Origin of the sequence: Mesorhizobium sp. C089B, from assembly GCF_030323125.1 — a bacterium.
In the GTDB taxonomy this organism is placed as follows: domain Bacteria; phylum Pseudomonadota; class Alphaproteobacteria; order Rhizobiales; family Rhizobiaceae; genus Mesorhizobium.
Genome location: NZ_CP100469.1, coordinates 1,175,337 through 1,232,874, shown reverse-complemented (window position 1 = coordinate 1,232,874; position 57,538 = coordinate 1,175,337). Strand labels below are relative to the sequence as shown.

Genomic DNA, 57,538 nt, shown 5'->3' with positions numbered 1-57,538 from the left:
GCTCTGCTCCAACGCCAAGCGGGCGCGCCAGACGCTGGAAGGCATCGCCGGCCACACCGATACCGGCCGGGTGCTGTTCTTCGACACGCTCTACAGCGAGGATGCCGCCGGCTACCTCGCCATCATCCGCAGCAATGGCGGCCCCGGCTCGCTGCTGGTCATCGGCCACAATCCGATGACGGAAGACCTTGCCATGGCGGTCTCGGGCGACGGCGACGAGGCTGCTCGGACCATCATGAACCATGGTTTCCCGACCTCCGGCCTTGCGGTCGTGCGCTTCGACGGCACCCTCACCGAGGCTGCGCAAGGCGCGGGCTACCTCGAAGCCTTCCTGACGCCCGTCGATCTCTGAGCCGAGCCGGCCGAGGCCGGGCGCCATTTCAAACTTGAACCGCAAAGCCTATATCGGGCGCAAGAGCACGCCTGAGAGAACAGATTTTGGCATCATCGCTGACCACTTTCACCGACGAAGCGAGAATTGCCCTGGATACGCTGTCGGGGCGTGCGAGCGGGCTTTTTCGCCGTCGCTTCGGCTGGGCGTCACCGGACTGTCCCGGGCCGGCAAGACGGTGTTCATCTCGGCTCTCGTCCACAATCTCATCCATGGCGGGCGCCTGCCGCTGTTCGAGGCGCAGAAGTCGGGACGGATCGCTCGCGCCTTCCTCGAGGAACAGCCGGACGATGCCGTGCCGCGTTTTCAGTACGAGGACCATATCTCCGCCCTGGTCAACGACCGTGTCTGGCCGGACTCGACGCGCGCCATTTCGGAACTCAGGCTCACCATCGAATATGAGTCTGCCTCCGGTTGGAACCGGATGTTTTCCAGCGGCCGATTGTCGGTCGACATCGTCGACTACCCCGGCGAATGGCTGCTCGACCTGCCGCTGCTCGGCAAATCCTTCGCCGATTTTTCGCATGAAGCTTTTGAGATGGCTATGCTGCCGGTGCGGGCCGACCTGTCGCAGGACTGGCGGGCGCTGTCGGCGAGGATCGACCCCAATGCCGACGCCGACGAGATGACGGCGCGGCGCCTCGCCGAGAGTTTTGCCGCCTACCTCAAGGCCTGCAAGTTCGACGAGCGGGCGCTTTCGACCTTGCCGCCCGGCCGTTTCCTGATGCCTGGCGACCTCGAGGGATCGCCGGCGCTGACCTTCGCGCCCTTGCTGCTCAAGGGTGAGAAACGGCCGCGCTCCGGCTCGCTGCAAGCGATGATGGAGCGCCGCTACGAGGCCTACAAGACGCATGTGGTGAAACCGTTCTTCCGCGAACACATCACCCGCCTCGACCGCCAGATCGTGGTGATCGACGCCATGCAGGCGCTGAACGCCGGCCCCGGCGCGATGGCCGACCTGGAACGCGCGGTGACCGAAATCCTCTCCTGTTTCCGTCCTGGCCGAGGCAATTTCCTCACCGACCTGTTTTCACGCCGCATCGACCGCATCCTGGTTGCCGCGACCAAGGCCGACCATTTGCATCACGAAAGCCATGACCGGCTGCAGGCAATCGTGCGGCGGCTTGCCGACCGCGCCGTGGCGCGGGCAAATTTCACCGGCGCCGATGTCGACGTGGTCGCCATGGCGGCGGTGCGCGCGACGCGCGAAGGCACGGTCAAGCAAGGCCGCGAAACCCTGCCGGTGATCATCGGCACGCCGCTGAAGGGCGAGAAGATCAACGGCGAAACCTTTGATGGCAAAGCCGAAACCGCCATATTTCCCGGGGACTTGCCGGAGAAAATTGACGCGGTTTTCGACGTTTCCGAAGCCGACCACCGGCAGAGCAGCGACGATCCGGCGATCCGTTTCGTGCGCTTTCGCCCGCCAAAGCTCGAACGCACCGCTGAAGGCGTCACGCTGTCGCTGCCGCATATCAGGCTCGACCGCGCCTTGCAGTTCCTGATCGGAGACCATCTGGCATGACCGCGCCCCGCAGACCGGCAGCTTTCCGCATCGAGCCGGAGGCCGAACCGAAGCAGGAAACGCGCCGCCCCCATGCCGAGCCGCCGGCACGCAAGTCGCGCGCCGTCGTCGTGCCGGCCGAGATCGATGTCTTCGAGGAACCCGACATTGTCGCCGCCGAACCGCCGCCGGCGACCGCGCCACGCAGGCGCTCGCTGTTTGCCAGCCTGTTTTTCGGCGCGGTCGGCGTGCTGGTTTCGCTCGCCGTCGGCCTGTGGACCGACCAACTCATCCGCGACCTGTTCGAGCGCGCAGAGTGGCTGGGGTGGCTGGCAGCGGGAATGGCCGCAATTGCCGTGTTGGCCCTCGCGGTCGTGCTGGTGCGCGAATTCTTGGCTATCGCCCGGCTGGCCGAGGTCGAAAAACTGCAAAAGCGGGCGCTCGATGCCATGGCGCGCGACGATCCGAAGGCTGCAAGGGCCGTCGTCGAAGAGCTTTCGGCCTTTGTCGCTGCGAAACCCGAAACCGCGGCCGGCAGGCGCTCCCTGGCCGAATTGCGCGGCGAGATCATCGATGGCGGCAATCTGGTGCGACTGGCCGAGACCGAGATTCTCGGGCCGCTCGATGCGAGAGCCAAGGTGATGATCCTCGAAGCAGCCAAACGCGTGTCGCTGGTCACCGCCGTCAGCCCCCGCGCACTCGTAGACGTTGCCTATGTCGTGTTCGAGGCCGGGCGCCTGATCCGCCGCTTGTCCGAACTCTACGGCGGCAGGCCGGGCACGCTGGGCTTTTTCCGGCTGGCGCGCAGCGTTCTTGCCCATCTGGCGGTGACCGGCTCGATCGCCGTCGGCGACAGCTTTGTCCAGCAGATCATCGGCCATGGCCTTGCCGCACGGCTTTCGGCGAAACTCGGCGAAGGCGTGGTCAACGGCATGATGACGGCGCGTATCGGCATTGCTGCCATGGAGACGGCGCGGCCCCTGCCCTTCATTGCCGGCAGGCGGCCGGGTATGGGCGATTTCCTGTCGGCGCTGACCTCGTTTGCGGCCAGAAAAGAGAATGAAGCACCCGCCTCGACCAAGTGAACGCCCCCTCGCGGTCACCAAGCATTAACCAATCTTGTTCATGGTCGTCCAACAACAGCCTCCTTGTTGCCGGGTGTCGTCTATGAAAAGCGTAATCTTGTCCTGCGTCCTGCCCTGGTCGCGCTTGCAGCACCTCTGGGCCCGACCGGGAAAGCCTTTGCAGCCGAGCCCGACAAACAGTTCTTCCGCACCGTCGAAGGCAAATGGGTCGGCCCGGGCGAAATCATCGCCGGCAAATACAAGGGCACGAAGTTCACCTGCAGCTTCGACGGCTCGACGCCGGACAACAAGACCGGCATGACGCTCGATGGCGACTGCCGCGTCGGTGTCTTCACCCAGAAAATGTCGGCGACCGTCGAGCGCAAGGGCCGCGACTACAAGGGCAATTTCATGGGCGGCGCCGCGGGGTCGGGCCTGGACATCATCGGCGGCAACGTGGTCGATGCCCGCAAAGTCGTCTTCACCATCAACCGCAACCAGCTGCGCGGCGTCATGCAGGCCCGCATTCCCGACGACAATTCGATGACGGTGACCATCGCCGTGCGCGTCGACCAGCAGCTGGTGCCGGTCATCGGCATGAGCCTCAAGCGCGTCGATGCCGTCGAAGTTGGCTCCATCGCCAAAAACTGACTCTCAAGCGGTTCCCCCAAAAAGCGCGGAACGGGGTTGCACTGCGCGATAGCTGAGCGATTCCGCTCAGCTCGATGTCGGAAAATGACAGGCCACCTTGCGGCCGGGTCGGCGCTCCTCAAGCACGGGCCGCTCGGTGCGGCACCTTTCTGCCGCGATCGGACATGTGGCGCGCAACCGACGATGTCAGCGTCTCCGACGGCCCAAGCCACAGCAAGGCCAACGTGTCAGGGTCCTGTGCGTGCCGGCCGTCCTTCGTGTCAGCGCGATGCGCTTTAAGAACACCAGCAAAAAAGGCGGCGGCTACTCGAGCCACCGCCTTTCTCAATTTCCGAACGAAGAATCAGCCCTTGATGGCGGCCGTCAGCTCGTCATAGGCCTTGCAGGCGTCGGCCGGCGTGGTGGCGCCCTGATATTTGGTCGTCACAGCCTGCACCTTGGCGGTCAGGTCGGCGGCCTTGGACGGATCCTTGGTGATCGCCTCCTGCAGCGCGGCGGTCATCTCCTGCGCCTTCTTGGCGGCAATCTCCTGCGTGCATTCAGGCGCCTTCGAACAGGCCGATGCGGCAAGCATGGCGACACCCACGCCGACGAGCAAAAACTTCTTCATGTCAGTCATTCTCCTCACGAAGGCAGAACTTGATCGTCGCTGCCTTCCAACGGCCGAAGCCTGGCGTCCCATAGCCGCCGATTGCGGCAAAACGCAACGTGTGCGGCGCATAAACTTGTGCAGCGCTGCTGCAACGGCGCGGACGGCCTGATTGAGGCCGCCCGTGTCAGACGAAGCAAGGTTTCAGCCACGAGGCTGCAGCAGCGCCAGTGCGGCCGTCGCCGCGGCAAGGAGGGCGGTTAGGGTCAAAGGCCCCGTAGCGCCATAGGTGTCCACGACATAACCGCCGACAACCGCACCGACGGTGATGGCAACCTGGAAGGAAGTGACCATCAGGCTGCCTGCTGCTTCCAGCGCATCAGGCGCCGCGCGGGACATATTGGTCGGCAGCACCACCGGCGCCATGCCGAAGGCGAAGCCCCACAGCGTAACAAAGCCGAAGGCAACGCCGGTTTGCGCGCCCCAAAGCACCAAAGCGAGTGCCGCAAACGCCATCAACGCGGCGGTTACTGCGAGGGCCATGTGGATGTTGGTGTCGGCCAGGCGACCGCCGGCAATATTGCCGATCACAGCGGCGATGCCGAACCCGAGCAGCGCCAGGGCAATCGGTCCGGTTGTGAGGAGCGTCACCTGTTCGAGGAAGGGGCGCACATAGACCGAGCCGGCAAAATGCCCGGTCATCAGCAGAACAATGGCAAGCATGCCGAGTTGGATGCCGCGCCGCCGCGTCAGCCGAAAGACGTCTGCAAGGCTGTTGCTTGCCGTTGCAGGCAAGGTCGGCAGGCTGAGAAGCTGCAGCAGCATGGCAAGCGCGGCCAGCCCCGCCGTCATGGCCATGGCGCTGCGCCATCCCAGCCAGTCACTGATCAACGCACCCATCGACGGCGCGGCAATGGTGGCGAGCGAGACGCCGAGGGTCACGATCGCCATGCCGCGACCTGTCGCATTGGCGCCAACCAGCCGCGCCACGACGGCAACGGAAAGTGCCCAGAAAGCGCTAAGAGCGATCCCCAACCCGGCCCGGCCCAGCAACAGCAGCCAGAAATTGGGCGCCAGCGCCGCAAGAATATTGGAACTGACCGCCAGGGCCATGAGGCCAACCAGCACCGCCTTGCGGTTCAATCGACCGATGAGAACATTGCTCAACATGGCCGTCACGGCGCCAACGGAAGCGGTGGCGGTGACGACCTGTCCGGCCGTTCCCTCGCTGATGCCGAGATCGCGCGCCATCGGCGTCAACAGACCTGCCGGCAAGAATTCGGCAGACACCAGGGCAAAGCTGGTGGCCGCCAATGAAAGGACCGCGAACCAGGTGGCCGCGCTCCACGCGGCTGGTGCATCGGCATCAAGGCCAATGGCGGCGTCTTCAAGCTGTAATGTTGTGTCAGTCACGGGAAGATCTCCACAGTTTGGAGATCTTAGATAGGCGAGTCCGCCCGGATGTTATGTACCTTAAAATCCGAAATTCATATCCATTCGTCCGGGAATTGTGCGGCGCACAACGCCTGGCGAGACATTGGTGATGCGCTTGAACGCGCGGGCGAAGGACGCCTCGGAATCATAGCCCAAACGGGTAGCAACTTCGGCAACAGACAAGCCGTTTTGGCCCAGCAATTCGCGGGCAAGCTGCATGCGCAGGCGGGCGAGATAATGTGCGGCGCCCTCACCCAATACCGCGCTGAAGCGCTCGGCGAAAATCGAACGCGATTGGCCTGCCACGCCGGCCAGGCTTCCCAGCGTCCAGTTGTGGCCGGGATCGCGATGCATGGCCGCCAGAGCGCGCCCTATATGGGGGTCGCGGATGGCTGCAAGCCAACCGATGGTCGAGGCGCCGTTGCAATTGACCCAGCAGCGTATGAGCCTGGCTGTCAGCAAATCCGCCATACGCGACAGGATGGTGGCGCTGCCCATCTGCGGTTGCGCGGCCTCCACCGTCATGGCCGCCAGCAAAGGGCCGACCATCGGGTCATTGCCGGCCACGTCGCAACCCTTGATGAGAGGCGGCATCAACGTGATCAACGGATTGAGCGCATAGGAGCCGAGAGACATGGAGCCGCAGAAAAGGGTGCTTGTCGCGCCCGTTCCCTGCCGTATCACTTCGCAAACGTTGCCGCCCAACTTGATCACCTGGCAGCCCTCGAGCGAGTCGCCCACCACGTCCGGCGCACTCGCCAGCCGATGGGCGATGCCTTGCGGCAGCAGCACCAGATCGCCATCGCGCAACTCCTGCCAGCCTTGCGCTTCGGTGTGAATCCAGCATGGACCCTGGCCGACAAAGTGAAAACGAAGCAGCTGTTGTTGCGGAAAGTCTATGCTCCATGGGTGCCGGAGTTCGCAGCGGCCATAGTTGACACCACTCAAGCGAAAGTCTTGCAGAACTTCGCTGAGCGCATCCATCGGGATATGTGGCAGCGGCGACGGCCGGGACGAATAATCAGGCATTTGCCAGATATAGATACCGGCCGTCCGACAGGCAAGCGCAGACTGTTGTTCCACCGGGGAATCGCTGCCACGGCACCCTACCCATTCTGGCAGGCTTCCCGCCCTTGCCTCCCGCTCCCGGTGCATGCAAGGAGTGCTGTCGGACACAGGGACAAGAGGCATGGCAGCGGAAGCATCGGGCAGCGATCTCATTCAGGTGGTGGCGCTGCTTGCCGCAGGCGTCGTCGCCGTTCCGATCTTCAAACGCATGGGGCTGGGCTCGATCCTCGGCTATCTCGCCGCGGGCGTGGTCATCGGCCCGTTCGGTATTGGCATTTTTTCCGAATCGGAAGCCATCCTGCATGTCGCCGAACTCGGCGTGGTCATGTTCCTGTTCATCATCGGGCTGGAGATGCAGCCGTCGCGGCTATGGGGCCTGCGCCGCGAGATTTTCGGCCTCGGCGCGCTGCAGGTCGGCGTCTGCGCCTTGCTGCTCACCGGTGTTGGTCTCGCCGGCGGCTTTCCGATCGCGCAATCCTTCGTTGCCGGCGCCGGTTTCGTCCTAACCTCGACGGCTATCGTCATGCAGCTTCTGGAAGAGCGCGGCGAGATGGCGAGCCCCAAGGGCCAGCGCATTGTTTCCATCCTGCTGCTCGAGGATCTGGCAATCGTGCCGCTTCTGGCGCTGGTCGCCTTCCTGGCGCCGGGCGGCGCCGAGATGACCCTGCAGCAGAGGCTGGCCGAAATCGGCATCGGTCTTGGCGCCATCGTCGGGCTGGTGGTGGCCGGCCGCTATCTGCTCAACCCGTTCTTCCGCATCCTGGCCGACGCCAAGGCGCGCGAAGTCATGACGGCGGCAGCCCTTCTGGTCGTGCTGGGGTCGGCGCTGGTTATGCAGCTTTCCGGCCTCTCGATGGCGATGGGCGCCTTCCTCGCCGGCGTGCTGTTGTCGGAATCGACCTTCCGCCACCAGCTGGAGGCCGACGTCGAGCCATTCCGCGGCATCCTGCTTGGCCTTTTCTTCCTCGCCGTCGGCATGTCGCTCGACCTGCATGTGGTGGCCGACAACTGGCGGCTGATCGCCGTCTATGTCGTCGCCTACATGGCGATGAATGCGCTCGGCATCTACCTCGTCGCCCGCTTGCTGAAGAGCGGTCATCGTGAAGCGCTGGAACGCGCCGTGATCATGGCGCAAGGCGGCGAATTCGCCTTCGTCCTCTATTCGGCCGCGGCGGCGGTTGGCATCATCGACAGCCGGGCCAACGCAACGCTGACCGCGATCATCATCATCTCCATGGTGCTGACGCCGCTGGCCATCATTGCGCTCAAATATGTGACGCCGCGCGACGAGCAGTCGCTTGAAGGCGTCGACATCGCCGACGGCCTTACCGGCAGTGTGCTGGTCATCGGCTTCGGCCGTTTCGGCCAGATCGCCAGCCAGCCGCTTTTGTTGCGCGGCATCGATGTGTCGATCATCGACAATGATGTCGAAATGATCCAGGCGGCCGCCGATTTCGGCTTCAAGGTCTATTATGGCGACGGCACGCGGCTCGACATTCTGCGCGCCGCAGGTGCAGGCCGCGCGCGCGCCGTGCTGATCTGCGTCGACAAGCCGGACGCCGCCGTGCGCATGGCGGAACTGATCAAGGCGGAGTTCCCGCTGCTGACCGTCCTGGCACGCGCGTACGATCGCGGCACCGCGCTCTCGCTCATCCGCGCCGGCGTCGACTTCCAACTGCGCGAGACCTTCGAATCGGCCCTCGTCTTCGGCGGTTCCGCGCTCGAGGTTTTGGGCGTCGAGCCGGAAGATGTCGCCGATGTCATCGAGGATGTGCGACGGCGCGACAATGCCCGACTGGAGACGCAGCTGGCCGAAGGCGTCCGCGCCGGGCAACGTTTCCTCAGGGGCAATACCGGCACGCCGATCCCGACGCCGCTGACGCAACCGCGCCGGCCCGGCCAGGCGCTGAACGAAGAGACGGCCGGCGTGCTGCACAAGCCCGAGCCCGCCGATCAGGGGGAAAGCTGATGACCGCATTGGATGAGCGCGCGCTCGCCGTCACAAAATTCTGGCGCGAGGCCGGCGAAGACGCGTGGTTCGAGAAGAACGACGCCTTCGACGCGAATTTCCGCAGCAGGTTTCTCGACCTGCACTTTGCCGCCGCGCGGCGCGAGTGCGACGCATGGTCGGAGCATGCCGAGGGTTCGCTGGCGCTGATGATCCTGCTCGACCAGTTTCCGCGCAACTGCTTTCGCGGCTCAGGCCATATGTACGCCACTGATCCGCTGGCAAGGCACTTTGCCGCCAAGGCGATTGCGGCAGGCCATGACCTTTCACTGGAAGAAAACCTGCGCGTCTTCCTGTACCTGCCCTACGAACATTCGGAACTGCCCGCCGACCAGGACAGATCGGTCGAGCTCACCACCGCCAGGGCGCCGGAGTATGTGAAATACGCCATCGAGCATCGCGACATCATCGAGCGTTTCGGCCGCTTTCCGCACAGGAACAAGATGCTTGGCCGCGAGACGACGGCGGACGAACAGGCATTTCTCGATGGCGGCGGATTTTCCGGTTAACCCAGCCACCAGTCGCGGCCGGATGCCAGCCGCTCTATGCCTGATGTATCGACGGCGCTGAGCCGCGCGCTCACGCTCCTGCCGCCCACCGCCAGATCCGGCGCGATCTCGGCCAGGGGCGCCAGAACGAAGGCGCGCTCCAGCATCCGGGGATGCGGCACTTCCAGCCCGGTTTCGTGGATGATGCGGTCGCCGAACACCAATATGTCGATGTCGATCAGGCGCGGACCCCAGCGCTCCTCGCGCACCCGCTTCAGCTTGCGCTCGGCCTCGAGGCAGAGGTCGAGCAGCGCCCTTGGCGCCAGCGCGGTCGAGATTTCGGCAGCGGCGTTGAGGAAATCCGGCTGGTCGAGCTTGCCCCAGGGCGGCGTGCGATAGAGCGAGGAGACGGCGATGACACGCGTGTTCTCGTCGGCGTCCAGCAGGCGCAGCGCCGTGGCCATCGAGGCCGAGGGATCGCCGAGATTGCCACCAAGGCTGAGATAGACCGTGTTTTTGCTACTCTGGCCAGACAACGGTCACCTCGACGTAATCGAGCACGCCGGGCACCGGTGCGTTGGGCTTGCGCACGGTGATCTCGGCCTTCCTGATCTGCGGAAACCGTGAAGTCAGCGCCTTCGCCACTTCGAGCGCCAGCGCCTCGATCAGGAAACGGCGATGTCCAGTGACGATCTTTTCAATCACCGTGAAGGCGATGCCGTAATTGACGGTGTCCTCGATGGAATCATCCTCCAGTGGGCGGCTGGGCTCGACCGTCAACTCGGCATCGACATAAAAACGCTGGCCAAGCGCCTCTTCCTCGTCCAGCACGCCGTGCCGGGCAAAGAAGGCGCAGTTCTTCATGCGGATGACGTACATTTCTTAGTGTCCTGGCATTTCTTGGTGTCCTGGGCTCAGCGTCCTGGCTTTTCACGCGCCAGCATAGCATCGGCGACGGCCAGTGCGTCCATGTTGATTGCGACATCGTGAACGCGAAACAGATCGGCGCCCTTCAGCCTCAGGATGACACTGGTGGCTGCCGTCCCGGCGGCGCGCGCGCCGGCTTCGCGGCCGGTGACGGTGCCGATGAAGCGTTTTCTGGAGGTGCCGGCCATCAAGGGAAAACCGAGCTCCTTAAGCTCGGAAAACCGCGCCATCAGGTCGAGGTTTTCCTCAGCCGTCTCCTTGGCGAAGCCGAAGCCGGCATCGAGTACGATATGATCGTCCGCAACGCCGCTGCGCCTGGCGATTTCCAGCGAAGCCTTGAGGAACAAAAACTGGTCGGCGATGACGTCGGGCAGTTTTTGCCGCTCGCGCCCGGTATGCATGATGACCAGTCCGGCGCCGGTCTCGGCGGCGACGCGGGCGATGCCCGGTTCGCGCTGCAAGCCCCAGACATCATTGACGATATGCGCACCGGCGGCGACGGCGAGGCGCGCGGTTTCCTCGCGATAGGTGTCGACCGATACCAGGGCTTCGCCTGAAACGGCGAGTGCTGCGATCACCGGCAGGATGCGGCCCTGCTCTTCTTCAGCAGTTACGGGCGATGCGCCAGGGCGCGTGGATTCCCCGCCGATGTCGATGACGGCGGCCCCCTCTTCGACCATGCGGTGCGCCTGAGCCACAGCCTGATCAGGCGTGATGAACAGCCCGCCGTCGGAAAAACTGTCCGGCGTGACGTTGAGAATGCCGACCACAATGGCTTTCTCGCCAAGGTCAAGATGGCACTTATGCGCCAGTTGCCATCGCCTTGTCGTCATTGTCCTTCAACCATGTGTCTCATTGGCATGTGGTGCTCATTGGCATGGGGCTCATCGAGCGCTTGCAATCCATCAACGATGCGTGATCGGTGGAAGATCAATTCCGTTGCGCCGGCAACGGCCGTAAAGCAAGGTGAGTGAAGAGGCAACATGATGAAACGACCCCTGCTCTGCGCCATGATGCTGGCTTTGACCGTCCTGCCGGCGAATGCTGCCAATCTGGTGAAGACTTACAGCTATTTTGCCATCGGCGGCAGCACGCTCGATGACATCGAGACGCAATTGTCGAAGCATGGACCCGAGGTGAAAAGCACCGGGATGCGGCATCCAGGCGCCACCCAGATGGCGTTCACCACCCGCATCAGCTACGCGCAAACCGCAGACACCTGCCGCATCGCCAAGGCCGCCGTTACCGTCAAGGTCAAGGTCATCCTTCCGGAGTGGCGCAGGCCGCGCAAGGCCGATCCCGATGTCAGGCTGTTCTGGGACACCCTGTCGGCCGACATCAAGCGCCATGAGGAGCGTCATGTCGAGATCGCCAAGAACCACGGCCGTCTGCTCGAAGACGCGCTGAACGCGAGCTTTGCGCAAAAGACCTGCGCCGGGGCAAAGGCGAAGGCGGCGCAGATCACCGCGGCCGAACTCGCCAGGCATGACCAGGACCAATTGCGCTTCGACCGCGTGGAAGGCGTGAATTTCGAAAGCCGCATCCTGCGGCTGCTGCGCTACCGCATGCAGCGCGTCGAGAACGGCCAGCTTCCGCCCGGCTGAAACACGGACTGATACCAAGCCAATTCTGCCGAAACATGAGGCCAGCCCCAGAAAATTTTCGGGCATAGGTCGAAATCGGCCTATACGGGACGACATATGTCAGGCTCGCAAGATATGTCAGGCTGGCAAGGCGCGAGCTTCGAAACACCAGATCAAGACCAATCGAGGCGGCGCGTAGCGGAGCGGCCATTTGGCGCCGCGCTATCGCTCTCAAACTTTATGGATGAACTGATATGGACCAAGCTGTCGACAAGCCGGCTAGGCTGCCTCCCGCCGCACCGCTGACGGAAAGCGAGAAGAACGTCATCATCGCCGGCATCCTTTTGTCGATGCTGCTGGCGGCGCTCGACCAGACAATCGTCGCGCCGGCCATGCCGACCATCGGCCGTTCGCTCGGCCATGCCGACTACCTGCCGTGGATCGTGACCGGCTATCTCCTGACGGCGACGGCCATGGCGCCGCTCTACGGCAAGATTTCCGACGTCTATGGCCGCCGGCCGACCGTCTATGCGGCGATCCTGATCTTCCTTCTGGGATCGCTGGTCAGCGCCATGGCCCCCAACATGTTCGTGTTGGTTGTCGGCCGGGCGATCCAGGGTGCGGGCGGCGGCGGCCTGTTCGCCCTGGCGCAGATCGTCATCGGCGACCTGGTGCCGCCGCGCGAACGCGCGCGTTATGCCGCCTGGATTTCGGGCACCTGGGCGGTCGCCAGCATCGCCGGGCCTTTGCTCGGCGGCGGATTTGCCGAACATCTGCATTGGTCGCTGATCTTCTGGATCAATATCCCGCTCGGCATCTTGGCCATGGCCATCATCAACAAGCCGCTGCGCAAACTGCCGGTCGCCGCAAAGCGGCATCGCATCGACGCGCCGGGCGCGCTGCTTCTGGTGGTGGCGACGGCATTGCTGCTTTTGGCCCTCAACTGGGGCGGCAGCGCCTATCCATGGGCCTCGCGCGAGATCGTCGGCCTGCTCGCCTGTTCGGCGGTCTTCTGGGGTGCGTTCGCGCTCAGGCTGATGCGTGCGGCCGAGCCGCTGATTTCGCTTGAAGTGCTGAGCAATCCGATCGTGCTTGCCGGCACGGCGTCGATGTTCCTGCTGCAGGCCGCCAATATCGGCCTGTCGGTGTACCTGCCGGTCTATCTGCAGTCGATCATCGGCCTGTCGGTCAGCCAGTCGGGCCTTGCCATGCTCGGCCTGCTGCTCGGAACGGTCGCCGGCGCGACCTTCAGCGGCCGCACGATACCGCGCTTCTTCCACTACAAGCGTATAGCCATGGTCGGCGTTCTCTTCGCCATTATCTGCCTTGGCGTGCTCAGCCTGGTCGCCGGCCGCGCCTCGCTGCTGGTGGTCGAGCTCTTGACCATCTGCATCGGCCTTGGAAGCGGCACCACCTTCCCGGTCGCCACCGTGTCGGTGCAGAACGCTGTCGACCGCGCGCATCTCGGCGTTGCCACCGGCGTGCTGACCTTCCTGCGTTCGCTGGGCAGCGCGCTCGGCGTCGCCATGCTCGGCGCCGTCGCGCTCGGCTATGGCCTGCCGCTCGCCGGCGAAGGCGCGCCGGCTGCCGGACAGATCGTCTCGGCGACGCCCTTCATGATGATCTTCCTTGCCGCGGCGGTCACGCTCGTGCTGGCGCTGATCACGCTGGCGCTGATGCCGGAGAAGTCACTGCGCGGCCGCGACGACGCCGAGGCGCCGGTCGTTCTGGTGGAGTGATCCGGAAAGCCCTGTAGGACCTACTCCACGACGCCGAGCTTCTTCTGCAGGCTCGTCGACGACGTCGTGTACTGGAAGACGATGCGCTCGCCCGGGCTGATGATGCGCTTGGCGGCCTGCGCCATCAGCGCCACCTCGTGAAAACCCGACAGGATCAGCTTCAGCTTGCCTGGGTACCAGTTGATGTCGCCGACGGCAAAGATGCCTGGCACCGAGGTCTGGAATTTCTCCGTATCGACCGGGATGAGGTTCTCATGAAGGTTGAGCCCCCATTCGGCGATCGGGCCGAGCTTCATGGTCAGGCCGAAGAACGGCAGCATGCGCGTGCACGGCACCTCGATGTCGCCGTCAGGCCCGCCCTTGATGGTAGCAGAGGCCAGCTCGCCGTCGGCGCCGGTCAGGCCGCTCACCTGGCCGACCCGGAACTCCAGCTGCTTCATCTCCTGCATGGCATACATCTTGTTGACGCTGTCGGGCGCCGCCCTGAATTCCGCGCGCCGGTGGACCAGTGTCACGCTTTTTGCCACCGGCTGCAGGTTCAGCGTCCAGTCGAGTGCGGAATCGCCGCCACCGACGATGACGAGGTCGTGGCCGCGGAATTCCTCCATACGGCGCACCGAATAGAAGACGCTCCTGCCCTCATAGGCCTCGATGCCGGGAATGGGCGGCCGTTTGGGCTGGAACGAGCCGCCACCGGCGGCGATCACCACCACCTTGGCTTCGAACACCTCGTTCTCGTCGGTGGTGACCCGAAATGAGCCGTCGTCCAGCTTTTCCAGGCTGGAGACCATGCGGTTGAAGGTAAAATCCGGCTTGAACGGTTGAATTTGCTCGAGCAGTTTGTCGACCAGCCCTTGCGCCGAGATCGAGGGCCAGCCTGGAATGTCGTAGATCGGCTTTTCCGGATAGAGTTCGGCGCATTGGCCGCCGGGCCGGTCGAGGATATCGATCAGATGGCACTTCATGTCGAAGAGGCCGAGTTCGAACACGGCGAACAGGCCGACCGGCCCCGCCCCGACAATGAGTGCGTCCGTCTTGATTATATCGGTCATGCCAGGCGAGCCTCATTGTCAAACTGGGGCGAAACTGGCGCGAGACTGCATGAGCATTGGCCCGCTGCCAAGCGGCGGCGGGAAAAATCAGATGGTACGGGAGATCAACCCTGGCGAGCCGGCACGCGCACGACCAGGCCGTCAAGCGCGTCGCGCACCTTGATCTGGCAGGACAGCCGCGAGTTCGGCTGGACGTCATAGGCGAAGTCCAGCATGTCCTCTTCCATCGCCTCCGGCTCGCCGACCTCGGCCGTCCAGGCTTCGTCGACATAGACATGGCAGGTCGCGCAGGCGCAGGCGCCGCCGCATTCTGCCTCGATGCCCGGCACCGCGCTACGGATCGCATTCTCCATGACGGTCGAGCCGTTTTCGGCCTCGACATCGAAAGGAGTGCCGTCATGGGCAATGAAGGTCAGCTTGGTCATTTGTCACCTGAAGGGAGTCCCAGCCGAGATAATCACTCCGCCGGACAAGTCAACTGCCGCGCGAAAGCGCCGCTTTGTGACGTTTTTTCGGAAAGCTGGCCAAAGCACGCCCTGGCCCCGTCGATTCATCCCGGTGGCCGCTGCCGAGCGGCAGCCATTACCGGCTGATGGCGGCGATGAAATCGCGCACTTCCTCGATCAGGGCGCCGAGGCGCTTGAGGATGCGCGCATCTTCCGGCTGCTGTTCGATCGAGGTGGCGCAGTCGGCGATGGCAAAGGCGCCGACCCCGCGCGCCGAACCTTTCAGCCCATGCGCCAGAAGCAGTCGCTCCCTGACATCGGCATCGACTATTCTGTCGCGGACGGAAAGCGCCTGCTGTACGAACAGCGCCAATACCTCCTGTTCGAGGGCGCGATCGCCCATAGTCTGACGGGCCAGATGGGCCAGATCCACTGGGCGCGAACGGGCCGGTCCCGACGCATCGCCGCCCGGCATTGAGAAGGCAATGCCGCTTTCACCGCGTACCAATTTGAAACTCCTTGTGCCGATCGCCGAAAAAACTAGGCGATTTCCGTCGCCAACGCGTTAATGAATGGGCTGGAATATTTGTTGCCGTTGAGGCGGTTAGATCACGTTGTCGTTAACCTTATATTTAAAGTTTTACGTATCTCGCGGAATGCATGTTTTCTTTACCCCTGTGTGTCATTACGATACGAAGGTCCATTTTCAGCCTCCTGCGTGGGATAAGACGAGCCAGAATCAGGCAAAAATAAGAAGTCCCTCGGCAGCTAGTACAGGGTAGCGAAGGCATGGCGAAGAAACCAACGACGACCAGAACTCTCGACAGCGACGTAGCCAGGGAACTCGAAAAGGCACTAGACCTCGATCTCAGCGGAGACGGCAGCGGCGATCTCGATATCGCGGCGTCGATGGAAGATCTGGAAGCGCAGATATCGCAGGCCGCGGACGAACTGGCGCGCGAAGGCCGCCCCCAGAAGCCCGCCCCCGCTCAAAACGCGCCCGTCCAACAAAACCAGAGTGCGAAGCCGGCAGCCAAGCCCGCCGAGCTGCGCCCGGTCGAATCGCGCAACAGCGCGCAGCCAGCCGGCTTCAAGCCGGCAAACGATGACCGCCAGAAAGATTACAAGACGCTGCTGCACAGCCTCAACCGGCGCGCGTCTAGCACGATCTATTGGGTCGTGGCGTTCGTGTCGCTGGCCTGGATCGCCGGCGCCGGCGGCCTCGCCAATCTGCTGTTTGGCCCCAGCATCTGGAAAATTCGTACGTTCGATCAAATCCTGGCCCGCCCTGAACTGATCGGCCTGGCGATCGCGGCAATCATACCGGTCGTCCTGTTTTGGGCCTTCGCGGCGATGATCCGCCGCGCGCAGGAAATGCGCATTGCCGCGCAATCGATGACGGAGGTTGCTTTCCGCTTGGCGGAGCCGGAAAACCTCGCCCAAGACCGCGTGATGATGATCGGCCAGGCCGTTCGCCGTGAAGTGGCGGCGATGGGCGAAGGCATCGAGCGCACGCTGGCGCGCGCCGTCGAGCTCGAAACTCTGGTCCACAGCGAGGTCAACCAGATCGAACGCTCCTATTCGGAGAATGAATCGCGCATCCGGTCGCTGGTCGACGGGCTGGGCAGCGAGCGCGAAGCCGTCGTCACTCATGCCGAGCGCGTGCGCGCCTCGATCACCGGCGCGCATGAAACGCTGAAGGACGAGATCGGCGCCGCCTCCGACATTATTCGCGACTCTATCCTCAACGCGTCGACCAAGCTGTCGATGACGATCACGAATTCCGGCGACACGCTGATCGACCGCATCAATGAAAGCTCGATGTCGATCTTCGATTCCGTCGAAACCCGGCTGGATTCAATCACCGACAGGCTGTCGACGTCGGGCGAAGCCTTTGCTTCGCTGCTCGACACCCGCATCGCCAAGCTGACGGACACCACAGACGGCCTGACCCGGTCGCTGACCGACCTGCTCGACGACCGCACCACCGGTATGGTGTCGCTGCTCGGCGGCGCCGCCCGCACCCTGAGCTCGGAATTCGAGTCCAGCCTGAACGGCATCGAGCGGACGCTGGCCGAGCGCGGCCAGGCGCTGATCAGCGAATTTCAGACCCGCGCCGAAGCACTCGATACCGGCACGCAGAAGCTCAACGCCGCGCTCGAGGCGCGCGCCCGCCAGATCAACGAAACGCTGGTCGAGCGCGCCCGCGAGATCGCCCACACCTTTGCCGAGAGCAAGGATCATTTGTCGGCCATGATCGATCAGGGCAAGACCCAGATCGGCGCCGACATGGCCGACATCGTCTCGTCGACCTCGTCGATGCTCGAAGCCCGCGCCAGCGATTTCGCCGGCCGGATGGAAGCCGCCCGCCATGTCGTGTCGCGCTCATTCGACACCGACATCCAGCGTCTTGCCGATGCCCGTGTCGGCATCGAGGACGCCGTCGAAACCACAGCCGCAAGCTGTCCGAAAGCCGCGAACGCATGGCGGCTGCCATGCAGGCGGACCTGGCGAAGTTCGCCGAGGGCCGCGCCGGCATCGATGCGGCCGTAACCAACCAGGTGCAGAAGCTGGCCGAAGGCCGCAACCTGATCTCGCGCGCCCTGGAAGAGGATCTACGCAAGGTCAACGAGTCGCGCGCCGCCATCGACGCGTCGCTGGGAAGCCATCTCGAGCGGCTTGAAGAAGGCCGCAACCGGCTCAACCAGGCTTTGCATGAAGACTCCGGAAAACTTGTGCAAGCCCGTACGATCATTGACGAAATGGTCGCCGGACATGTCGGTAAACTGGCCGAAGGCCGCAACATTCTGTCGCGCGCCCTGGAAGCCGATCTCGGCAAGCTCGCCGACAGCCGCGCGTCGATTGACGGGCTGGTCGCCGGCCAGGTTGAAAAGATCGCCGAAGGCCGTGCCATCCTGACCAAGGCGCTCGAAAACGACATTATCGGCATCAAGGGCGTGATCGAGAACCACTCGGCGAAACTGGCCGAGGACCGCACCGAACTCAGCAAGGCGCTGGAGAACGACCTGTCCGGCATCAGGGGCCTGCTCTCCGACCATTCGAGCCGGCTTGCCGACGATCGTGGCCTGTTGTCACAGACGCTCGAGGCCGACCTCGCCAAGCTCGCCGAGAGCCGGTCGAGCATCGACGGGCTGGTCGCCGGCCAGGTCGAGAAGCTGGCCGAGGGGCGCGATATCCTCAAGCGCGCGCTCGAAGCCGACCTCAACACCATCAAGGGCGCCATCACGGGTCATTCCGACAAGGTGGCGGAAGAGCGCGGTCAGCTTTCCAGGGCACTGGAGGCCGACCTGCAGAATGTGAACAGCCTGATCGCCGACCACTCGAACCGGCTTGTCCAGGATCGTTCGACGCTATCCCAGGCGCTTAAGGATGACCTTCAGAATGTGAACAGCCTGATCACCGACCACTCGAGCCGGCTTGTCCAGGATCGTTCGACGCTATCCCAGGCGCTTCAGGACGATTTGCACAATGTCAGCGGCATCATGGCCGATCATCAAAACAGGCTCGTCCAGGACCGTTCGGCGCTCTCAAAGGCACTGGAAGACGACATCGCCAAGCTGGCGGAGAGCCGCTCCAACATCGATGGGCTGGTCGCCGGACAGGTCGAGAAGCTCGCCGAGGGCCGAGACATCCTCACACGGGCGCTCGAAGCCGATCTCAATGCGATCAGGAGCGCCATTGCCGACCAGTCGCAGAAGCTGAGCGAAAACCGTGGCGAGTTCGCACGGGTGTTGGAAGCGGATTTGGAAAATGTCAACAGCCTGATCGAGGGTCACAGCGACAAGCTCGTCCGGGATCGCGCGACGCTGTCGAAGGCTCTCGAGGACGACCTCGCCAAGCTGGCCGAGAGCCGGTCGAGCATCGACGGACTGGTCGCAGGCCAGGTCGAGAAGCTGGCCGAGGGCCGAGACATCCTGAAACGTGCGCTGGAAGCCGACCTGCAGAAGCTGTCGGCAAGCCGCGGTGAGGTTGACGACATCATCGCCGGCCATGTCGGCAAGCTGGCCGAAGGCCGCAACATGTTGACCCAGGCGCTGGAAGACGATCTGGCAAAGCTCGCCGACATACGCAAGGACGTCGACCGCTCTCTGTCGGGCCATATCGACCAGATTGCCGGCAGAAGCACCGATATCTCGGCGGCAATCGCTGCCGATGTCGAGAAAATCGAGCAGGCCTTCAGCAAGCAGACCGGCATCATCGAAGAGCGCGCCGGAACCATGGAGCGCGCGTTGTCGGTGGGTGTCGACAATGTCCGCAGCGTGCTTGAAAAGAGCGCCGTCTTCGTTGCCGGCGCGCTCCGTGAGAAGGTGATGGAAGTCACCAGCGCGCTGCACGAACAGGCCGGTGCTGCCTTCAGTGATGCCGACCGCAAGATCGCCGAGCGTGCCGAGCAGACCTCGGCCGCCCTTTTGGCCCGGGCCGAGGACATCGCCCGGACCTTCGAGGACGCGGATCGCCGTCTGCACGCCCGTGCCGAGGACACATCGAGCGCCCTGCTTGCTCGCGCCGAGGATACGACGAATGCCTTGCTTGCTCGCGCCGAAGACACGACGAGCGTGCTGCTTGCCCGGCATGACGAGACGTCGAACTCGCTGCTCGCCCGCGCCGAAGAAACGGCCGGACGGCTGGCTGCCCGCGCCGGCGAGATCGCCGGCACGTTCGACGCCGCCGACCAGAAGCTGGTCGCCCGCGCGGTCGAGACGGCGCAGTCGCTGGCCGACCGCGCCGGCGACATCCTGCGTAACTTCGAGGGTGCCGACCAGCGGCTGAGCATGCGCATCGGCGAATCCGCCGAAGCGCTGGCCGCCCGCGCCTCGGACCTTGGCCGCATCTTCGACGCCGCCGACCAACAGCTGATCTCGCGCATCGCCGAGGGTTCGGACGCGCTGTCAGCCCGCGCCACCGAGATCAGCCGCATCTTCGACGAGGCCGATCACCGCCTGGTGTCGCGCATCGCCGACTCCACTTCGACGATCGGCGAGCATGCCGACAACATCGTCGGCGCCTTCGCCAGCACCGAGCAGCGTGTTGCCGAACGTGCACGCCAGACCGGCCAGGAACTTGCCGTCCACGCCCGCGAGATGGAGCAGGCTCTTGCCGGCGCCGATGAGCGGCTGGCCGCGAGCGTTGCGTCCGCAGCTTCGCGCGTCGAGGAACAGGTCGCCAACGTCGAGAACCGCCTTCTTTATACGACGGAGACGATGGGCCAGAAGCTCAACGAGCAGGTTTCCAGCGCAGAAGCTCAGCTGATCTCGCGCGCCAACACGATTGCGGAGACTTTTACCGCGGTCGGCCAGCACATCGGCCAAAGCACCAACGACGCTGCCAAGACAATCGGCACCAATACCCGCGAGCTCAACACGATGCTGGCGGCGCGTTCGGCCGAGATGGCGAAGATCCTGGACGAAACCGCGCGGCCGCTGGTCGAGCGCTTCGCCCAGGGCGGCTCGGAACTGCAAAAGAGCATGGAAGAGGTCACCGAACGCGCGACCGAGAAGCTGCGCAGCGAAAATGCCGCCCTCGTCAACGCGCTCGCCAGCCGCACCGCCGAAACGCTGTCGGCCGTCGAAGGCGCGCGCTCGTCGCTCGCCGATAGCGTCGCCGACCTCATCGGCCGCATGAGCGTCTCCAGCTCGCAGCTTGGTGAGCTGATCGAACAGGCGGCGATCAACCTCGGCCAGGTTGACGAACGTCTGAGCGGCAGCACGCAAAGCTTCGCGGCAACCACCGAAAAGGCCGCGCAGACCTTCGCCAGCTCGGCACGCCTGGTCGATTCGAACACGACGCGGCTTACCGAACTGTCGTCGTCGACCCTGCGCGAAGTGGCCTCGATCGCCACCAAGTTCGACGAGCACAGCCGCTTGCTGTCCTCGGCTTCGGATCTGTTGAGCTCGGCGCAGAGCAATCTGGAGCACACGCTTGAGCGGCAATCGTCGCTCGAAGATCTCGCCGTCGGCCTGGTCAAGAAGTCGGAAGACCTCGAGAAGGTGATGCGTTCGTTCGAAAACCTTGTCGGCCAGACGATGCAGAATGCCGAAGGCAAGACGCTGGCATCAGCCGACAAGATCCGCATCGCCATAACGGAAGTGGTCGATTCGGCAACCAGCCGGTTCGCCGATGCGACCGAGGAGATGCGGCGCACCGCAAGCTCGATCAAGAGCGAGCTCGACCTCACCCGCGCCGAGCTCAAGAAGGGCGTCATCGAGATGCCGGAAGAGGCCAAGGAATCGACCTCGGCGATCCGCCGTGCCGTTGCCGAGCAGATCAACGCGCTCAAGGAACTTTCGGATATCGTTGCGAAATCGGGACGCGGCGGCGACAATGCCGAACCGCGCGCCCTGCGCCCGGCGCCGCAGGCGCCAGTGCAGCGCCCGGCCGAGCCGGTACGCCGCCCGCCGCCGGCGCCACAGCCGGAGCGCCCTGCTCCGCAGGCGCCGCTCGGCGGCCTGCGTGGCACGCTCGATATCGAACGCCCTGCCGAAGCACCGCGCCAGCGCGACGCCAACGCCCGCACGCCGCAAGGCGGCTGGGTGCGCGATCTCCTGACCGGGGCATCGCGCGAGGAGGAAGTCGCCAGGCCGGCAGCGCCCGCGGAAGCACCGCGCGCAACTCCCGTCCAGCGCTCGCCGCTGCATGTCATGGAGTCGCTCAACTCGCTCTCGGTCGATATTGCCCGGGCGATCGACCACGACGCCTCGATCGAGCTGTGGAACCGCTACCGGCGCGGCGAGCGTGACGTGTTCACGCGCCGCCTCTACACGCTCAAGGGCCAGCAGACCTTTGACGAAATCCGCCGCAAATATCAGGCCGAGGCGGAGTTCCGCGCCGCCGTCGACCGCTACTGCGACGATTTCGAGAAGCTGCTCAAGGACGTCTCGCGCAACGACCGCGACAACATCATGGCGCAGACCTACCTGACGTCGGACACCGGCAAGGTCTACACCATGCTGGCCCATGCGAGCGGCCGTTTGCACTGATTGAGGCGACACCACAGACACAGAAAAGGCGGGAAGTTCCCGCCTTTTTCTTTGTGCAAAATCGTCGGTCTGCGCTGCCCCTCATCCGCCTGCCGGCACCTTCTCCCGTATAGCGAGGGTGAAGGGAGATGGCATCAGCCTCGCCGCCCATACTGCGACGGTGACAATTGGCGAAATCATTGGCGATGGCGTTCTTTCTCACTATACGGGGAGAAATGCCCGGCAGCGCAATGAGGGGCAGCGCGAACCTGCGATATTTGGTCGAGTGCTGGTTTAACGCGACGAACGATCGTTCGAAGCCTCGACCGGCTCAGATCACCGAATCCGTCCAGCCCACGATATCCTTCGCCGCCTCGCCGAAGGCGCTGTCGAGCGCGTTGACATAGGCCGGATTGCCGCCGCCGGAGACGGGAGCGGATGCGGTGAAGCTCTTCGAGGCGCGCACCTCGCCGTTGCGGTCGTTCAGGATGCGCACGAAGAGATTGACCTCGGCATGCTCGCCACCATTGACGCGGACTTCGAAGGAGCGGATCTCGACGATCACCTGGTAGTCGATCGCCAGCCCCTCGCCCGGCTTGCCGACGCCGGCAAAGCTTCCGGAGCGCTGGAAGGTTTCGGCGAGCCTCGCCTGCACGATCAGCGGCAGCCGGTCGGCCCATTGCGCGCCCTTGAGATACTGGATCGAGCGGTCTGACGGCTTGATGACGATGTTCTGGCTGTCCAGCGCCTTGAGCGCGGAGGGCTGGGCGATCAGGATCTGGCGGCGGCTGTGGCCATGGGCGTCGATCGACGGGGCGGACAGCTCGAACGTATCGAGCGGCGCCGGCTTGCCTCCCAATGCCGCGCAACCAGCCAGCGTCAAGCCAAGCAAAACGACTGCCGATCTATACCCACCCAACCCGAACGTCACGCGTGATCCCCACTGTCCCCGGATCGTATGATGAATCCGCATCCGCGATCCATGTAATTGCTGCGGGCGGGCACGGAAGTCAACGCCGTGCCCTGCCATCGAACTGCCGGACCTCGCCGTCGCCGCCCGACAGGATGCGCTGCGGGTTGCGGCTGAGATCGGTCACCGCCTCTTCGATGCGGCTGATCGAACGCCGGCTGTCCTGGACCAGCGCCTCGACATTCGACAGGCCCTGGCCCGAGAAGCGCGCGATGTTGTCGGTGATCGTGCCAAGCCGGGCGTTCAGCGTGTCGGCGACCTGCTTGAACGACTTCAGCGTGTCCCTGGCATCGGCCATGACGCCGTCGGCCTGGCCCGAACCGAGCAGCGTATCGACCCTTTTCAGGATGCCGTCGACGCGCACCGAGGCATCGTTGAGGCGCGACGCAAGCTGTTTGGCGTCCTTGATCGTCTCGTCGATGTCGTCGGCCCGGTCGGCGAACTTGTCGGTCACCTTGGCGATGTCGGCGGCGGCCTTGTTGGCATTTTCGCTGGCCTTCTGAATGTTGGCGAGCGCCACGCGCACCTGCGCCGGATCGATGCCGTCGAGCACATTGTCGACCTTTGCCAGCGTGCCTTGCGTGCGCGTGGCGAAATCGTTGACCGAGCCGACCGCGGTATCGACGTTCTTGATCACTCCGTCGAGCTGTCCGCTGGTCTCCTTCAGATTGGCGGTGACGGCGTCCACATTGGCGACGATGCTCTTGATCTTGTCCTTGTCGACGGCATTGAGCAGGCCTTCGGCAGCCTTCAGCGTGCCGTCGAGCTTGCCGGAAACACCCTTCAGCTCATCCGACACCGCGCTGACGGCGGTCAGGAACTTGTCGATGCCGTCGGCATTCCTGGCCAGCGCATCGGAAAATGTCTGGGCGTTCTTGACGGTCTGGGTCAGCGGCCCGCGCACATCCCTGGTGAAACCTTCTAGGTCGGAAAGCACCTTGTCGGCGCGGGTGAAGATGTTCTGCGCCGTCTGCAGAAGGTTGGTGACCGCTGACGGATTGGCGATGATCTCGGCCGTCCTGCCTTCCTTTGCCGCCTCTTCCAGCAGGTTCGGTTCCTTGGGATCGGCGCCCTTCAATTCGATGTTGACCTGGCCGGCAAGGCTGGCGATGCCGATATCGGCCTGCGTCGATTTGGTGAGCGGCGTTGTCTGGTCGATCTCGGTCGTAGCAATGGCGGCATTGGGGTCATTGCGGTCGAAATAGACGCGCTTGACCACCCCGACCTTGACGCCGTTGAACAGCACCAGACTGCCGGGGCCGAGGCCGGAGGCCGAACCCTGAATGCGCACGCGCAGCTCCGCCGTCTCGCCGCGATCACCGATCTGGGCGGTCCAATAGACGAACCCGAACGCCGCCAGGATCGCAGCCAGGGTGAAAATGCCGACAATTACGTAGTTGGCTCTGGTTTCCATTGCCCCACTTATGTCTATGCGCGCGCGGCAAGATCAAGTTGCCGAGCGCGTTTTCCGCGGAAATAGGATTTGACCCACGGTTCTTCGCTTTTCAGCATGTCGTCGATCGTGCCTTCGACCAGGATTTTCTTGTTGCCGAGCACCGCCACGCGGTCGCAAGCGGTAAACAGCGTGTCGAGATCGTGCGTCACCATATAGACCGTCAGATCCATCGTATCGCGCAACTTCACCACCAATTCGTCGAATTCGGACGCGCTGATCGGGTCGAGGCCGGACGTCGGCTCGTCGAGGAAGACGATGTCGGGGTCGAGCGCCAGCGCCCGCGCCAAGGCGGCGCGCTTGATCATGCCGCCCGAAAGCTCCGAGGGAAATTTTTGCGCGGCGTCCGGCGGCAGGCCGACCAGTTCGATCTTGAGCAAGGCCAGCTCGTCCATCAGTTTCTTCGGCAGATCGAGATATTCGCGCATCGGCACCTGCACGTTTTCCTGCACGGTCAACGCCGAAAAAAGGGCGCCGTGCTGGAAAAGCACGCCAAGGCGCATGTCGATGCGCAACCGCTCGATGTCGCTGGCCTTTTCGAGGTCGAGACCAAACAGCTTGATCGTGCCGGACTGCTTGTGCAGCAGGCCGAGAATCGTGCGCAGCAGCACCGATTTGCCGGCGCCCGAGGCGCCGACGAAACCGAGGATTTCGCCGCGCTTGATGTCGAGCGCCAGTTTGTCGAGGATCAGCTTGTCGTCCAAGGCAACGGTGATATCGCGCACCGACAGCACGATATCGTCTTCTTCCATTCCCTGCACAGCCTTGGTCGCCTTTGAGTTTCTGCGCATCATGTCAGAACTCGATCGATGCGTAGAAGATGGCAAAAAGGCCATCGAGGATGATGACAACGAAGATCGATTTCACAACCGAGGCGGTGACGTGCAGACCCAGCGATTCGGCGCTGCCGCCGACCTTCATGCCTTCTACGGAAGCAATGGTGCCGATGATCATGGCCATGAACGGCGCCTTGATCAGCCCGGCGAAGATGGTGCTGATATCGATCGCGCCGCGCAGCCGGTCGATGAAGGCCGTCGGCGCAATACCGGAATAAAGCCAGGCGGCTAGGATGCCGCCGCCAAGAGCGGCAAAATTGGCGACGATGGTGAGACAGGGCAGCGCGATCACCAGCGCCACCAGGCGCGGAAACACCAGCACGCCGATCGGGTTGAGGCCGATGACCTTCAGCGCGTCGACCTCCTCGCGCATCTTCATCGAGCCGATCTCGGCGGTGATGGCGCTGCCGGAGCGGCCGGCGATCATGATGGCGGTCATCAGCACGCCGAGTTCGCGCAGGATCAGCACGCCGACCAGATCGACAACGAAAATGTTGGCGCCGAAATAATTGAGCTGGTAGGCGCCCTGCTGGGCGACGATGGCGCCGACGATCGCCGACATCAGCACCACCACGGGGATGGCGCCGACCCCCATGCGATCGATCTGGTTGAAGATCGCCGCCGGATTGATGGCATGGCCGCGCCCGAGCTTCATCTGGGCGCCGCCGATGGTGGCGCCGAGGATGTTCATCGAGGCGAGGAAATCGTCGCGCATCTCATAGATGCGGCGGCCGACCGCCTCCAGCCCGCGGAGGATGATGTTGGGGCGCCGGACGCCGCGCGATTCGGGCTCGCGCCGGACAGCTTCGCCAACGGCGCCGAGCAGGATCGAGGCGACATCGCTTTGCCCCTGCATCTTGATCTCGACACCCTTCTTTTCGAAGACGCTGACCAGGCGATCGATCAGCCAGGCGCCGGCGGTGTCCATCTTCTCGATGTGGGAAAGATCCAAAGCGAGCGTCTGGAAGCCTTTGCGCTGCTCGATCTTGCGCATCTCGGCGTCGATCAGCGCCACTGTCGTTGTCGTCCAGATTCCAGAGAAAGCGCAGCCGAGGACGCCGCCCTCCTCGCCGACCGCAACGCGGGGCTGGTGGTCGGCCTCCTTGGCGGCGTTGCCGCTTGCGTCGCGTTTGCCGATGGTCAACATGGCGTCCTGTTTAGCCTGACGGGTCGTACCTGTCGATTTGCCGACGACGCGTTGTCGCATAGCCGGAGCAGAAAATTATGGCGCGTGTCATTTCGGTTGAGGCCGAGCGTTTTCCCATTGCCGGCACCTTCACCATCTCGCGCGGGTCGAAGACCGAAGCCGAAGTCATTACCTGCACGATCAGCGATGGGGACAATCGCGGATGGGGCGAATGCGTCCCCTACAAGCGCTATGGCGAGACCATGGAGGGGGTGCGCGACGCCATCAAGGCCATGCGCCGGCAGATAGAAGGCGGCATCAGCCACAAGGAACTGCTTGATGCGATGCCGGCGGGTGCTGCCCGCAACGCCATCGATTGCGCCTTGTGGGACCTGGAGGCCAAGATCAGCGGCGTTGCGGTCGCGGACGCCATCCACGCTGTGCCCTTGTCGGCGCTGGAGACGGCCTACACGCTGTCGCTGGGCGAGCCGGAGGCAATGGCGGCGCAAGCCCGCGCCAATGCCGGGCGGCCGCTGCTCAAGGTCAAGATTGGCGGCGACAACGACATGGCCCGCATCCGCGCCGTGACCGAAGCGGCGCCCGACAGCCGCATCATCCTCGACGCCAATGAAGGCTGGACCGATGCCAACATCATCGAGAATCTCGCTTTCGCCGCCGAACACGGCATAGCCCTGATCGAACAGCCGCTTCCCGCCGGCCATGATGCCATCCTGCGCCACATCGCGCATCCGGTGCCGATCTGCGCAGACGAAAGCGTCCACGAGGCGAAGGACCTCGAAGCGCTTGTCGGCCTCTATGACGCCATCAACATCAAGCTCGACAAATCCGGCGGCCTGACCGCCGCCCTTACCCTTCGCGACCGCGCCCGGGAGCTGGGATTCGGCGTGATGGTCGGCTGCATGGTCGGCACGTCGCTGGCGATGGCGCCGGCAGTGCTTTTGGCGCAAGGCGCCGACTTCGTCGACCTCGACGGTCCGCTGCTGCTTGCCCGCGACCGCCAGCCCGGCCTCGTGTACCAGGGGTCGCTGGTGTTACCGCCTGACAGGATGCTGTGGGGCTGAACGCGCGGCGAGCCCGATCAGCGCCAGGCCGATGATGGCGATCGGGATCATCGCCAGGAAGCCGTCGACGCCGTAGCGCTCATAAAGCGGGCCGGACGCCAGCGTCACCGCCGCCATGAAGAAGCCGTTGAAGAAATAGGCAATGCCTTGCGCCGCACCCGTGCGTTCTTCCGAAACCGTTTCGCCGATCATCTTCTGCAGGCAGATCAACACCATCGCCACCGACACCGAATGCAGGGTCTGGACGCCGAAGAAACCGGCAACGCCAAGCCCGAGTGGCCAGATCAACGGAAAGGCGATCCAGCGCACGATGGAGCCGACGCCGGCGATCAGCATCACCTTGACGACTGAGACGGAGGCAAAAAAACGGTTGAAAAACACGAACATGCAGACCTCGGCCACCACGCCCCAGGCCCACAGCAGGCCAACGACGGAATCGCTGATGCCGACCGATTTCCAGTAGATGGAGACAAAGCCGTAGAGGAAGGCATGGCTGGCGGTGATGATGCCGACGCCGAGGGTGAAATAGAGGAAATACGGATTGAGCAGGCTCGGCGCCTGATGCTGGATGTCGGCGGCAGATAGCGGCGAAGCGCGGCGCGGGCGGCCAAGCCGCGGCGCCAGCAATCCGGCGACGAGCGCGGCAGACAATGCCGCAAAGATGATTACCGGCACGGCCTGCGGGCTCGTCCAGGCGAGGATAAAGCCGCCTGCGACATTGGCGCAGAGATAGGATATCGAGCCCCATTTGCGCATCGCGGTGTAGTTCGAGCCGAAGCGGCGCACACCCGACAGCGCGAGCGAATCGGCGATCGGCGAATGCGGCGTCCACACCACCGTCAGCGCCAGCGATACGGCAAGCACCGCCGCATAGGTGGGAGTGAGGAAATAGCCGGCGGAAAGCACCATCGTCGCGGCCACCAGCGCAATATAGACATCGGCCCTGTCCTTCGCCCGGTCGGCCAGCGCGGTCAGCAGCGGCGTCGTCACCACGCGCAGGAACATCGGCGCCGCCAGGATGATGGCGATCTGCTCGGCGTGGAAACCCTGGGCATGCAGCCACAGCGGGAAATAAGGCACATGCGTTCCCAGGGACATGAATAATGTCGCGAAGATCAGGCTCATGCGCAGTTCGAAATGGCGCGGCTTGACGAGTTGTTTGGGCGAGAGCGGCGGCAGCGACATGAATCGATCCAATTACGCTGCACAAAGGGCTGCAACGCAGATCGATCCCTTAACATGCGCGAAAGCGGTCCGAAACTGCCTGGACCAGTCGATTAACAGGAGGGTTATGCCGCTTCGACGACCCTGTCTTCGATGAGCAGCGGGATGAACGGCTCGTCCGGTGCTTCGGGCAGCACCAGCGCCCAGTGGATGATCTCCATCTTGCCGTCGAAATGTTCGACCACCGCCGTGCAGCTCTCCACCCAGTCGCCGGTGTTGATGTACTGCACATCCTCATAAGTCTCGATCGCGGCGTGATGGATGTGGCCGCAGATGACGCCGTCAACGTGCGAGCGGCGGGCCTCCTCGGTCAGCACGGTCTGGAACGAGCCGATGAAGTTGACCGCCTTCTTGACCTTGACCTTGGCCCAGGACGAGAACGACCAGTAGGGAAGCCCAAGCAGGTGGCGCAGCCTCGTCACCGCGCGGTTGACCAGCATCGCCGCGTCATAGGCGTAATCGCCGAGATAGGCCAGCCAGCGTGCATTGTGGACGACGGTGTCGAACTGGTCGCCATGGATGACCAGCAGGCGCCTGCCATCGGCGGTTTCGTGGATGGCGCGGTCGGCAACGACGATGCCGCCGAAATGCACGCCTTGGAACTGGCGCGCGAATTCGTCGTGATTGCCGGCGATATAGGTGATCGAGGTGCCCTTGCGCGCCTTGCGCAGCAGTTTCTGGACGACGTCATTGTGGCTCTGCGGCCAATGCCAGCTGCGCCGCAGACGCCAGCCGTCGACGATGTCTCCGACGAGATAGATGATATCGGCGTCGTGATACCGCAGGAAATCGATCAGGAACTCGGCCTTGGCCGCCTTCGATCCGAGATGCAGGTCGGATATGAACATGCTGCGGAAAGTGCGGGTTTCTGTACCGGACATCAGATCGTCACCGTTGCTTTCGCGCAGGCTATGCCCCGATTCATGCAACAACCGTATGACGGTTGCGATTGGGCCAGCCAAAGGGCTAGCGTGCCGCGCCATTCACAGGAGAAAATCGTCATGGATCTGGGCATCAAAGGCAAGAAGGCCATCGTCTGCGCATCGAGCAAAGGGCTGGGCCGCGGCTGCGCCATGGCGCTGGCCGAGGCCGGCTGCGATCTCGTCGTCAACGGCCGCAATGCCGAGCTGCTGGCAAAAACCGCGGCCGAACTGCGCGAACGCTACGGCGTGAAGGTGACCGAGATCGTCGGCGACGTCTCGAAACCCGACGTGCAGAACGCGCTCCTTGCCGCCTGCCCCGACCCGGATATCCTGGTCAACAACAATGGCGGCCCGCCCTTGCGCGATTTCCGCGAACTCGACCGCGCAAAGATCCTCGAAGGCGTGACGCAGAACATGGTGACGCCGATCGAACTGGTGCAGGCCGTCATCGACGGCATGGCCATGCGCGGCTTCGGCCGCATCGTCAACATCACCTCGCTGTCGGTCTACGTCCCGATTCCCGGCCTCGATCTGTCGTCCGGCGCGCGAGCCGGGCTGACCTCGTTCCTGGCCGGCGTGGCGCGCACGGTGATCGACCGCAACGTCACCATCAACAGCCTGCTGCCGGGCAAGCTCGACACCGACCGGCTGCGCGGCCCGCATGAGGCCGGCACGATGGAAGACCCGGCAGCGGCCGCAGCGCGCAAGACCCGCATCAGCGCCGACGTTCCGGCCAAGCGGCTCGGCACGCCGGAAGAGTTCGGCCAGATCTGCGCCTTTCTGTGCTCGGTCCATGCCGGCTATCTCACCGGCCAGAACATCCCGGTCGATGGCGGCCTCTATGTCAGCGCGTTCTAAAGGGCTCGATGGATAATCGGCAGGATTTCAGCGCAATTATTTGAAATAGTTCGATATTTCCGGCCCCGGTTGTTTTAGCCGCCCTTGCGTTATTTGGCGTCGCGAAAAACCATTTTTGCGTGCTAAAAGGCTGCAAAGCAGGTTTGAGGGAGCGGCCGCATGGAAGGCGAGAACAAGAAAACGGCACGTTCGGACCTCGACGAAGCCGCCCTCTACTTCCATAAGCATCCAAGGCCGGGAAAGCTCGAGATCCAGGCGACCAAGCCGCTCGGCAACCAGCGCGATCTGGCGCTAGCCTATTCGCCTGGTGTTGCCGCCCCCTGCCTCGAAATCCGCGACAATCCGGCGACCGCCGCCGACTACACGGCGCGCGCCAATCTGGTCGGCGTCGTCTCCAACGGCTCGGCCGTTCTCGGCCTCGGCAATATCGGCCCGCTCGCCTCCAAGCCGGTGATGGAAGGCAAGGCGGTGCTGTTCAAGAAATTCGCCGGCATCGACGTCTTCGACATCGAGATCGACGCGCCGGGCATAGAGCGCATGGTCGAGACGATCTCGGCGCTGGAACCGACATTCGGCGGCATCAATCTCGAGGACATCAAGGCGCCCGAATGCTTCGAGGTCGAGGCGCAGTTGAAGGCCCGCATGGGCATTCCCGTCTTCCATGACGACCAGCATGGCACCGCCATCATCGTCGCCGCCGCGGTGCTCAACGGGCTGGAATTCGCCGGCAAGACCATTTCCGACATCAAGATCGTCACCTCAGGCGCCGGTGCGGCAGCGCTCGCCTGCCTCAACCTGTTGGTCTCGCTTGGCGCCAAGGTAGAGAACATCTGGGTCACCGACCGCTTCGGCGTCGCCTACAAGGGCCGCACCGACGAGATGGATCGCTGGAAAGACCCCTACGTGAAGGACACCGAGGCGCGCACGCTGGCCGATGTGATCCCTGGCGCCGACGTTTTTCTCGGCCTGTCGGCCGCTGGCGTGCTGAAGCCGGAATTGCTTGATCATATGGCGCCTAAGCCGTTGATCCTGGCGCTGGCCAACCCCAATCCCGAGATCATGCCGGAGGTCGCGCGCGCCGCTCGTCCCGACGCGATGATCTGCACCGGCCGTTCCGATTTCCCCAATCAGGTCAACAACGTGCTTTGTTTTCCTTACATCTTCCGCGGTGCGCTGGATTGCGGCGCCAGCGCCATCAACGAGGAGATGAAGATGGCCGCGGTCCGGGCGATCGCCGCGCTTGCCCGCGAAGAACCATCCGACGTCGCCGCCCGCGCCTATTCCGGCGAGACGCCGATCTTCGGACCCGACTTCCTTATCCCCTCGCCCTTCGATCCCCGCCTGATCCTGCGCATCGCGCCGGCGGTGGCCAAGGCTGCCTGCGACACCGGCGTCGCGACAAGGCCGATCACCGACTTCGCCGCCTATATCGACCAGCTCAACCGCTTCGTCTTCCGCTCCGGCCTGGTGATGAAGCCGGTGTTTTCGTCGGCCAAGGCGTCGACCGCCAAGCGCGTCATCTATGCCGACGGCGAGGACGAGCGCGTGCTGCGCGCAGCCCAGGTGGTGCTGGAGGAAGGCATTGCCGAGCCGATCCTGATCGGCCGCCCGCATGTCATCGAGGTCAGGCTGAAGCGCTACGGCCTGCGTATCAAGCCGGGCGTCGATTTCGGCCTGATCAACCCGGAAGACGATCCGCGCTACCGCCATTATGTCGACCTGTTGATCGAGCTTGCCGGCCGGCGCGGCGTGACGACGGAGGCCGCGCGCACCATGGTGCGCACCGACAATACGGTGATTGCCGCGCTGGCGCTGAAGCGCGGCGATGCCGACGCCATGATCTGCGGCCTCGAGGGCCGTTTCGAGCGGCATCTGCGCAATGTGACGCTGGTCATCGGACCACGCGCAGGCGTCAAGGACCGCGACCTGTCGACGCTGTCGATGCTGATCTCGCAACGCGGCATCATCTTCCTCACCGACACCCATGTCTCGGTCGACCCGACGGCCGAGGAGATCGCCGAAATGACCATTCTGGCGGCGGAGGAAATCCAGCGCTTCGGCATCGAGCCGAAGGCAGCGCTGCTGTCGCATTCGGATTTCGGCTCGCGCGATTCCCCCAGCGCGCTGAAGATGCGGCAGGCGGCGGCGATCCTGGCGCGCGTTGCGCCCGACCTGCAATGCGACGGCGAGATGCATGCCGATTCAGCCCTGTCGGAGCATCTGCGCCAGCGCGTCTATCCGCATTCGCGGCTGAAGGGCGAAGCCAATCTCCTGGTGTTCCCCAACCTCGACTCCGCCAACATCACGCTGACCGCGCTGCGCACGATGATGGACGCGCTGCATGTCGGGCCGATCCTGCTTGGCACCGACAAGCCGGCGCATATTTTGACCCCGTCAGTGACCTCGCGCGGCGTCGTCAACATGACGGCGCTTGCGGTGGTCGAGGCGGCGCACAAGGCACAGGCGGTGGTTCATTTCAACTGACGCCGTCAGGCAGGCACGAAACGGTAATGCCCGGTCTGCCTGAAGGCAAACAGCGTGTCCTCCTCGCGGGCGCCGGCCCCGATATTGTGGATGACCAGCGCTCGTTCCGGCACGTCCGCCGAGCGTTCGGATGAGACGATGACGATGTGCGGCAGGTTGCCGGGCAGCATCTGGGTGACGATATCGCCCGGCTGAAAGTCGGGAGGATACTCGCTGGCGGGCAAGGAAACTCCCTTGCGCCCGAAAAAAGCGGCAAGATTGCCGACCCGTCGGTGGTCGATGTTGCGGTCGGTCGCTTTCAGGCCCCAGGTCTTGGGATAGCCGGCGAAATTGGCGGCCATATCCTCATGCACCAGTTTCTGCAGGTCGAGATTGAAGGCGCGGCGATAGGCGCGCACGATGACATCCGTGCACACGCCCCTATCCGGCGCGACGTCGCCGCCGGGATAGCCGAGGCGGACATAGGCCGGGTCGTAGAAGGTGGTGACGCCGATCTGCTCACGCGCGGCTTCGACCAATTTGCTGCGCCAGTCCGGAGCGGCTGGATTTTCCTGCGCCCGGGCGGCGGGCGCCGCCAGGCACAACAGACCGAACTGCAGCGCGGTTCGACGGGTAATCGCGATCATGCCAGCTCCCCGGGGCATTGCTGGATCGTGGGATAATTCCGGGGCGATTGCGCCTTTTTCATGCAGCGGTGAGATCGCACAGTTGCCGCCCTATCCAAACGCCTCCTGCAACGCGTCTATGGGCTAAGACCATCTTTGGTTGTAGATTGAGGGAACGGTTAACCGCGAATCCGGTAGACAGGCAGGCAAGCGGGGTTCGGGCAATGACGGGCGGACGATGGAGGCTGAAGCATCTGGCTGCGCTGCTCGGCGCGCTTGTGCTTTCGGCCGTCGCCACCACTGAACCGCAGGCCGCCTCCCGCGTTTGCCGTCAACTGGAAGCCGAGCTTGCTTCTTCATCGAATGGCGGCGGCAATTCCAGCATGGTGCGGAAGTATGACAAGGCCATCTCCCGCCAGTTCGAACAGCTATCAAAGGTGCGCGGTCGTGCGAGCGATGCGAATTGCGGGATTTCGCTGTTTTCGCGCAATGTCAGCCAATGTGCCGCGCTGAACAGCAGCATTGATCGCATGAACGCCAATCTCGATGCGTTGCAAGCCAAGCGCGCGCAGCTTGCCGGCGGCGGCTCGCGGGGCGACCGCGGCCGCATCCTGGCCGCGCTCGACGCCAATGGCTGCCGCGACGAGCCCGCGCCGCGCCGGGAGCCGCTGCAGGAAGCCAGCCGCGAACCCGACGACGGCAATCTGTTCGACCAGCTTTTCGGCGGCAACCGGCAGATCGACACGCTCGATCAGCCCGATGATCCCGGCGAGGAGCACAATGTGCGCCGCGTCCTCAACCAGCCCGGCGTGCCGGATTTCCCGACGGTTGGCGGCGAGTTCCATACGAGCTGCGTGCGCACCTGCGACGGCTATTTCTTCCCGATGTCGAACTCGGCTTCGCTCGGCGATTTCGAGCGCGACCAGAAGAATTGCGAATCGAGCTGCCCCGGCACCGAAATGCAGGTGTTCTATTCGCGCGGCATGGAAGACGATTCGGCCAACATGACGTCGTCGGTGACCGGCAGGCCCTACAGCGAGTTGCCGACCGCCTATCTCTACAAACAGCCCAACATGTCGCGGCCGCTGGCTTGTGGCTGCAATGCGCAGGCCGGAAATTTCGAGATCATCGGCGGCAACCCGCCACCGCCCGAGCAATCGCAGCCTGATACCGAGACAACGCCATTCATTCCGGTGCCGGCGGCCAAACCCGATCCGGGCGCGGATCCGGAGACGCTGGCGAACGTACAAGGCGGGCTCGACCGCGCCGCCATCAAGCGCCTTGCCGTCAAGCCGGTGGTGTCGCCGGTGTCGCTGATCCCGCCGGACCAGCGCAAGGTCAGGGTCGTCGGGCCAGCGTTCCTTCCCGACCCAGCAGCGGCAATAGATCTGCAAGCTCCGGCCCGGAAGCAAGTCCGGTAAGGGCCAACCTGAGCGGCATGAACAGCGCCTTGCCCTTGCGGCCGCTGGCTTCCCTGATCCTGGCCGTCCAGTCTTTCCAGACCGTGCCGGTCCACGGCTCTTCCGGCAGCAGGTCGAAGGCCTGCTGCAGGAAGTCGCGATCCTCGTCGGAAAATTCCGGCGCCGGCTGCGGGCCGTCGGCAAGGATACGCCACCAGCCGACCGCGTCGCCCAGCCGGTCGAGATTGCCGCGCACCGCCAGCCAGAACGGCTCGGCCTTGTCGCCGGAGATGCCGAGCACGATCAGCCGGTCCCGCGCCTCGGGAAAAGGCATGTGGTGCATGAGCGCACGATTGAGCACGAACAGCTCGTCCGGGTCGAATTTGGCCGCCGATTTCGACGTGGCGGCGGGATCGAAGCGCGCGGCCAGTGCCGGCATGTCATGCACCGCCGCGACATTTTCCGAGGTGCCGACAAGGACGGCCAGCGAGGCAACCGCCATTGGCTCGATGCCCTCCTCGCGCAAGCTCTCGATCGACAGCGCACCGCTGCGCTTCGACAGGCCCTCGCCCGAGGCCGTGGTCAAGAGATTGTGGTGGCCGAAGACAGGCGGCTCGGCGCCTAGCGCCTTGAACAACGCGATCTGCACGCCGGCGTTGGTGACGTGGTCGTCGCCGCGGATGACATGGCTGACGCCCATCTCGATGTCGTCGACGACCGAAGGCAGCGTGTAGAGATAAGTGCCGTCCTCGCGCCGCAGCACCGGATCGGACAGTGAGGCCAGATCGACGGTTTCCTCGCCGCGCACCAGATCGTTCCAGTGCACTTCGGTGCGCTCGGGCTGCAGCGGATCGCTGGTGAAATTCGGCAGCAGAAAGCGCCAGTGCGGCCGGCGGCCATCGGAGCGGTATTCGGCGATCTGCTGCTGCGAAAGCGCCAGCGCCTCGCGGCCATAGACCGGCGGCAGGCCGCGCGTGCGGCGCACCTTGCGGCGCAGGTCGAGTTCTTCGGGGGTCTCGTAGCAGGGATAGACAACGCCGGCTCTCTGCAGCCGCTCCACCGCCGCGTCGTAAGTTTCGAAGCGCCGCGACTGGTATTCGGTGGCGTCGGGAAAAATCCCCAGCCAGTGCAGGTCGTAGAGGATGGCGTCGGAAAATTCCTGCCTCGAGCGGGCAATGTCTGTGTCGTCGAAGCGCTGGATGAAACGGCCCTTGTTGTTCATGGCAAACAGCCAGTTGAACAAGGCGGTGCGGGCATTGCCGATATGAATGCGGCCGGTTGGTGAGGGGGCAAAACGGACGGTAACTGTCATGGGCGGGGCGTAACGGATGCTCTTGGAATTGACAAGACGCGCCCCCGCGCGAGCCAAAGACATAATGCACGCCAGCTAAAATGAAAAGGCTGTGAGCCAGAATCCGGCCGGGCCTGTCTCGGGTGAACCGCTCACCAGCGGTCCACGCCGGCAGAATCGGGCTTTCCTCAGCCGCTTTTTGTCCCCGTTATCCACATATGTGACACACAAGATGTTGGGGTCACAAAAGCTACGCAAACGAATCCTTGACGACGCAAACCGAGTCGCCTTTTATGTGCCATGTGCTCTTGTTGAGGGCGCGACCGGAGAGTTTCGAGCCCGGTCATTTTTCCCGGATTTTGTGCGTTTTGGCCATGATTTCCGCCTGTTTACGAGGCTGGCGGAAGCGTTGGATCGTGGGGGCTTCGGGAGCGAAAAGGGAGATTTGTCGGACTGGAATAAATTGTCTGTTAACACTATATTTAGTGTTTGCAGGCAGGTTCGACGCTAGATAGTGTGAATTTCCCTCGGTCGAGGGAATCGAGGAAAAATTCAGTTTTGAGGGACCCGCAGGGTTCGGCGCAGAGTTGGAACAGCGGCTTCGTAAGAAGCTCGACCAGCAAGGCGACGAAGACTGCCACAAGGAGAGCCGGTGTTTTCGAACGCCGGCAGACGGCGGACATGCGCGTTTCGCATTGGGGGCAGAAATCCCCGGGGAAAAGCGCTATATATAGACAAAAGGGACCGGACCAATGCGCATCGAGCGTCGTTTCACCAAGCCAGGCCAATCAGCTTACGCGGAGATCGAATTCCGCAAGGCGCTTTCGGAGATCAAGAATCCGGACGGCTCGGTGGTGTTCCGCTTGGACAATATCGATGTGCCGGCGCAGTTCTCGCAGGTTGCCGCCGACATCCTGGCGCAGAAGTATTTCCGCAAGGCCGGCGTGCCCGCGCGCCTGAAGAAGGTCGAGGAGAACGACGTCCCCTCCTTCCTGTGGCGCTCCGTCGCCGACGAGGCCGAGCTTGCCAAGCTGCCGGAAGCCGAGCGCTACGGTTCCGAAATCGACGCCCGCCAGGTCTTCGACCGGCTGGCCGGCACCTGGACCTATTGGGGCTACAAGGGCGGCTACTTCAAGTCGGAAGAAGACGCGAGCGCCTTCCGCGACGAACTCGCCTATATGCTCGCCACCCAGCGCGTTGCGCCGAACTCGCCGCAATGGTTCAACACCGGTCTGCACTGGGCCTACGGCATCGATGGTCCGAGCCAGGGCCACTATTATGTCGACCCGTTTACCGGCAAGCTGATCAAGTCGAAGTCCTCCTACGAGCATCCGCAGCCGCATGCCTGTTTCATCCAGGGCGTGCAGGACGATCTCGTCAACGAAGGCGGCATCATGGACCTGTGGGTGCGCGAAGCGCGCCTGTTCAAATACGGCTCGGGCACCGGCTCCAATTTCTCCATGCTGCGCGGCGAAGGCGAAAAGCTGTCGGGCGGCGGCCGTTCGTCCGGCCTGATGAGCTTCCTCAAGATCGGCGACCGCGCGGCGGGCGCAATCAAGTCGGGCGGCACCACGCGTCGTGCGGCCAAGATGGTCATTGTCGACGCCGACCATCCCGATATCGAGGAATTCATCGACTGGAAGGTCAATGAAGAGCAGAAGGTGGCGTCGCTGGTCACCGGCTCCAAGATCGTGAAAAAACATCTCGAAGCGATCATGAAGGCCTGCATCAATTGCGAAGGCCATGATGACGATTGCTTCGACCCGTCGATCAACACCGCACTGAAGCGCGAGATCAAGGCGGCCAAGAAGTCGGCCGTGCCGGAGAACTACATCTACCGCGTCATCCAGTTCGCCAAGCAGGGCTACACCGCGATGTCGTTCAAGACCTACGACACCGACTGGGATTCCGACGCCTACCTCACCGTTTCCGGCCAGAACTCCAACAATTCGGTGTCGCTGAAGGACAACTTCCTGCGCGCCGTCGAGGACGACGCCGACTGGCATCTGACCGCCCGCAAGGACGGCAAGGTGCTGAAGACGCTGAAGGCACGCGACCTCTGGGAAAAGATCGGCTACGCCGCCTGGGCTTCGGCCGATCCGGGCCTGCATTTCAACACGACGATGAACGACTGGCACACCTGCGCTTCGGCCGGTGCGATCCGGGCCTCCAATCCGTGCTCGGAATACATGTTCCTCGACGACACGGCCTGCAACCTGGCCTCGATCAACCTGCTGCCCTACCGCAATGCCGACGGCACGATCGACATCGCCGCCTACGAGCACACGGTGCGGCTGTGGACCGTCGTCCTCGAAATCTCGGTGATGATGGCGCAGTTCCCGTCGAAGGAGATCGCCAAGCAGTCCTACGAATACCGCACGCTCGGCCTCGGCTATGCCAACATTGGCGGCCTGCTGATGACGTCCGGCATTCCCTATGACTCCGACGAGGGCCGCGCCATCTGCGCAGCGCTCACCGCCATCATGACCGGCACTGCCTATGCCACCTCGGCCGAGATGGCTGGCGAGCTCGGCGCCTTCGCCGATTACGACCGCAATGCGCAGAACATGCTGCGCGTCATGCGCAACCATCGCCGTGCCGCCTATGGCGAGAAACAGGGCTACGAGAAACTCGCCGTCAATCCGGTGCCGCTGGTCGCGTCCGACCTGAAGCAGCAGGAATTGGCCACGCACGCCAAGGCTGCCTGGGACCGCGCCATCGAACTCGGCGAAGAGCATGGCTACCGCAACGCGCAGGCGACCGTGATTGCGCCGACCGGCACGATCGGCCTGGTCATGGATTGCGATACCACCGGCATCGAGCCCGACTTCGCGCTGGTGAAGTTCAAGAAGCTCGCTGGCGGCGGCTACTTCAAGATCATCAACCGCGCCGTGCCGGAAGCGCTGCGCACGCTGGGCTATTCCGAGAGCCAGCTCGCCGAGATCGAGGCTTACGCTGTCGGCCACGGCAACATGAACCAGGCGCCGGCGGTCAACCCCGGCTCGCTCAAGGCGAAGGGTTTTACTGACGACAAGATCGCGGCGCTCAATGCGGCGCTGAAGTCGGCCTTCGACATCAAGTTCGTCTTCAACCAGTGGACGCTGGGCGCCGACTGGGTGAAGGAGACGTTCGGCTTCACCGACGAGCAGCTCAACGACTTCTCGTTCGAGATGCTGCCGGCGCTCGGGTTCTCCAGGAAGGACATCGAAGCCGCCAACATCCATGTCTGCGGTGCGATGACGCTGGAAGGCGCGCCCTTCCTCAAGGCCGAGCATCTCGCGGTGTTCGACTGCGCCAGCCCGTGCGGCAAGATCGGCAAGCGCTCGCTGTCCATCAACAGCCACATCCAGATGATGGCGGCGGCACAGCCTTTCATCTCCGGCGCCATCTCCAAGACCATCAACATGCCCAACGATGCGACGGTGGAAGACGCCAAGGGCGCCTACATGCTGTCGTGGAAGCTGGCGCTGAAGGCCAACGCGCTCTATCGCGACGGCTCGAAGCTGTCGCAGCCGCTCAATTCGTCGCTGCTCGCCGACAGCGAGGACGACGAGGACGACGCGGTCGAGCAGTTGATCGCGGCGCCCGCTTCACAGCGTGCCGTGCAGGTCACCGAGAAGATCGTCGAGCGCGTCATCGAACGCCTCTACCGCGATCGTGAAAAACTGCCGAATCGCCGCAAGGGCTACACCCAGAAGGCAGTCGTCGGCGGCCACAAGGTCTACCTGCGCACGGGCGAATTCGACGACGGCCGCATCGGCGAGATCTTCATCGACATGCACAAGGAAGGCGCCGCTTTCCGAGCGATGATGAACAACTTCGCCATCGCCATCTCGCTTGGCTTGCAATATGGCGTGCCGCTCGAGGAATTTGTCGAGGCCTTCACCTTCACCAAATTCGAGCCGGCCGGCATGGTGCAGGGCAACGACGCGATCAAGAATGCGACGTCGATCCTCGACTACGTGTTCCGCGAACTCGCCGTGTCCTACCTCGGCCGCCACGACCTCGCCCATGTCGACCAGTCGGATTTCGACAAGACGGCGCTCGGACGCGGCATCAACGAAGGCAAGGCGACGCCGTTCTCGAAGGGCCTTACCCGCGGCGCCTCGCCGGTCAAGTTGGTGTCTGGCCTAGGTGGCGAACCCAAGGGTTTTGCCGGATCACCTGCCGCGGCCCCTGCCCGGGTCACCCCAACTGCGTTCTCAGGCTCCAATGTGCTGGCGCTTAAACCAGCAAGCGACGAAGCCATCGCCTACAAGCGCGACTATGAGGAGCGAGCCAAGGAATTGGTCGAAGATATTGTTTCCGAGGAGGCAGCCGATCCCACCGGGTTGTTCACCGACGAAGCAGCGAAAGAAGCGGCCGAGGCAAAGGCGCTTGCCTCTACGCGGCGTCAGCAATCCTTGATGCAAGGCTACACCGGCAACGAATGCTCGGAATGCCACAACTTCACCATGGTGCGGAACGGCACCTGCGAGAAGTGCGATACCTGCGGCTCGACGAGCGGGTGCAGCTGAGGAAACTGAGCGCAAAAGCGTAACATCACCGGCCCGGTCGTAAGATCGGGCCGAAATGGTATCGAGAACAAAAAGAGTACGCCACATAAGGATGTCTTTATGTAACATCCCTCAAAACACCAAAGGCCGCCCCTTTCAGGCCGGCCTTTGGTACCGCGATGCGCCGAAGCCCACGCGGGGCGACGAGATCGGAATCCCATCTCCTGTAGCAAGGTAGTTATATGGAGATTCTGATCAGAGAGTCGAGAAGGCATCGGCAGCTAGTGTGACTTTAACTGCTCCGGAAAGGGCTTTTTCGTTATGAAGATCGAACCGAGAATTAGCGCTAATAAGTTGGTTGAATATTGTTTCGCTCGCTCCACGCGGCGAACCGCGATCATTGAAGACATCATCAAACCTAAGAACTTCCTCCTCGACACTCGCTACAACGAGATAGAGCGAGCAATGATGCATTTCATTGAAACTCACGGGCGTGATGACAGCCGATTATCTCAACTCGACAGAGCCTTATTATCGCGCCAACCTGCCACCTCGCACGATGAACAAAGGCTTCTTACGGCTCACGATGCTATCGAACTTTGCCGGACTATGAGCTTGGACAAGCTGCCTACTGCTGCCAGAATAACCGGCATTTCAGATAGCCAGCCAAAATTCGTTCTTGCCGGTGTATCTCTTAGTGTTCGACCGACAAACTCGGTCAAGATGCCACAAACAGGAAAGGGGGAAGTCGGCTTCGGCTTGATCAAACCTTATCTCTGCAAAACACTACCGTTGTCGACAGAAACTTCGGCGCTGCATGGGGCACTTCTCCACTGGTACGCGGAGGAATGTTTCGAAGATGCTGGAGAGCCGCGCGCAGAATTTTGTTTTGTTGTTGACGTGTTCGCCCAGAAGATTTTCGCTGCACCCGGTAGCTTCAGCCAACGCAGAAAGCTGCTGGCTGCCTCATGTCAAGAGATCGCAGACAGGTGGCCGTCAATTCGGGCGAGGTTAATTGCTGACGAAGAGGCCAGCCGGAAACGGCGTTAATGGTCACCCGGTAGTGCTTATCTTCTCCCCTTGTTGTGGGGAGAGGATGAGCGGCACCGGAACACCGTAGCATCCTCTGAAGGAGTGATTGTATGCGTTATGCGGTAGTGATTGAAAAAGCGGCCGATAATTTCTCTGCTTATGTGCCAGACCTGCCCGGCTGCATCGCGACGGGCGCGACAGTGCCTGAGGTGGAAACGGAAATTCGCGACGCTATACGCTTTCACATCGAGGGCTTGCGTGCCGATGGGCTGGAGGTGCCCAAAGGAATCAGTCTCGCGGAATACGTAGAGGCATAAGCGGTAGCCTTCAGGACAACATCCTATCCCGGCACCCGCAGCGTCTGATCGTCGAACAGCGGCTCGTCCTGCCCCGCCCGAACGAACAGCACCCTCCGCCCTCACCCGCCGGCGACTCGAAATACTGAATGCCATCAGGCATTTCGCCCCAGTCGCCGCAGGGCGGTTCGGGGACCTCATCATTGGCCAGCGCTTTCAGCTCTTTGGCGTAGGCTGCGTCGGGACGGAATGTGTAGCGTTTGACGCCGGCGGGCACGGTGCCTTCGGTGTAGGGTACCAGCACGCAGCGGGCGCTGACTGATTTGTCGGTCTTGTCCAATAGCAGGCGCAGCACCGCAGGCTCGGCGGTTTCGCCTGATTTGATGTCGAACACCTCGACCAGCGGATCGGGCGCGCCGCCATCGCTGTATTTGATGGCGAGCGCGTTGCCGACGAATTCGAAGTGGATCTGGCGAAAACCGAAATCGCAGCGCTGCACCCAGGCGGCCAAACCGACCGTCTTGTCGGCCAGTTTCTCCCAGACGCATTTGTCGATCGGCGGGCGCGATGGCGCCAGCTCGCCCGCCCGCGCTGCGGCTGATATCGTCGCCAAGGCAAACAGCGTGCAGATCCAGACAATCAGTCTCATGGCGTTATTCATCGCTGCATCCTGTCAATGTGAAGGCGTCCCACGCCGAGCCGTCCGGATTGGCATTGGCGAAATCGGCAAATTCGGTGAAGCCCGCGCCGAAATCGGGCAGCAACAGCCCTTTCGGCGCCGGTGTCGCTTCGCGCGAATTCAGCTGCTCGGCGCCGCCTCCGGTCAAGGCATAGACCTGGCCCATCCATATCCGGCACATCCCGCTGCCGTCCTCCAGCCCCGCTTCGCGGTCGTCGTCGGTGCAGGCATGGCGGATGGTGCCGAGCGGAAACGAATTTTTGCCATTGGTCCAGGTGATGTCGGCCGGCAAGCGCGTGTCGGTGTTGGGGACGGTCACCGAAAACACTTCGGCCGTCAGTGCCGCCGGTTCATTGTCGAGCGGCCGGAATTGCAACACCGCGCCCGAACGCGGCTCGCGGTAGGTGGCGTGGCTTAGCAGACACTCTCTTGCGCTCGCTGCCTGCACGGCGCCGAGCAGAGCCAGGCAAACGACGGCCAGCCTGCGAACGATCATTGGATGTCTCGTCATGAAAGTGGCGCCTCAGATAAAACCGACCAGCCAAGCCGCGCCGCCCAAAAACGCGGCCGAACAGACCCACAGCAGCCAAAGCCCGCGCACCCTGCATTCGAGCACTGCCGAGGCGGGGTTGGCTGGGTCGTAATGCACGTCGACCTTGCCGCCCTCGGCATAGCTGCGCGCCTGGCCGCTGACGAGGCCGGGCATTGAAGCGGTGACCGTGGCGCCGAAGGTGACGCGGTCTGAGGTGTAGTGCTGGCCTGCGACGCCGTAGCTGTACACGATGCGGGATTTGAAGACGGTGCTCCAGCGTCGATGGCTGCTGTAGTTTCGCAGCGTCTGCAGGCCCGAGGAGTCAATGCGGCCGGGGGCGACCGGCCATTTTGCCGCCTGCTCGGCAAGCGACTTCTGGACGAAGGCCATGCGCAGGATCATCAGGCCCATGAACAGCAGCAGCGCTCCGGCGCCGAGGTTCTGCGGCTTGGGCAGGTGCGGCCGGATCGCCTCCAGCACGCCACCGAGCGAAAACACCAACACCACCGTGCCGATCACCAGCCCGGCCGAGAGCTTGACCATGAACTTGAAGGCGCCGTCCGGCAGGGTGCGTTCGATCACGGCCTTGCCCGGATCGGCCGGATTGTAGAAGACGGTCACTTCAGCGCCGGTGGGAAACTGCGCCAGGGTTTCGGTGACTTCGAAATTCCCCAGATTCTCCTTCACGCTGTAGCGCGAGCTTTGATATTTCTTTTTACCGACCTTGTATTCGAAGGTGATCGCCGGAAAATTGCGCATCTCGGTGGTGTCGCTGCTGTCCGAGCCGACGCCCGACCTTCTGACTTCACGCGCCTCGACGCGCGACGAGATGATCTTGCCCGGCGCCGGCAGCCAGTGGCTCATCGCCTGCACCTCGCGCCATTTGACGAAGGTGATGAACGACAGACCACCCGCGATCGCGCAGGCAAATCCGACAATCAGAAATTTGAGCTCTACGTCCACCGCGTCCCCCAGGAGTGCAGGAAGCTGCAAATAGATAGCACGGCGAAGGCAATGTCTTGATTATTCGCAAAGGACGAACCGCCCTTCCTCGGGTATCGAAGCCCCGCCAACTTTGTTAAGAGTCGCCCAAACTGTTAGGAGCCACGAGACCAGGATGACAGCACTGCGCGTTCTCTCGGATGCCTTCATTCCGGAACTCCCGAACCACTACAAAGGCAAGGTCCGCGAGAATTACGATCTGCCGGATGGCCGCCGCATCATCATCGCCACCGACCGGCTGAGCGCCTTCGATGTGATCCTGACCGCAATACCGCTCAAGGGAGAGCTGCTGACGCAGACGGCGCGCTACTGGTTCGAGGAAACGGCGGACATCTGCCAAAACCATGTGCTCGATTATCCCGACCCCAATGTCGTTGTCGGCACCAGGCTCGACATTCTGCCGGTGGAAATCGTCGTTCGCGACTATCTCGCCGGCACCACCAGCACTTCGGTGCTGACGAAATACAAGAACGGCGAACGCGATATGTACGGCATCCGCCTGCCGGACGGACTGCGCGACAATGAGAAGCTGCCGCAGGCCATCATCACGCCGACCAGCAAGGCGCTCGATGGCGGCCATGACGAGCCCTTGACGCGCGACGAGATCCTGACGCGCGGCCTGCTGTCGGAAGAGCAATGGGACACCGTCTCGCGCTATGCGCTGGCGCTGTTTGCGCGCGGCAAGGCGTTGGCCGCCAAGCGCGGCCTGACCCTGGTCGACACCAAATACGAGTTCGGCACGGACAAGGATGGCGCCATCGTCCTTGCCGATGAAATCCATACGCCCGATAGCAGCCGCTACTGGCTTGCGGCAAGCTATGAGGAGCGCTTCAAGGCAGGCGAGCGGCCGCAAAGCTTCGACAAGGACTTTATTCGCGCCTGGGTAACCGCGCGCTGCGATCCCTACAAGGACCGTATTCCGAAAATCCCCGCCGAACTCATCGAGCAGACGTCGCGTGTCTATACGCAGGCCTTTGAGACCATCACCGGCAAGACCTTCACCGCTGACAGATCGGGAAAGACGGTGCTGGACCGCATTCGCGAGAACCTGCGCCCTTATTTCTGACGGCGGCTGGCGGCCGCCAGTCAACTTGCCGAGGTCGCGGACACGGACGGTTCTGGCGGAGCGCGCCACGTGCCGAGATATGATCCGCACAGGATGAGCGCGAAGGCCGCGACAATGCCGATATCGAGCGGCTCCGAAAGGACGAGCACGCCGGCTGCCACGGAGACGGCGGGCGCCACATAAGTGATGACGACCGCCCGTTCGGGGCCGATCTCCCGCACCAGCAGGAAATAGGTGGCGAAGGCAATCGACGTGCAAAACACGCCAAGACCGAGGATTGCGCCAACCACCGTTGTCGACGGCATGGCCGCCGGCCAGGCCAACGCCGCCGGCACGGCGTAGATCAGCGCGGCCCCTGCCAGACAGACTGCCGTCAGCGAGGTTGCCGGCACATCGTTCAGCCAGCGCGACGCGATGATCGAACCCGAGGCATAGCAGGCTGCGGCCATGAGAATCTCGACGACCGCGAGAAATCCGCCACCCAAGGTCGGCAGCGCCAGCACGAAGACACCGGCAAAACCGAGGAAAAGGCCAGTCCAGCGGCGTATCCCCAGCCGCTCATCCGAGCCCATCAGCTTTGAGAGCGCGACGGTTACGGCCGGCGTCATGGCAATCAGCAGTCCGGCGGTGGAACTGTCGATGCTGACTTCGCCATGGGTGATCAGCCCCCATGGCAGGATCATCTCGACCAGACAGAATGCGGCGACCGCCCGCCAATGTGTCTTCAGCCATCCGAAACTGCGCTGGACAAGGACGAAGGGCAGCAGCGCCAGGGCGCCGACGGCTGTTCGGGCAAAGACCAGGAAGGGCACCGACACCTCGGCAACCGCCAGCTTGATCAACAAATAGGGAATGCCCCACAGGAGGCTGAGCAGCACGAACAAAAACAGTCCGCGGCGCGTCATGACGGCCTCACAGCCAGAAAGGTGGTCCACTCTTCGCGATCGCGGCCGACGTTGAATTCGTCTCCGACAAGGACCAGCCCGGCGTTTTCAAGGCGGGCCGCGAAGTCGTCCCTGCGCCAGTAGACCGTATGATATTCGCCGCTCTTCTCGCCATCGCCAATGCGCATCGAGACGAGGAAGGCGCCGCCCGGCCGCAGCGACCCGGCAATCTTGGCAAGCACCTGGTCGGCCTGCTCGCGCGGCACGTGGATCAGGACGCACAATGCGAGCACCGCGTCGTAGGGGCCGCCGAGATCGTCGGTGATGAGATCGAGAACCTCACCATGCTTGCCGCGTGCGGCCTGCAACTCGAGAAACCGCTTCGTTGCGTCTGTGCGCCGAACCTGGACACCGAGCCCTTCGACGAAGTCCGCATCGTATCCGGGTCCCGAACCGACTTCCAGAATCCGGCCACCTTTGCCGGCGATCTTCACCAGGCGCTTTAGCCATTTCTGTTCTCTTTGGTTCGGAACGTGCCGCACCAGAGCGTCGTAGCGTTCGGCATAGTACTCATAGGCGTTGATCGTTTCGCGGCTCTTCGCCAGATCCTCGGATGGCACAGTCATCTTTCCCTCCCCTGGTCAAAGAGCTTGCTTAGCCAATGGTGCCGGGAGGCACGCGTCCGTCAAGCATACCGATATCCCTGAGGAAATGATCCGACAGCGAGCGGCGGTCGAGCAGGCCGCGCTTGCGAGGCCTGAACGGCGCGGTGAAGAGGTCGAGCACCGGGCGGCGAAGCGTGTTGTAGAGAGCGATGGTGGTGGTCATTGCCGTATCCTCCAGGGTTTGATCCGATGAATGCAGCATGCCGTTTTCCGGGCTTGGTTTCCAATCGAACGTCGCGTAGTATGCATCAGCGGGATTGATGCGTCATGAGCTGGGAACTACCACCATTAGGAGCCATCAGGGTCTTTGAAGCCGCGGCCCGGCTGGGCAGTTTCACCAAGGCAGCCGAAGAACTCGGCATGACCCAATCAGCTGCCAGCTATCAGATAAAGGTGCTGGAAGAACGTGCCGGAACGCCGCTTTTTATAAGAAAAACAAGGCAGATCGCGCTGACCGAGGCCGGACAGCAGCTGGCGCCGCACGCAACAGGCGCGTTCTCGACCCTGGCCGACGCATGGGTCGCCACCAAGGGTGGAGCGACCGGGGTGCTGTCGGTGACGACCATGGAAACCTTCGCATCGAACTGGCTGGCCGTATGGCTTGGAACATTCCAGCTGATGCATCCCGATCTTGCCGTGAAGGTGAATACATCGCACGGGCTGGCCGATTTCACGCGCGGCGACATGGATGTCGGCATTCGCACCGGCAGTGGAAAATGGCCGGGCCTGACGGCTCACTATCTGTTCAAGGCGGACTATACGCCGATGCTCAGCCCGAGACTCGCCGAAAGCGTCGGCGGCATCCACCGCCCCGAGGATCTCTACCAAGTGCCGCTATGCTGTGCCGACGATCCCTGGTGGGAAATCTGGTTCAAGGCTGCCGGCGTGCCGTTGGAGCCCGATCGCGTCATCGCTGGCCCGAAGCTGGGTACGCAGGCCTATGATGCGATGGCGGCGCTGACCGACAAGGGCGCCGCGATCCTCACCAGAAACCTTTACAGCGCCCTGTTGGAAAAGGGCCAGTTGATACAGCCATTCGGCGTGCTTGGATCGGACGGCGACGGCTATTGGCTGGTGCATCTGGAGAGCCGCCGCAACGTGCCCAAAATCAAGGTGTTTCGCGACTGGGTGCTGGCGCAGACGGCAGAGATACGCGAACGCGAAAAGCGCGACAGCCCTCTAGGCACCGCGATAAAACTCGCCCCCGCCTCAACCCTCAGTCCTTGAAGGTCAACCCGTACTTTGCAACCTGCTCCTTCGGCATATCCGCAAGCGCCTGGCGCGTGGTGTAGCCGCCGTAGATCACCTTGCCGTTCTTGATCATCCAGTCCTCGACGTCGGCCTCGGTTACCGTCATCCTGTCGCCCATCTTGTACTTGTTGCCATTGACCGGCACGTCAGCAAGCAGGCCGATATAGGAGCCTTCGCTGTAGCCCACCAGCTGCAGCCAGATATGCTCGGTGGCGCCGTTCTGGGTCAGCGGGAATTTTACCGTGTAGGTGCCCGGCGTGCCGGCGTCCATCAGTTCGTGGAAGCGCTTGAGGGTCGAGCGGCCGCTGTCCTTGGCGGCCTGCATCGCCTTGTCCTCGGTGGAATAGGACACGACGTTCTGCTTCGACTCCGCCAGCGAAGCGCCACTTCCGCCCGGCATGTGGCCGAGCGAACTGAAAAACCCGTAGCCGACGGCGGCGGCAAGTGCGACAGCCACAACTGGATTGCGCAATGGATCCCTCCGAAAACCCGATCACGGGCACGTTACCGGAAGGCTGTTGCGATACCGCTAAAGGACAGAGTGAGCGGATCGTTAGCGAGACGCTGAAAATTCAACCCAAGGCGCAGCGGCAGGCGGCGCAGGCGCACCGACACCGGCCTGACGTTCAGTCGGCGTCGGCGACGGTCGTCTGCCCGCCTGCCCATGCCCGCCAGGCGCGCTCGTCGCCATGGAAGACGTTGAGGTCGATGCGGCCGGTCACGCCGTGCGACAGGCCGGAGCCGGAGTACTGCCAGAACAGCCATTTGCGGCCGGGATAGACTTTTGAGGGATGCCGCGCCACGGCGCGCAGCCAGAACGGATAATCGAGAAACGCACCCTTGAGATTGTCGCGATAGAAATCCGGTGCGGTGTAGATGATGGGCCGCTGGCCGTAATGGCGCTCCAGCTTGTCCATGAACACCTTCATCTTTTCCAGCACGGTGGCCCGCGACGGCCGCCGCTTGCAGGAAGATTCGCCGTTCCACTCGACATCGATTACCGGTGGCAGCGCGCCTTCGACCCTCGGCACATTGCGGATGAACCAGTCGGCCTGCTCGCCCGCGGTGCGGCACCAGTAGAAGAAATGATAGGCGCCGCGCTTCAGCCCGGCGGCGTCGGCATTGCGCCAGTTCTTCATGAACATCGGGTCGAGATGGTCGCCGCCATCGGTCGCCTTGATGTAGGCGAAGTTGGCGCCCTGGGCGCGCAGCTTGCCCCAGTTGACATTGCCCTGCCAGCGCGAGACGTCGACGCCGTGGACGGCAAGGTAGCGTGGCGAAGCCTTGCCGAAATTGATCGGCTTGGCGTCGCGAAAACCGTAGCGGGTGACCGGCGAGGCCAGCATGGCCGGCGCAGCGCGCGTCAACCGCTTCGGCGCAGACATCAGAGCGGCGGGCTCGAGCTGTGGTCTGGTGCTCCCCTGCGGCGTGCCCGCGACGATGGCCTCTTCTTCCTCGACCATGGAAAAGGGCGGCGCATTGTCGGCCACAGCGTTGTCGGCCACCATGTCGGACCGCATCGGCGCGAGGTCGGCGGTCTCCGCCGGAGCCGCTGTGACCGGCGCGCTCGGACGCACGACCGAACTGGTCGTCTCGTTCGACGGCTGCAAGCCATCGACGCCCGCTGTGGACGAACAGCCGGCAAGCCACAGCGATGCCAACATGAAACTGACGACGCCTGAAATCCGCATCTGGACCTGTACGCAAAACACAACAGACCGAAGGCAAACAGACGCCGCCGGACAAACCGGCCTCGATTACTAACGAGAAATTACCAACAAAGTTTGAATCAAGTTGTTAGGAATTGGCCGGACGAAGGATCATAGCCTTACCTTCCCAGCCATTGCTGCATGCAGCTTTTCGCCACCACATGCGCCGGTGGCACGGCGTCGGCGGCCGGGCGGCGGGCACGTTCGAGCAGCAGGCGAACCTGTTCGGGGCGCACGCGGTCACGCTCCATCACGAGGAGGACCATCGGATCGCTCAAAAGCTCGTCCAGGGTGCTGATTCTGTCGCTCATCGGTCGTCTCCTCGATACCGGCCCGCAGAGGACAGATAGGCAGGCAATCATGGCCCGCCAATGACGCTTTGCCGGCTATGTCGTGGTTTCGGGATTAATTTCCGGTAAGGCCGGCGTCAGTTCGGAGGCGGCGCGCCTTCATGGTGCGGCAGGCCGTCATCGAGTTGCAGCCAGGGCTGCTTCGAGGCGGTCCACATATGCATTTCCGGCTTGAACAGCGAGGGATCGTCGAGCGAGCCGGTGGTGATGCCGACGATGCCGGCGGAGTCGCGTCGGGAAAACAGCGTGGTGCCGCAAGCGGCGCAAAAGCCGCGCTTGAGGTCCGGAGAGGTGTTGACCGTCGCCACCTCTCCCTCGACGGTGACATCGTCGATGCGAAACAAAAGGCGGGCATTGAAAGCCGCGCCGATCACCTTCTGGCAGCGCCGGCAATGGCAGACGCGCTGGTTGAGCGGCGCCGCCTCGGTGCCGTAGCGCACTGCCCCGCAATGGCATCCGCCCTGGTATTTCGTCATCATTCGAACCCATCGCACTGAAGGTCTCTTGATGATATCGACAGGTACCTTCCGGTCAATTGAAAAGCCCTGATGGCGCCATCGATTGCGCCGATAGGACCAATGGCTGCGCCAAGGCTCCGTAGCTTCGCAGGCACAAAAAAGCCGACCGCCTCTTCGAGACGGCCGGCATGTATTTCAGGCAAGCTATTTCGTTTCGCTGAGGACTTCGTCCCAGGTCTTCACCTTGGTTTCGCCATTGAGGAAGGGCAGTGCCGCGGCCGTCAGCTCCGGTGCGAAGAAGACGTCGTAGTGGGTGCGATTGGGAATGATGGCCAGCCGGTTCTGCGACAGGTTCTCACGCATCCAGCCGGCATCCTTCAGCCCGCCGCCGAGCATCTGGTAGAACTTGATCTCGTGCTCGGGCTTGTACATGTCGCTGTCGCCATAGGCCAGCATGACTGGCATCTTCAGCTTCGCCACATCGGCGGAATAGTCGTAATCCTTGCGCATGAAATTGCCCAGCGCATCGAGCAGTTTAGGGAAATCGTCGGGACGTGGGGCGACGGCGACGTAGGATTTGTACATCGGCGTGTCCTTCATGAAATCGGCGGCGGCCGCGCTCACCTGCGCCTGCTGGCCGCGCATCTCGTCATAGAAGCCATTGGCGGCGAAGCCGGTCGAGACCAGGACCAGACGTCTCACCGTCTCGGGATGCTGGACGGCCATACGGAAGGCGACGCCGCCGCCCAGCGAATAGCCAAGCACGTCGACCTTGTCATAGCCGAGCGCCTTGACGATACCAGCCATGTCGTCGCCCATCCCCTCCAGGCTGAAGGGTCGCTCGCCGAGCGCGGTGCGGCCATGGCCCTGCAGGTCGACGGCAATGATGGTGCGGTTTTCCGCCAGCTTCGGCAGCAGCGGCGCGAACATGTCCGACGTGCCAAGGCCGCCATGCAGCAGAAGCAGCGGTTCGCCCTTGCCGTAGACGGCATAGTAGTAATTCAGGCCGTCGATCGGCAGCAGGCCGGACTTTTCCGGCTTCGGCATGGCTGTTGCTTCGGTGGTCATGGCGGGCTTGGTCTCCACTGCATTGGCTGGGCCGGGCGCTGCAAACAAGGCAGCGACCGAGGCAAGAATGGCGAAATAGATTGGTCTGGACATGTCGGTCTCCTCGGGTTCCGCCCCAAGGACGAGCGAGCACGCCGCATGCCGACATGCCCTGCGAAAAAATCCGCGGAAGAATGACCGGTTTGGCTGTTTTCGATCGGGTCGCGCGCCTCAGTGGCGCTTGGCCTGCACCAGATAGGCGTCGATCTCGGTCTCGCCGAGCCATTTGGCGGCTTCCAGCCGGTGCAGGCCCTCGACCAGGATGTGGCGCTTGCCGTCATTGCGAACCTGGATCGGCGTCTTCATGCCGTTTTCCAGTATGTCTTCGGCCAGGTGCCGGACCGTTTCGGGATGCAGCGTCTTCTTGCGCGCCGTCGGCACGTAGATGTCGTCGACCTTGACCTTCTGCACTCTCAGCATGCCGGCTCCCGAGGCGGAACATACCGCCTCGCCTGAGATAGTCGGTTTGCCGGGTGCGGCCAAGAGCGGCCAAGCAATTGTGTCGTATGCAATTGCTGGCCCGATCGTTTCCATTTGACGCTTGGCCGGCAGATGGCCGAAATGGCGGCCTGTCACTTTTCCGGTGTTCATGACCCATCTGCCAACCGAATTTCCCGATTTCGGACTGACGCCCGAGCAGCGCCGCGAGGCAGTGCGCGGCCATTACTATGAATGGCCGGGAATGGACGGCGAGCGGGGCGAGATCTGGTGCTATTCTGATCGATTTTCCTACCGCGCCGGCGAGACCGTGACGCTGCATGTCAGCTCGACGGCGCCGCGCTTCAGCATTGTCATTGTCCGCGACGGCGGCAGCGAGATAAAGGTCTTCGAGCAAACGGGGCTTTCGGCGCGCTGGCAGGATACGCCCGACCAGTGCTCGGTCGAAGGCTGCGGCTGGGAGGCGTCTTTCGAATTTCGCATCGGCGACGATTGGCCATCCGGCGCCTATCGGCTGACGCTGACGGCGGACGGGCGCGAGCCCATCCATTGCCATCACCTCATCATCGTCGCGCCCCTGCCCGGCAGAAAACCCGGTCGCGTGCTGCAGGTGGCGGCGACCGGCACCTGGCTGTCCTACAACACATGGGGCGGCTCCAACGCCTATCAGGGCATCACCGGCCCGGGCCGCGACCAGTATGCGCGCATGGTGTCGACGCAGCGGCCTTGGTGCCGTGGCTTCGTGGTGTTGCCCAAGGACGCGCCGCGCGTGCCGCTGGAGGTTGCCGTGCCGCCGAAAACAGTGCCGCGCTATCCGCACATGGAATGGGCGTACGCCACGGGACATTCGAAGAAATACACCTCCTCCGGCTGGGCGAGCTATGACAGCCACTTCTTCCGCTTTGCCGAGCGCGCCGGCTATGGCGTCGATCTCGCCAGCCAGCACGATTTGCACTTCTCGCCCGAAATCCTCGATGGTTATGACTGTGTGGTCTTCGTCGGCCATGACGAGTACTGGACCTGGGAGATGCGGGACGCCGTCGACAGCTACGTCGAGCGCGGCGGTCATGCGGCTCGCTTTGCCGGCAATTTCATGTGGCAGACAAGGCTCGAGGACGAAGGCCGCCGGCAGGTCTGCTACAAATACCGGGCGCGCGCCGAAGACCCGGCCTATGGCGGCGACGTCACCCGCGCCACCAATTCCTGGGAAGCGCCGGAGATCGGCCGTCCCGGCGCAATGACCTTCGGCCTCAACGCAACGCGCGGCGTCTATGCCGGCTGGGGCGGATGCGCACCGCGCGGCGTGCGCGGCTTTCCGGTCTATCGGCCCGAGCACTGGGCCTTTGCCGGCACCGGCATGTACTATGGCGACCTGCTCGGCGCCGACAGCCATGTCTATGGCTATGAGGTCGACGGGCTCGATTTCGAGATCCGCGGCGGCCTGCCCTATCCGACACCGGACAGCGGTGCGCCTGACGGGCTGCAGGTGCTGGCCGTCGGCGTGGCGAGCCAGGTCGAGGAAAGCGCCGACATCCCGATCGAGGACCAGTTTCTCACCGACGAGGATGGCCGCTTTACGGCCGAAACGCTGTTTGGCGAGGCGACCGACGCCAATCTGGAAAAGGTCAAACGCGGCAACGGCATGATCGTCAATTTTCCGCGCGGCAAGGGCGAGGTTTTCCACGCCGGAAGCTGCGAATGGGTCGCCGGCCTGCTCAGGCAGGATCCCATGGTCGAGCGCGTGACCAGGAATGTAATCGATCGCTACCTCGGAAAGTCCTGACATGCAGAAGCCCTCATCAACTGGTTCAGAAACGCGCGCGCCCTCGCACCTGTTCTACCTCTCCAGCCTGCGCCGGCCGCTGATCGACCGCGCCGAAGGCATTTATATGTGGACGCAGGACGGCCGCCGCTTCATCGACGGATCGAGCGGACCGATGGTCGCCAATATCGGCCATTCCAACCGCAACGTGCTCGACGCCATGAAGCGGCAGATGGACCGCGCCACCTTCGCCTACCGCCTGCATTTCGAGAACGAGCCGGCGGAAGAACTGGCGCGGGAGCTCGCCGGCAAACTGCCGGAGGGCATGGACCGAATCTTCTTCGTCTCCGGCGGTTCGGAGGCGACGGAATCCTGCATCAAGCTGGCGCGGCAATGGGCGGTCGCGACCGGCCAGCCGAAGCGCTGGAAGGTTATCACGCGTTTTCCCTCCTATCATGGCGGCACGCTGGGTTCGCTTTCGATAACCGGCGACGATGCGCTGGCCGAAACGTTCACACCGATGATGCGGGTGATGCCGACCGTGCCGGCGCCGACGGCATGGCGCGACCGCGACAATCTTTCGATGGAGCAGCGCGGCGTCCGCTATGCCGACATGCTGGAGGAGAAGATCCAGGCCGAGGGCCCGGACAGCGTGCTCGCCTTCATCATGGAGCCGATCGGCGGTGCGGCGACTTCGGCCCTCGTCGCACCGGACAGCTATTATCCGCGTATACGCGAGATCTGCGACCGCTACGGCATCCTGCTCATCCATGATGAAGTGATGAGCGGCGCCGGCCGCACCGGAAAATTCCTTGGCGGCGACCATTGGAACTGCAAGCCCGACATCGTCGCGCTGTCGAAGGGGCTTGGCTCCGGCTATGCGCCGCTCGGCGCGCTGGCCGCCCCGATGCGGCTGGTCGAGCCGCTGCTGGCGTCGGGCGGCTTCCAGCATGGCCACACCTATGCTGGCAATCCGCTCGCCTGCGCGGCCGGGCTCGCCGTGCTCGGCGAGATGGACCGCCTCGACCTGATCGCCAATGCCGCCGCGATGGGCGACGTGCTGATGGACGGGCTGAAAGGGCTGGCGAAGCGTTTTCCGTTCATCGCCGATGTCCGAGGCAAAGGCCTGCTCACCGGCGCCGAGATGGTTGCCGATCCCGAAACTCTACGGCCGATCGAACAGGGCAAGAAAGCCACGCAGCGCCTGCTCGACCTCGCCTACGAGCGCGGGCTGATCATCTACGGCCGCAGGGTCAAGGGCGGTGTCGACGGCGACAATTTCATGGTGGCGCCGCCGATGATCGTCACGGCTGAAGAGGTCGGCGAGATCATTTCCATCATCGGCGATTCGCTGGAAGTTCTGGCCGCCGAACTCGACCTGCCGGTCGAAGGCTGAGGGCTAAAGAATGGCGCCGAGGAAAGTCATCATCACCTGCGCGGTCACTGGCTCGGTGCACACCCCGTCCATGTCGCCCTATCTGCCGGTGACGCCGGACCAGATCGCGACCGACGCCATCGCGGCGGCCGAGGCTGGCGCCTCAATCCTGCATCTCCACGCCCGCGATCCCAAAGACGGCCGGCCGACCGCCGATCCTGAGGTGTTCATGCAGTTCCTGCCGCGCATCAAGCAAGCGACCGATGCGGTGATCAACATCACCACCGGCGGTTCGTCGCTGATGACGCTCGACCAGCGGCTGGCGGCACCACTGCGGGCCGAGCCGGAAATGTGCTCGCTCAACATGGGCTCGATGAATTTCGCGCTGTTCCCGATGCTCGACAAGCCAAGGGAGTGGCAGCACGAGTGGGAACCAAAGCTGCTCGAAGCCACGCGCGACACCATCTTCAAGAACACCTTTGCCGATATGGAAGGCGTGCTCGAAAGGCTCGGCAAGGGCTGCGGCACGCGCTTTGAGTTCGAATGCTACGATGTCGGCCATCTCTATTCGCTGGCGCATTTTCGCGACCGCGGGCTGGTGTCGGGGCCGCTGTTCATCCAGTTCGTGCTCGGCATTCTCGGCGGCATCGGCGCCGATCCCGACAATCTCATCCATATGAAGCGCATCGCCGACAAGCTGTTCGGCGACAGCTACCAGTTCTCGGTGCTCGCCGCCGGCCGCCATCAGATGCCCCTGATCTCGATCGCGGCGGCGATGGGCGGCAATGTCCGCGTCGGGCTGGAGGACAGTCTCTACGATGGACGGCAATTGGCGAAATCCAATGCCGATCAGGTGCGCAGGATACGCGCCATTCTCGACGGGTTGTCGCTGGAAGTCGCAACGCCGACCGAGGCGCGCGAGATGCTGGCGCTGAAGGGTGGCGATAGGGTGGCGTTTTGAGATGATTGATCTGCGATGATGGCGTTCTGGCACACCCCCCTCTGGCCTGCCGGCCATCTCCCCCTCAAGGGGGGAGATCGGATGTCACTGCGGCCTTCGCCAATCTCAATCGTTGCAAAATGGATGGCAGCGCCAAAGCTGCCAATCTCCCCCTTGAGGGTGAGATGTCCGGCAGGACAGCGGGGGGTGCCTGGGCGCCTTGCCTATCGTGAGTACAGTCACCCTCCGCCCCGGCACCATCGACGACGTCGACACCATCCATGCCGCGCTGCTCAAGCTCGGCACCCATATCGGCGCGCATCAGGAGATCACGTCCACTGCCGACGATCTCCGCCGCTACGGCTTTGGCGACAAACCCGCCTTCTCCACCCTGATCGCCGAGATCGGCGGCGATTTTGCGGGGCTCTGCCTGCATTTCCCGATCTTCTCGACATGGATGGGGCGGCCCGGCGTCTATATCCAGGACCTCTATGTCGAGGACCGGTTTCGCGGCCGCAAGATCGGCGAAAGACTGCTGCGCCGGGTCGCGCGCGACTGCCGCCGGGATGGCGGCGCCTATCTCAGGCTGTCCGTCGACACCGGCAATGACGGCGCCAAGGCTTTTTATGAGAGACTGGGCATCGCCTGGTCGAGCTACGAGCAGACGCAGAAGATTGTTGGCGATGCCTTTTTCGCCTTTGCCGATGCAGCGCAGGATGGGGACGCGGAATGAAAGCCTTCTTTGCCGAGGAGCAGAAACGCCACGACCCGAAGGCCTTTCTGTCCAGCGGTACGCCGCAGCCCAATCCCGAACAGCCGGAGCGGGTAGAGCGATTGTTCGCCGGCGCAAAATCCGCCGGATTGATGATCGAGCGGCCCAGGGAACATGGCCTAGGCCCGGTGGCGGCCGTGCATACGCCGGAGTATCTCGCCTTCCTCGAACACATTTTTGCGCGCTGGCAGCGCATCGAGAGCGCATCCGCGGAAGTCATCCCCAACATCCATCCACTGGCCCGCACAGGGTCCTATCCGGCCTCGGCGGTCGGCCAGGCCGGCTACCACATGGCCGACACCGCTTGCCCGATTTCGGCCGAGACCTGGCAGAGCGCGCTGTGGAGCGCCTGGAGCGCGGTCGAGGCGGCTGAAACCGTCATGGCTGGCGCGCCCGCCGCCTATGCGCTCTGCCGGCCACCCGGGCACCATGCCTTTGCCGATGTCGCCGGCGGCTTCTGCTTCATCAACAATTCAGCGGTCGCGGCCCAGGTGTTGCGCAAGCAGGCAGCGCGGGTGGTGATCCTCGATGTCGACCTGCATCACGGCAAT

The 57,538-nt window shown here is 63.3% G+C and carries 48 protein-coding genes and 4 pseudogenes (2 of these 52 only partly in view); 23 read left to right on the top strand and 29 right to left on the bottom strand.

Annotation, left to right across the window (positions count from 1 at the left end; translation table 11 throughout):
• The 4 genes and pseudogenes from NLY44_RS06295 to NLY44_RS06280 form a co-directional block, all read left to right on the top strand.
• On the top strand, positions 1 to 352 hold the 3' portion of the coding sequence (locus NLY44_RS06295; RefSeq protein ID WP_023806026.1) for a SixA phosphatase family protein. It extends 152 nt beyond the left edge of the window; only the last 352 of its 504 coding nucleotides appear in the window; the start codon falls outside the window, past its left edge; the stop codon is at positions 350 to 352.
• Between the two features lie 86 nt (positions 353 to 438).
• Positions 439 to 1,916, top strand: a pseudogene (locus NLY44_RS06290) (YcjX family GTP-binding protein).
• Entirely contained in the window at positions 1,913 to 2,980 is a 1,068-nt protein-coding gene (locus NLY44_RS06285) for a YcjF family protein (RefSeq protein ID WP_023806025.1), read from the top strand. Before NLY44_RS06290 ends, NLY44_RS06285 begins: the two are co-directional and overlap by 4 nt.
• Before the next feature lie 82 nt (positions 2,981 to 3,062).
• A pseudogene (locus NLY44_RS06280) lies at positions 3,063 to 3,610 on the top strand (hypothetical protein).
• Positions 3,611 to 3,953: 343 nt separating this feature from the next.
• Here NLY44_RS06280 and NLY44_RS06275 read toward each other — a convergent pair.
• The 3 genes from NLY44_RS06275 to NLY44_RS06265 form a co-directional block, all read right to left on the bottom strand.
• A complete protein-coding gene (locus NLY44_RS06275) occupies positions 3,954 to 4,220 on the bottom strand; it encodes a hypothetical protein (RefSeq protein ID WP_023688654.1) in 267 nt (88 codons plus the stop codon).
• Between the two features lie 183 nt (positions 4,221 to 4,403).
• Positions 4,404 to 5,612 carry an MFS transporter gene (locus tag NLY44_RS06270; protein ID WP_023806024.1) on the bottom strand — a complete coding sequence of 403 codons (1,209 nt, stop codon included), beginning with the start codon at positions 5,610 to 5,612 and terminating at the stop codon, positions 4,404 to 4,406.
• A 60-nt stretch (positions 5,613 to 5,672) separates the two neighbouring features.
• A complete protein-coding gene (locus NLY44_RS06265) occupies positions 5,673 to 6,662 on the bottom strand; it encodes an AraC family transcriptional regulator (protein WP_023706171.1) in 990 nt (329 codons plus the stop codon).
• Positions 6,663 to 6,822: 160 nt separating this feature from the next.
• Between NLY44_RS06265 and NLY44_RS06260 the strand changes: the two genes are divergently transcribed.
• The gene (locus NLY44_RS06260; RefSeq protein WP_023806023.1) at positions 6,823 to 8,670 is read left to right on the top strand and encodes a monovalent cation:proton antiporter-2 (CPA2) family protein; all 1,848 of its coding nucleotides are present in this window, start codon (positions 6,823 to 6,825) and stop codon (positions 8,668 to 8,670) included.
• Positions 8,670 to 9,218, top strand: coding sequence for a DUF924 family protein (locus NLY44_RS06255; RefSeq protein ID WP_031203433.1), 549 nt, complete (start codon positions 8,670 to 8,672; stop codon positions 9,216 to 9,218). Before NLY44_RS06260 ends, NLY44_RS06255 begins: the two co-directional genes overlap by 1 nt.
• On the opposite strand, the gene folK is transcribed toward NLY44_RS06255, so the two are convergent.
• The 3 genes from folK to folP are packed head-to-tail and all read right to left on the bottom strand — an operon-like array spanning position 9,215 to position 10,957.
• Entirely contained in the window at positions 9,215 to 9,733 is a 519-nt protein-coding gene (gene folK, locus NLY44_RS06250; RefSeq protein WP_023734298.1) for a 2-amino-4-hydroxy-6-hydroxymethyldihydropteridine diphosphokinase, read from the bottom strand. The two genes, NLY44_RS06255 and folK, sit on opposite strands and share 4 nt — an antisense overlap.
• Positions 9,717 to 10,076, bottom strand: coding sequence for a dihydroneopterin aldolase (gene folB, locus NLY44_RS06245; protein ID WP_023673502.1), 360 nt, complete (start codon positions 10,074 to 10,076; stop codon positions 9,717 to 9,719). The genes folK and folB overlap by 17 nt, the downstream gene beginning before the upstream one ends.
• Before the next feature lie 35 nt (positions 10,077 to 10,111).
• On the bottom strand, positions 10,112 to 10,957 hold the full coding sequence (gene folP / locus NLY44_RS06240; RefSeq protein ID WP_023734297.1) for a dihydropteroate synthase: 846 nt from the start codon (positions 10,955 to 10,957) through the stop codon (positions 10,112 to 10,114).
• 150 nt (positions 10,958 to 11,107) lie between these two features.
• Between folP and NLY44_RS06235 the strand changes: the two genes are divergently transcribed.
• Together NLY44_RS06235 and NLY44_RS06230 are read left to right on the top strand one after the other, a co-directional pair.
• Positions 11,108 to 11,728 carry a DUF922 domain-containing Zn-dependent protease gene (locus tag NLY44_RS06235; RefSeq protein WP_031356137.1) on the top strand — a complete coding sequence of 207 codons (621 nt, stop codon included), beginning with the start codon at positions 11,108 to 11,110 and terminating at the stop codon, positions 11,726 to 11,728.
• A gap of 233 nt (positions 11,729 to 11,961) precedes the next feature.
• Entirely contained in the window at positions 11,962 to 13,446 is a 1,485-nt protein-coding gene (locus tag NLY44_RS06230; protein ID WP_023806020.1) for an MDR family MFS transporter, read from the top strand.
• Between the two features lie 20 nt (positions 13,447 to 13,466).
• Here NLY44_RS06230 and NLY44_RS06225 read toward each other — a convergent pair whose 3' ends face one another.
• From NLY44_RS06225 to NLY44_RS06215, 3 genes are all read right to left on the bottom strand, one after another.
• A complete protein-coding gene (locus NLY44_RS06225) occupies positions 13,467 to 14,498 on the bottom strand; it encodes an NAD(P)/FAD-dependent oxidoreductase (RefSeq protein ID WP_023748746.1) in 1,032 nt (343 codons plus the stop codon).
• A 104-nt stretch (positions 14,499 to 14,602) separates the two neighbouring features.
• A complete protein-coding gene (locus NLY44_RS06220; RefSeq protein WP_023673507.1) occupies positions 14,603 to 14,923 on the bottom strand; it encodes a 2Fe-2S iron-sulfur cluster-binding protein in 321 nt (106 codons plus the stop codon).
• 157 nt (positions 14,924 to 15,080) lie between these two features.
• A complete protein-coding gene (locus tag NLY44_RS06215; protein ID WP_023706163.1) occupies positions 15,081 to 15,419 on the bottom strand; it encodes an Hpt domain-containing protein in 339 nt (112 codons plus the stop codon).
• Between the two features lie 314 nt (positions 15,420 to 15,733).
• Here NLY44_RS06215 and NLY44_RS06210 point away from each other — a divergent pair.
• Positions 15,734 to 21,942, top strand: a pseudogene (locus NLY44_RS06210) (kinesin).
• Positions 21,943 to 22,252: 310 nt separating this feature from the next.
• On the opposite strand, the gene NLY44_RS06205 reads toward NLY44_RS06210, so the two are convergent.
• The 4 genes from NLY44_RS06205 to NLY44_RS06190 are packed head-to-tail and all read right to left on the bottom strand — an operon-like array spanning position 22,253 to position 26,327.
• Positions 22,253 to 22,894: an ABC-type transport auxiliary lipoprotein family protein gene (locus NLY44_RS06205; RefSeq protein WP_460221573.1), complete on the bottom strand. Its 642-nt coding sequence runs from the start codon at positions 22,892 to 22,894 to the stop codon at positions 22,253 to 22,255.
• A 37-nt stretch (positions 22,895 to 22,931) separates the two neighbouring features.
• On the bottom strand, positions 22,932 to 24,305 hold the full coding sequence (locus tag NLY44_RS06200; RefSeq protein WP_023806495.1) for an MlaD family protein: 1,374 nt from the start codon (positions 24,303 to 24,305) through the stop codon (positions 22,932 to 22,934).
• Positions 24,306 to 24,319: 14 nt separating this feature from the next.
• Positions 24,320 to 25,138 (bottom strand): ABC transporter ATP-binding protein, encoded by an 819-nt coding sequence (locus tag NLY44_RS06195; protein ID WP_023684944.1) that lies wholly within the window; start codon positions 25,136 to 25,138, stop codon positions 24,320 to 24,322.
• A gap of 1 nt (position 25,139) precedes the next feature.
• Positions 25,140 to 26,327, bottom strand: coding sequence for an MlaE family ABC transporter permease (locus NLY44_RS06190; RefSeq protein WP_023708615.1), 1,188 nt, complete (start codon positions 26,325 to 26,327; stop codon positions 25,140 to 25,142).
• 77 nt (positions 26,328 to 26,404) lie between these two features.
• Between NLY44_RS06190 and dgcA the strand changes: the two genes are divergently transcribed.
• Complete coding sequence (gene dgcA / locus NLY44_RS06185) at positions 26,405 to 27,388, top strand: N-acetyl-D-Glu racemase DgcA (protein ID WP_023806494.1); 984 nt, start codon at positions 26,405 to 26,407, stop codon at positions 27,386 to 27,388.
• Here the strand turns inward: dgcA and NLY44_RS06180 are convergent.
• Together NLY44_RS06180 and NLY44_RS06175 are read right to left on the bottom strand one after the other, a co-directional pair.
• The gene (locus tag NLY44_RS06180; RefSeq protein WP_023806493.1) at positions 27,359 to 28,573 is read right to left on the bottom strand and encodes an MFS transporter; all 1,215 of its coding nucleotides are present in this window, start codon (positions 28,571 to 28,573) and stop codon (positions 27,359 to 27,361) included. The two genes, dgcA and NLY44_RS06180, sit on opposite strands and share 30 nt — an antisense overlap.
• Positions 28,574 to 28,677: 104 nt before the next feature.
• A complete protein-coding gene (locus NLY44_RS06175; RefSeq protein ID WP_023715971.1) occupies positions 28,678 to 29,493 on the bottom strand; it encodes a UDP-2,3-diacylglucosamine diphosphatase in 816 nt (271 codons plus the stop codon).
• A gap of 120 nt (positions 29,494 to 29,613) precedes the next feature.
• On the opposite strand from NLY44_RS06175, the gene NLY44_RS06170 reads away from it, so the two are divergent.
• Entirely contained in the window at positions 29,614 to 30,393 is a 780-nt protein-coding gene (locus NLY44_RS06170) for an SDR family oxidoreductase (protein WP_023806492.1), read from the top strand.
• Between the two features lie 159 nt (positions 30,394 to 30,552).
• Positions 30,553 to 32,877: an NADP-dependent malic enzyme gene (locus NLY44_RS06165; RefSeq protein WP_023694169.1), complete on the top strand. Its 2,325-nt coding sequence runs from the start codon at positions 30,553 to 30,555 to the stop codon at positions 32,875 to 32,877.
• Positions 32,878 to 32,882: 5 nt separating this feature from the next.
• Here the strand turns inward: NLY44_RS06165 and NLY44_RS06160 are convergent, their stop codons facing one another.
• Complete coding sequence (locus NLY44_RS06160) at positions 32,883 to 33,503, bottom strand: DUF1287 domain-containing protein (protein ID WP_031356208.1); 621 nt, start codon at positions 33,501 to 33,503, stop codon at positions 32,883 to 32,885.
• A 203-nt stretch (positions 33,504 to 33,706) separates the two neighbouring features.
• On the opposite strand from NLY44_RS06160, the gene NLY44_RS06155 reads away from it, so the two are divergent.
• Entirely contained in the window at positions 33,707 to 34,903 is a 1,197-nt protein-coding gene (locus NLY44_RS06155; RefSeq protein WP_023806490.1) for a DUF2865 domain-containing protein, read from the top strand.
• Here the strand turns inward: NLY44_RS06155 and NLY44_RS06150 are convergent.
• Positions 34,821 to 36,194, bottom strand: a complete 1,374-nt coding sequence (locus NLY44_RS06150) for a glutamate--tRNA ligase (protein ID WP_023806489.1) — start codon at positions 36,192 to 36,194, stop codon at positions 34,821 to 34,823. The genes NLY44_RS06155 and NLY44_RS06150 overlap by 83 nt on opposite strands.
• A gap of 731 nt (positions 36,195 to 36,925) precedes the next feature.
• Between NLY44_RS06150 and NLY44_RS06145 the strand changes: the two genes are divergently transcribed.
• The 3 genes from NLY44_RS06145 (at position 36,926) to NLY44_RS06135 (ending at position 42,018) form a co-directional block, all read left to right on the top strand.
• On the top strand, positions 36,926 to 40,690 hold the full coding sequence (locus tag NLY44_RS06145) for a vitamin B12-dependent ribonucleotide reductase (RefSeq protein ID WP_023806488.1): 3,765 nt from the start codon (positions 36,926 to 36,928) through the stop codon (positions 40,688 to 40,690).
• 300 nt (positions 40,691 to 40,990) lie between these two features.
• On the top strand, positions 40,991 to 41,719 hold the full coding sequence (locus NLY44_RS06140) for a hypothetical protein (RefSeq protein WP_023736542.1): 729 nt from the start codon (positions 40,991 to 40,993) through the stop codon (positions 41,717 to 41,719).
• 92 nt (positions 41,720 to 41,811) lie between these two features.
• Positions 41,812 to 42,018 (top strand): type II toxin-antitoxin system HicB family antitoxin, encoded by a 207-nt coding sequence (locus NLY44_RS06135; protein WP_023736541.1) that lies wholly within the window; start codon positions 41,812 to 41,814, stop codon positions 42,016 to 42,018.
• A gap of 10 nt (positions 42,019 to 42,028) precedes the next feature.
• On the opposite strand, the gene NLY44_RS06130 is transcribed toward NLY44_RS06135, so the two are convergent.
• The 3 genes from NLY44_RS06130 to NLY44_RS06120 are packed head-to-tail and all read right to left on the bottom strand — an operon-like array spanning position 42,029 to position 44,171.
• Complete coding sequence (locus NLY44_RS06130) at positions 42,029 to 42,646, bottom strand: hypothetical protein (protein ID WP_286456802.1); 618 nt, start codon at positions 42,644 to 42,646, stop codon at positions 42,029 to 42,031.
• A 4-nt stretch (positions 42,647 to 42,650) separates the two neighbouring features.
• Positions 42,651 to 43,172, bottom strand: coding sequence for a hypothetical protein (locus NLY44_RS06125; protein ID WP_023739358.1), 522 nt, complete (start codon positions 43,170 to 43,172; stop codon positions 42,651 to 42,653).
• A gap of 27 nt (positions 43,173 to 43,199) precedes the next feature.
• Entirely contained in the window at positions 43,200 to 44,171 is a 972-nt protein-coding gene (locus NLY44_RS06120; protein ID WP_023806486.1) for a DUF3592 domain-containing protein, read from the bottom strand.
• Between the two features lie 163 nt (positions 44,172 to 44,334).
• Here NLY44_RS06120 and NLY44_RS06115 point away from each other — a divergent pair, with 163 nt between their 5' ends.
• Positions 44,335 to 45,276, top strand: coding sequence for a phosphoribosylaminoimidazolesuccinocarboxamide synthase (locus NLY44_RS06115; RefSeq protein WP_023806485.1), 942 nt, complete (start codon positions 44,335 to 44,337; stop codon positions 45,274 to 45,276).
• A 20-nt stretch (positions 45,277 to 45,296) separates the two neighbouring features.
• Here the strand turns inward: NLY44_RS06115 and NLY44_RS06110 are convergent, their stop codons facing one another.
• From NLY44_RS06110 to NLY44_RS06100, 3 genes are read right to left on the bottom strand one after another with little or no spacing between them, the layout of a single operon-like run.
• Positions 45,297 to 46,181, bottom strand: coding sequence for a DMT family transporter (locus tag NLY44_RS06110; protein WP_023806484.1), 885 nt, complete (start codon positions 46,179 to 46,181; stop codon positions 45,297 to 45,299).
• A complete protein-coding gene (locus NLY44_RS06105) occupies positions 46,178 to 46,786 on the bottom strand; it encodes a class I SAM-dependent DNA methyltransferase (protein WP_023806483.1) in 609 nt (202 codons plus the stop codon). Before NLY44_RS06105 ends, NLY44_RS06110 begins: the two co-directional genes overlap by 4 nt.
• A gap of 28 nt (positions 46,787 to 46,814) precedes the next feature.
• Positions 46,815 to 47,027, bottom strand: a complete 213-nt coding sequence (locus NLY44_RS06100; RefSeq protein ID WP_023697599.1) for a hypothetical protein — start codon at positions 47,025 to 47,027, stop codon at positions 46,815 to 46,817.
• Positions 47,028 to 47,092: 65 nt separating this feature from the next.
• Between NLY44_RS06100 and NLY44_RS06095 the strand changes: the two genes are divergently transcribed.
• A complete protein-coding gene (locus NLY44_RS06095; protein WP_023806482.1) occupies positions 47,093 to 48,052 on the top strand; it encodes a LysR family transcriptional regulator in 960 nt (319 codons plus the stop codon).
• On the opposite strand, the gene NLY44_RS06090 is transcribed toward NLY44_RS06095, so the two are convergent.
• The 6 genes from NLY44_RS06090 to NLY44_RS06065 form a co-directional block, all read right to left on the bottom strand.
• The gene (locus NLY44_RS06090; RefSeq protein ID WP_023700830.1) at positions 48,042 to 48,548 is read right to left on the bottom strand and encodes a DUF2314 domain-containing protein; all 507 of its coding nucleotides are present in this window, start codon (positions 48,546 to 48,548) and stop codon (positions 48,042 to 48,044) included. The two genes, NLY44_RS06095 and NLY44_RS06090, sit on opposite strands and share 11 nt — an antisense overlap.
• A gap of 154 nt (positions 48,549 to 48,702) precedes the next feature.
• A complete protein-coding gene (locus NLY44_RS06085; protein ID WP_023684920.1) occupies positions 48,703 to 49,767 on the bottom strand; it encodes a glycoside hydrolase family 25 protein in 1,065 nt (354 codons plus the stop codon).
• Positions 49,768 to 49,904: 137 nt separating this feature from the next.
• Positions 49,905 to 50,096, bottom strand: a complete 192-nt coding sequence (locus NLY44_RS06080) for a hypothetical protein (protein ID WP_023669058.1) — start codon at positions 50,094 to 50,096, stop codon at positions 49,905 to 49,907.
• A 116-nt stretch (positions 50,097 to 50,212) separates the two neighbouring features.
• Positions 50,213 to 50,611, bottom strand: a complete 399-nt coding sequence (locus tag NLY44_RS06075) for a GFA family protein (protein ID WP_023684918.1) — start codon at positions 50,609 to 50,611, stop codon at positions 50,213 to 50,215.
• 186 nt (positions 50,612 to 50,797) lie between these two features.
• Positions 50,798 to 51,754 carry an alpha/beta fold hydrolase gene (locus tag NLY44_RS06070; protein ID WP_023690161.1) on the bottom strand — a complete coding sequence of 319 codons (957 nt, stop codon included), beginning with the start codon at positions 51,752 to 51,754 and terminating at the stop codon, positions 50,798 to 50,800.
• Between the two features lie 117 nt (positions 51,755 to 51,871).
• Positions 51,872 to 52,120: a ParB N-terminal domain-containing protein gene (locus tag NLY44_RS06065; RefSeq protein ID WP_023694150.1), complete on the bottom strand. Its 249-nt coding sequence runs from the start codon at positions 52,118 to 52,120 to the stop codon at positions 51,872 to 51,874.
• A 169-nt stretch (positions 52,121 to 52,289) separates the two neighbouring features.
• On the opposite strand from NLY44_RS06065, the gene NLY44_RS06060 reads away from it, so the two are divergent.
• The 5 genes and pseudogenes from NLY44_RS06060 to NLY44_RS06040 all read left to right on the top strand — a co-directional run.
• Positions 52,290 to 53,921 carry a N,N-dimethylformamidase beta subunit family domain-containing protein gene (locus NLY44_RS06060; RefSeq protein WP_023806481.1) on the top strand — a complete coding sequence of 544 codons (1,632 nt, stop codon included), beginning with the start codon at positions 52,290 to 52,292 and terminating at the stop codon, positions 53,919 to 53,921.
• Position 53,922: 1 nt separating this feature from the next.
• Positions 53,923 to 55,296: an aminotransferase family protein gene (locus tag NLY44_RS06055; RefSeq protein ID WP_023690163.1), complete on the top strand. Its 1,374-nt coding sequence runs from the start codon at positions 53,923 to 53,925 to the stop codon at positions 55,294 to 55,296.
• Between the two features lie 10 nt (positions 55,297 to 55,306).
• On the top strand, positions 55,307 to 56,236 hold the full coding sequence (kce, locus tag NLY44_RS06050) for a 3,5-dioxohexanoate:acetyl-CoA acetone transferase (RefSeq protein WP_023697592.1): 930 nt from the start codon (positions 55,307 to 55,309) through the stop codon (positions 56,234 to 56,236).
• A gap of 208 nt (positions 56,237 to 56,444) precedes the next feature.
• Positions 56,445 to 56,948, top strand: a complete 504-nt coding sequence (locus NLY44_RS06045; protein ID WP_031251395.1) for a GNAT family N-acetyltransferase — start codon at positions 56,445 to 56,447, stop codon at positions 56,946 to 56,948.
• Positions 56,945 to 57,538 (top strand): annotated as a pseudogene (locus NLY44_RS06040) (histone deacetylase family protein); it runs 434 nt beyond the window's last position. Before NLY44_RS06045 ends, NLY44_RS06040 begins: the two are co-directional and overlap by 4 nt.

Coding starts and splice junctions, on each gene's coding strand:
- NLY44_RS06165 (WP_023694169.1), top strand. CDS start 30,553: ATGGAAGGCGAGAACAAGAAAACGGCACGTTCGGACCTCGACGAAGCC.
- NLY44_RS06285 (WP_023806025.1), top strand. CDS start 1,913: ATGACCGCGCCCCGCAGACCGGCAGCTTTCCGCATCGAGCCGGAGGCC.
- kce (WP_023697592.1), top strand. CDS start 55,307: ATGGCGCCGAGGAAAGTCATCATCACCTGCGCGGTCACTGGCTCGGTG.
- NLY44_RS06230 (WP_023806020.1), top strand. CDS start 11,962: ATGGACCAAGCTGTCGACAAGCCGGCTAGGCTGCCTCCCGCCGCACCG.
- NLY44_RS06100 (WP_023697599.1), bottom strand. CDS start 47,027: ATGCTGCATTCATCGGATCAAACCCTGGAGGATACGGCAATGACCACC.
- NLY44_RS06060 (WP_023806481.1), top strand. CDS start 52,290: ATGACCCATCTGCCAACCGAATTTCCCGATTTCGGACTGACGCCCGAG.
- NLY44_RS06110 (WP_023806484.1), bottom strand. CDS start 46,181: ATGACGCGCCGCGGACTGTTTTTGTTCGTGCTGCTCAGCCTCCTGTGG.
- NLY44_RS06055 (WP_023690163.1), top strand. CDS start 53,923: ATGCAGAAGCCCTCATCAACTGGTTCAGAAACGCGCGCGCCCTCGCAC.
- NLY44_RS06150 (WP_023806489.1), bottom strand. CDS start 36,194: ATGACAGTTACCGTCCGTTTTGCCCCCTCACCAACCGGCCGCATTCAT.
- NLY44_RS06135 (WP_023736541.1), top strand. CDS start 41,812: ATGCGTTATGCGGTAGTGATTGAAAAAGCGGCCGATAATTTCTCTGCT.
- NLY44_RS06225 (WP_023748746.1), bottom strand. CDS start 14,498: ATGACCGATATAATCAAGACGGACGCACTCATTGTCGGGGCGGGGCCG.
- NLY44_RS06195 (WP_023684944.1), bottom strand. CDS start 25,138: ATGATGCGCAGAAACTCAAAGGCGACCAAGGCTGTGCAGGGAATGGAA.
- NLY44_RS06080 (WP_023669058.1), bottom strand. CDS start 50,096: ATGAGCGACAGAATCAGCACCCTGGACGAGCTTTTGAGCGATCCGATG.
- NLY44_RS06130 (WP_286456802.1), bottom strand. CDS start 42,646: ATGAGACTGATTGTCTGGATCTGCACGCTGTTTGCCTTGGCGACGATA.
- NLY44_RS06265 (WP_023706171.1), bottom strand. CDS start 6,662: ATGCCTGATTATTCGTCCCGGCCGTCGCCGCTGCCACATATCCCGATG.
- NLY44_RS06145 (WP_023806488.1), top strand. CDS start 36,926: ATGCGCATCGAGCGTCGTTTCACCAAGCCAGGCCAATCAGCTTACGCG.
- NLY44_RS06140 (WP_023736542.1), top strand. CDS start 40,991: ATGAAGATCGAACCGAGAATTAGCGCTAATAAGTTGGTTGAATATTGT.
- dgcA (WP_023806494.1), top strand. CDS start 26,405: ATGGCGCGTGTCATTTCGGTTGAGGCCGAGCGTTTTCCCATTGCCGGC.
- NLY44_RS06095 (WP_023806482.1), top strand. CDS start 47,093: ATGAGCTGGGAACTACCACCATTAGGAGCCATCAGGGTCTTTGAAGCC.
- NLY44_RS06070 (WP_023690161.1), bottom strand. CDS start 51,754: ATGTCCAGACCAATCTATTTCGCCATTCTTGCCTCGGTCGCTGCCTTG.
- NLY44_RS06255 (WP_031203433.1), top strand. CDS start 8,670: ATGACCGCATTGGATGAGCGCGCGCTCGCCGTCACAAAATTCTGGCGC.
- NLY44_RS06155 (WP_023806490.1), top strand. CDS start 33,707: ATGACGGGCGGACGATGGAGGCTGAAGCATCTGGCTGCGCTGCTCGGC.
- NLY44_RS06170 (WP_023806492.1), top strand. CDS start 29,614: ATGGATCTGGGCATCAAAGGCAAGAAGGCCATCGTCTGCGCATCGAGC.
- NLY44_RS06160 (WP_031356208.1), bottom strand. CDS start 33,503: ATGATCGCGATTACCCGTCGAACCGCGCTGCAGTTCGGTCTGTTGTGC.
- NLY44_RS06260 (WP_023806023.1), top strand. CDS start 6,823: ATGGCAGCGGAAGCATCGGGCAGCGATCTCATTCAGGTGGTGGCGCTG.
- NLY44_RS06175 (WP_023715971.1), bottom strand. CDS start 29,493: ATGTCCGGTACAGAAACCCGCACTTTCCGCAGCATGTTCATATCCGAC.
- NLY44_RS06200 (WP_023806495.1), bottom strand. CDS start 24,305: ATGGAAACCAGAGCCAACTACGTAATTGTCGGCATTTTCACCCTGGCT.
- NLY44_RS06275 (WP_023688654.1), bottom strand. CDS start 4,220: ATGAAGAAGTTTTTGCTCGTCGGCGTGGGTGTCGCCATGCTTGCCGCA.
- NLY44_RS06125 (WP_023739358.1), bottom strand. CDS start 43,172: ATGATCGTTCGCAGGCTGGCCGTCGTTTGCCTGGCTCTGCTCGGCGCC.
- NLY44_RS06180 (WP_023806493.1), bottom strand. CDS start 28,573: ATGTCGCTGCCGCCGCTCTCGCCCAAACAACTCGTCAAGCCGCGCCAT.
- folP (WP_023734297.1), bottom strand. CDS start 10,957: ATGACGACAAGGCGATGGCAACTGGCGCATAAGTGCCATCTTGACCTT.
- folB (WP_023673502.1), bottom strand. CDS start 10,076: ATGTACGTCATCCGCATGAAGAACTGCGCCTTCTTTGCCCGGCACGGC.
- NLY44_RS06105 (WP_023806483.1), bottom strand. CDS start 46,786: ATGACTGTGCCATCCGAGGATCTGGCGAAGAGCCGCGAAACGATCAAC.
- NLY44_RS06215 (WP_023706163.1), bottom strand. CDS start 15,419: ATGCCGGGCGGCGATGCGTCGGGACCGGCCCGTTCGCGCCCAGTGGAT.
- NLY44_RS06205 (WP_460221573.1), bottom strand. CDS start 22,894: ATGCGGATTCATCATACGATCCGGGGACAGTGGGGATCACGCGTGACG.
- NLY44_RS06220 (WP_023673507.1), bottom strand. CDS start 14,923: ATGACCAAGCTGACCTTCATTGCCCATGACGGCACTCCTTTCGATGTC.
- NLY44_RS06075 (WP_023684918.1), bottom strand. CDS start 50,611: ATGACGAAATACCAGGGCGGATGCCATTGCGGGGCAGTGCGCTACGGC.
- NLY44_RS06190 (WP_023708615.1), bottom strand. CDS start 26,327: ATGTTGACCATCGGCAAACGCGACGCAAGCGGCAACGCCGCCAAGGAG.
- NLY44_RS06085 (WP_023684920.1), bottom strand. CDS start 49,767: ATGCGGATTTCAGGCGTCGTCAGTTTCATGTTGGCATCGCTGTGGCTT.
- NLY44_RS06235 (WP_031356137.1), top strand. CDS start 11,108: ATGATGAAACGACCCCTGCTCTGCGCCATGATGCTGGCTTTGACCGTC.
- NLY44_RS06065 (WP_023694150.1), bottom strand. CDS start 52,120: ATGCTGAGAGTGCAGAAGGTCAAGGTCGACGACATCTACGTGCCGACG.